48 protein-coding genes and 1 riboswitch (1 of these 49 cut by a window edge) are annotated in these 57,247 nt (G+C 68.3%); of the genes, 24 read left to right on the plus strand and 24 right to left on the minus strand.

What is annotated here, in order from left to right; all coding sequences use genetic code 11:
* On the plus strand, positions 1 to 1,615 hold a 1,615-nt coding region (locus tag FPV16_RS13260; protein WP_227438795.1), incomplete at its 5' end, for an alpha/beta fold hydrolase.
* Positions 1,616 to 2,040: 425 nt separating this feature from the next.
* Here FPV16_RS13260 and FPV16_RS13265 read toward each other — a convergent pair.
* Positions 2,041 to 2,820 carry a GNAT family N-acetyltransferase gene (locus tag FPV16_RS13265; RefSeq protein WP_227438797.1) on the minus strand — a complete coding sequence of 260 codons (780 nt, stop codon included), beginning with the start codon at positions 2,818 to 2,820 and terminating at the stop codon, positions 2,041 to 2,043.
* A gap of 497 nt (positions 2,821 to 3,317) precedes the next feature.
* Here FPV16_RS13265 and FPV16_RS13270 point away from each other — a divergent pair, with 497 nt between their 5' ends.
* The 7 genes from FPV16_RS13270 to FPV16_RS13300 all read left to right on the plus strand — a co-directional run bounded on the left by FPV16_RS13270 (position 3,318) and on the right by FPV16_RS13300 (position 15,662).
* Entirely contained in the window at positions 3,318 to 4,385 is a 1,068-nt protein-coding gene (locus FPV16_RS13270) for a siderophore-interacting protein (RefSeq protein ID WP_227438798.1), read from the plus strand.
* Between the two features lie 56 nt (positions 4,386 to 4,441).
* The gene (locus FPV16_RS13275; RefSeq protein WP_227438800.1) at positions 4,442 to 5,731 is read left to right on the plus strand and encodes an MFS transporter; all 1,290 of its coding nucleotides are present in this window, start codon (positions 4,442 to 4,444) and stop codon (positions 5,729 to 5,731) included.
* Positions 5,732 to 5,801: 70 nt separating this feature from the next.
* Complete coding sequence (locus tag FPV16_RS13280) at positions 5,802 to 6,617, plus strand: ABC transporter substrate-binding protein (RefSeq protein ID WP_227438802.1); 816 nt, start codon at positions 5,802 to 5,804, stop codon at positions 6,615 to 6,617.
* The gene (gene fhuB, locus FPV16_RS13285; protein ID WP_227438804.1) at positions 6,610 to 8,628 is read left to right on the plus strand and encodes a Fe(3+)-hydroxamate ABC transporter permease FhuB; all 2,019 of its coding nucleotides are present in this window, start codon (positions 6,610 to 6,612) and stop codon (positions 8,626 to 8,628) included. Before FPV16_RS13280 ends, fhuB begins: the two co-directional genes overlap by 8 nt.
* A gap of 345 nt (positions 8,629 to 8,973) precedes the next feature.
* Positions 8,974 to 11,358, plus strand: a complete 2,385-nt coding sequence (locus FPV16_RS13290) for a TonB-dependent siderophore receptor (RefSeq protein WP_227438806.1) — start codon at positions 8,974 to 8,976, stop codon at positions 11,356 to 11,358.
* Positions 11,359 to 11,455: 97 nt separating this feature from the next.
* Positions 11,456 to 11,655: riboswitch (cobalamin riboswitch) on the plus strand.
* A 300-nt stretch (positions 11,656 to 11,955) separates the two neighbouring features.
* Positions 11,956 to 14,157 (plus strand): TonB-dependent receptor, encoded by a 2,202-nt coding sequence (locus FPV16_RS13295; RefSeq protein WP_227438808.1) that lies wholly within the window; start codon positions 11,956 to 11,958, stop codon positions 14,155 to 14,157.
* Positions 14,151 to 15,662 (plus strand): PepSY domain-containing protein, encoded by a 1,512-nt coding sequence (locus FPV16_RS13300; RefSeq protein ID WP_227438815.1) that lies wholly within the window; start codon positions 14,151 to 14,153, stop codon positions 15,660 to 15,662. The genes FPV16_RS13295 and FPV16_RS13300 overlap by 7 nt, the downstream gene beginning before the upstream one ends.
* A gap of 466 nt (positions 15,663 to 16,128) precedes the next feature.
* Here the strand turns inward: FPV16_RS13300 and FPV16_RS13305 are convergent, their stop codons facing one another.
* Together FPV16_RS13305 and FPV16_RS13310 are read right to left on the minus strand one after the other, a co-directional pair.
* On the minus strand, positions 16,129 to 16,575 hold the full coding sequence (locus FPV16_RS13305; RefSeq protein ID WP_227438817.1) for a cupin domain-containing protein: 447 nt from the start codon (positions 16,573 to 16,575) through the stop codon (positions 16,129 to 16,131).
* A 119-nt stretch (positions 16,576 to 16,694) separates the two neighbouring features.
* Complete coding sequence (locus FPV16_RS13310) at positions 16,695 to 18,209, minus strand: PLP-dependent aminotransferase family protein (protein ID WP_319802242.1); 1,515 nt, start codon at positions 18,207 to 18,209, stop codon at positions 16,695 to 16,697.
* A gap of 96 nt (positions 18,210 to 18,305) precedes the next feature.
* On the opposite strand from FPV16_RS13310, the gene FPV16_RS13315 reads away from it, so the two are divergent.
* The 3 genes from FPV16_RS13315 (at position 18,306) to FPV16_RS13325 (ending at position 20,805) form a co-directional block, all read left to right on the plus strand.
* Positions 18,306 to 18,944, plus strand: a complete 639-nt coding sequence (locus FPV16_RS13315) for an FMN-binding negative transcriptional regulator (RefSeq protein WP_227438821.1) — start codon at positions 18,306 to 18,308, stop codon at positions 18,942 to 18,944.
* A complete protein-coding gene (locus tag FPV16_RS13320; RefSeq protein WP_227438823.1) occupies positions 18,941 to 19,639 on the plus strand; it encodes a GNAT family N-acetyltransferase in 699 nt (232 codons plus the stop codon). Before FPV16_RS13315 ends, FPV16_RS13320 begins: the two co-directional genes overlap by 4 nt.
* 206 nt (positions 19,640 to 19,845) lie before the next feature.
* A complete protein-coding gene (locus tag FPV16_RS13325) occupies positions 19,846 to 20,805 on the plus strand; it encodes a hypothetical protein (RefSeq protein WP_227438824.1) in 960 nt (319 codons plus the stop codon).
* 98 nt (positions 20,806 to 20,903) lie between these two features.
* Here the strand turns inward: FPV16_RS13325 and FPV16_RS13330 are convergent, their stop codons facing one another.
* On the minus strand, positions 20,904 to 21,386 hold the full coding sequence (locus FPV16_RS13330) for a type II toxin-antitoxin system YhaV family toxin (RefSeq protein ID WP_227438826.1): 483 nt from the start codon (positions 21,384 to 21,386) through the stop codon (positions 20,904 to 20,906).
* Positions 21,387 to 21,389: 3 nt separating this feature from the next.
* Positions 21,390 to 21,716, minus strand: a complete 327-nt coding sequence (locus FPV16_RS13335) for a type II toxin-antitoxin system PrlF family antitoxin (RefSeq protein WP_227438828.1) — start codon at positions 21,714 to 21,716, stop codon at positions 21,390 to 21,392.
* Between the two features lie 272 nt (positions 21,717 to 21,988).
* On the opposite strand from FPV16_RS13335, the gene FPV16_RS13340 reads away from it, so the two are divergent.
* The 3 genes from FPV16_RS13340 to FPV16_RS13350 all read left to right on the plus strand — a co-directional run bounded on the left by FPV16_RS13340 (position 21,989) and on the right by FPV16_RS13350 (position 23,772).
* A complete protein-coding gene (locus tag FPV16_RS13340; protein WP_227438830.1) occupies positions 21,989 to 22,195 on the plus strand; it encodes a hypothetical protein in 207 nt (68 codons plus the stop codon).
* 31 nt (positions 22,196 to 22,226) lie between these two features.
* Positions 22,227 to 22,619, plus strand: coding sequence for a hypothetical protein (locus FPV16_RS13345; protein WP_227438832.1), 393 nt, complete (start codon positions 22,227 to 22,229; stop codon positions 22,617 to 22,619).
* A 64-nt stretch (positions 22,620 to 22,683) separates the two neighbouring features.
* Positions 22,684 to 23,772, plus strand: a complete 1,089-nt coding sequence (locus FPV16_RS13350; protein WP_227438833.1) for a UV damage endonuclease UvsE — start codon at positions 22,684 to 22,686, stop codon at positions 23,770 to 23,772.
* A gap of 287 nt (positions 23,773 to 24,059) precedes the next feature.
* Here FPV16_RS13350 and FPV16_RS13355 read toward each other — a convergent pair whose 3' ends face one another.
* The 7 genes from FPV16_RS13355 to FPV16_RS13385 all read right to left on the minus strand — a co-directional run bounded on the left by FPV16_RS13355 (position 24,060) and on the right by FPV16_RS13385 (position 31,933).
* On the minus strand, positions 24,060 to 26,216 hold the full coding sequence (locus FPV16_RS13355; protein ID WP_227438835.1) for a TonB-dependent hemoglobin/transferrin/lactoferrin family receptor: 2,157 nt from the start codon (positions 26,214 to 26,216) through the stop codon (positions 24,060 to 24,062).
* 188 nt (positions 26,217 to 26,404) lie between these two features.
* Positions 26,405 to 27,211: a heme ABC transporter ATP-binding protein gene (locus tag FPV16_RS13360; RefSeq protein ID WP_227438837.1), complete on the minus strand. Its 807-nt coding sequence runs from the start codon at positions 27,209 to 27,211 to the stop codon at positions 26,405 to 26,407.
* On the minus strand, positions 27,204 to 28,280 hold the full coding sequence (locus tag FPV16_RS13365) for a FecCD family ABC transporter permease (RefSeq protein ID WP_227438839.1): 1,077 nt from the start codon (positions 28,278 to 28,280) through the stop codon (positions 27,204 to 27,206). Before FPV16_RS13365 ends, FPV16_RS13360 begins: the two co-directional genes overlap by 8 nt.
* Positions 28,273 to 29,163 (minus strand): heme/hemin ABC transporter substrate-binding protein, encoded by an 891-nt coding sequence (locus tag FPV16_RS13370; RefSeq protein WP_227438840.1) that lies wholly within the window; start codon positions 29,161 to 29,163, stop codon positions 28,273 to 28,275. The genes FPV16_RS13365 and FPV16_RS13370 overlap by 8 nt, the downstream gene beginning before the upstream one ends.
* Before the next feature lie 247 nt (positions 29,164 to 29,410).
* Positions 29,411 to 29,698: a hypothetical protein gene (locus tag FPV16_RS13375; RefSeq protein WP_227438842.1), complete on the minus strand. Its 288-nt coding sequence runs from the start codon at positions 29,696 to 29,698 to the stop codon at positions 29,411 to 29,413.
* A gap of 485 nt (positions 29,699 to 30,183) precedes the next feature.
* Complete coding sequence (locus FPV16_RS13380; RefSeq protein WP_227438849.1) at positions 30,184 to 30,951, minus strand: hypothetical protein; 768 nt, start codon at positions 30,949 to 30,951, stop codon at positions 30,184 to 30,186.
* A gap of 157 nt (positions 30,952 to 31,108) precedes the next feature.
* Positions 31,109 to 31,933 (minus strand): HAD domain-containing protein, encoded by an 825-nt coding sequence (locus tag FPV16_RS13385; protein ID WP_227438852.1) that lies wholly within the window; start codon positions 31,931 to 31,933, stop codon positions 31,109 to 31,111.
* Here FPV16_RS13385 and FPV16_RS13390 point away from each other — a divergent pair.
* The 4 genes from FPV16_RS13390 to FPV16_RS13405 all read left to right on the plus strand — a co-directional run bounded on the left by FPV16_RS13390 (position 31,932) and on the right by FPV16_RS13405 (position 39,791).
* Positions 31,932 to 33,119: a M20 family metallopeptidase gene (locus FPV16_RS13390; protein WP_227438853.1), complete on the plus strand. Its 1,188-nt coding sequence runs from the start codon at positions 31,932 to 31,934 to the stop codon at positions 33,117 to 33,119. The two genes, FPV16_RS13385 and FPV16_RS13390, sit on opposite strands and share 2 nt — an antisense overlap.
* Before the next feature lie 801 nt (positions 33,120 to 33,920).
* Complete coding sequence (locus tag FPV16_RS13395) at positions 33,921 to 36,413, plus strand: EAL domain-containing protein (protein WP_227438855.1); 2,493 nt, start codon at positions 33,921 to 33,923, stop codon at positions 36,411 to 36,413.
* A 513-nt stretch (positions 36,414 to 36,926) separates the two neighbouring features.
* Positions 36,927 to 37,886, plus strand: coding sequence for a DMT family transporter (locus tag FPV16_RS13400; protein WP_227438857.1), 960 nt, complete (start codon positions 36,927 to 36,929; stop codon positions 37,884 to 37,886).
* Positions 37,887 to 38,282: 396 nt separating this feature from the next.
* Positions 38,283 to 39,791 carry an HdeD family acid-resistance protein gene (locus FPV16_RS13405; protein WP_227438859.1) on the plus strand — a complete coding sequence of 503 codons (1,509 nt, stop codon included), beginning with the start codon at positions 38,283 to 38,285 and terminating at the stop codon, positions 39,789 to 39,791.
* 481 nt (positions 39,792 to 40,272) lie between these two features.
* On the opposite strand, the gene FPV16_RS13410 is transcribed toward FPV16_RS13405, so the two are convergent.
* The gene (locus FPV16_RS13410; protein WP_227438861.1) at positions 40,273 to 41,106 is read right to left on the minus strand and encodes an N-acyl homoserine lactonase family protein; all 834 of its coding nucleotides are present in this window, start codon (positions 41,104 to 41,106) and stop codon (positions 40,273 to 40,275) included.
* A gap of 123 nt (positions 41,107 to 41,229) precedes the next feature.
* Between FPV16_RS13410 and FPV16_RS13415 the strand changes: the two genes are divergently transcribed.
* A complete protein-coding gene (locus FPV16_RS13415) occupies positions 41,230 to 41,775 on the plus strand; it encodes a TetR/AcrR family transcriptional regulator (protein ID WP_227438863.1) in 546 nt (181 codons plus the stop codon).
* A gap of 374 nt (positions 41,776 to 42,149) precedes the next feature.
* Here the strand turns inward: FPV16_RS13415 and FPV16_RS13420 are convergent, their stop codons facing one another.
* Together FPV16_RS13420 and FPV16_RS13425 are read right to left on the minus strand one after the other, a co-directional pair.
* Positions 42,150 to 43,349 carry a serine hydrolase domain-containing protein gene (locus FPV16_RS13420; protein ID WP_227438865.1) on the minus strand — a complete coding sequence of 400 codons (1,200 nt, stop codon included), beginning with the start codon at positions 43,347 to 43,349 and terminating at the stop codon, positions 42,150 to 42,152.
* 67 nt (positions 43,350 to 43,416) lie between these two features.
* Positions 43,417 to 43,845 carry a DMT family transporter gene (locus tag FPV16_RS13425; RefSeq protein WP_227438867.1) on the minus strand — a complete coding sequence of 143 codons (429 nt, stop codon included), beginning with the start codon at positions 43,843 to 43,845 and terminating at the stop codon, positions 43,417 to 43,419.
* A gap of 345 nt (positions 43,846 to 44,190) precedes the next feature.
* On the opposite strand from FPV16_RS13425, the gene FPV16_RS13430 reads away from it, so the two are divergent.
* A complete protein-coding gene (locus FPV16_RS13430) occupies positions 44,191 to 44,442 on the plus strand; it encodes a hypothetical protein (RefSeq protein WP_227438869.1) in 252 nt (83 codons plus the stop codon).
* 21 nt (positions 44,443 to 44,463) lie between these two features.
* On the opposite strand, the gene FPV16_RS13435 is transcribed toward FPV16_RS13430, so the two are convergent.
* Together FPV16_RS13435 and FPV16_RS13440 are read right to left on the minus strand one after the other, a co-directional pair.
* Positions 44,464 to 45,822: a sigma-54-dependent transcriptional regulator gene (locus tag FPV16_RS13435; RefSeq protein WP_227438871.1), complete on the minus strand. Its 1,359-nt coding sequence runs from the start codon at positions 45,820 to 45,822 to the stop codon at positions 44,464 to 44,466.
* The gene (locus tag FPV16_RS13440) at positions 45,819 to 47,696 is read right to left on the minus strand and encodes an ATP-binding protein (protein WP_227438872.1); all 1,878 of its coding nucleotides are present in this window, start codon (positions 47,694 to 47,696) and stop codon (positions 45,819 to 45,821) included. The genes FPV16_RS13435 and FPV16_RS13440 overlap by 4 nt, the downstream gene beginning before the upstream one ends.
* Before the next feature lie 310 nt (positions 47,697 to 48,006).
* Between FPV16_RS13440 and FPV16_RS13445 the strand changes: the two genes are divergently transcribed.
* Positions 48,007 to 49,350 carry a dicarboxylate/amino acid:cation symporter gene (locus tag FPV16_RS13445; protein ID WP_227438874.1) on the plus strand — a complete coding sequence of 448 codons (1,344 nt, stop codon included), beginning with the start codon at positions 48,007 to 48,009 and terminating at the stop codon, positions 49,348 to 49,350.
* Between the two features lie 272 nt (positions 49,351 to 49,622).
* On the opposite strand, the gene mepA is transcribed toward FPV16_RS13445, so the two are convergent.
* From mepA to FPV16_RS13475, 6 genes are all read right to left on the minus strand, one after another.
* Complete coding sequence (gene mepA, locus FPV16_RS13450) at positions 49,623 to 50,552, minus strand: penicillin-insensitive murein endopeptidase (RefSeq protein WP_227438876.1); 930 nt, start codon at positions 50,550 to 50,552, stop codon at positions 49,623 to 49,625.
* 46 nt (positions 50,553 to 50,598) lie between these two features.
* A complete protein-coding gene (locus tag FPV16_RS13455) occupies positions 50,599 to 51,132 on the minus strand; it encodes a hypothetical protein (RefSeq protein ID WP_227438885.1) in 534 nt (177 codons plus the stop codon).
* A gap of 108 nt (positions 51,133 to 51,240) precedes the next feature.
* On the minus strand, positions 51,241 to 51,555 hold the full coding sequence (locus tag FPV16_RS13460) for a DUF2293 domain-containing protein (protein ID WP_227438886.1): 315 nt from the start codon (positions 51,553 to 51,555) through the stop codon (positions 51,241 to 51,243).
* A gap of 22 nt (positions 51,556 to 51,577) precedes the next feature.
* A complete protein-coding gene (locus FPV16_RS13465) occupies positions 51,578 to 52,081 on the minus strand; it encodes a TIGR00645 family protein (RefSeq protein ID WP_018045598.1) in 504 nt (167 codons plus the stop codon).
* A gap of 85 nt (positions 52,082 to 52,166) precedes the next feature.
* Entirely contained in the window at positions 52,167 to 52,826 is a 660-nt protein-coding gene (gene msrA / locus FPV16_RS13470; RefSeq protein WP_227438893.1) for a peptide-methionine (S)-S-oxide reductase MsrA, read from the minus strand.
* Between the two features lie 98 nt (positions 52,827 to 52,924).
* Complete coding sequence (locus FPV16_RS13475; protein WP_227438895.1) at positions 52,925 to 53,245, minus strand: PetM family of cytochrome b6f complex subunit 7; 321 nt, start codon at positions 53,243 to 53,245, stop codon at positions 52,925 to 52,927.
* A gap of 173 nt (positions 53,246 to 53,418) precedes the next feature.
* Between FPV16_RS13475 and FPV16_RS13480 the strand changes: the two genes are divergently transcribed.
* Positions 53,419 to 54,105, plus strand: coding sequence for an HAD family hydrolase (locus FPV16_RS13480; RefSeq protein ID WP_227438897.1), 687 nt, complete (start codon positions 53,419 to 53,421; stop codon positions 54,103 to 54,105).
* 387 nt (positions 54,106 to 54,492) lie between these two features.
* Positions 54,493 to 54,867 (plus strand): hypothetical protein, encoded by a 375-nt coding sequence (locus FPV16_RS13485; RefSeq protein WP_227438899.1) that lies wholly within the window; start codon positions 54,493 to 54,495, stop codon positions 54,865 to 54,867.
* 63 nt (positions 54,868 to 54,930) lie between these two features.
* Here FPV16_RS13485 and FPV16_RS13490 read toward each other — a convergent pair whose 3' ends face one another.
* On the minus strand, positions 54,931 to 55,836 hold the full coding sequence (locus FPV16_RS13490) for a GlxA family transcriptional regulator (RefSeq protein ID WP_227438947.1): 906 nt from the start codon (positions 55,834 to 55,836) through the stop codon (positions 54,931 to 54,933).
* Positions 55,837 to 56,058: 222 nt separating this feature from the next.
* Between FPV16_RS13490 and FPV16_RS13495 the strand changes: the two genes are divergently transcribed.
* Positions 56,059 to 57,247 carry the 5' portion of a sarcosine oxidase subunit beta family protein gene (locus tag FPV16_RS13495; protein WP_227438901.1) on the plus strand. The gene runs 62 nt beyond the window's last position, so 1,189 of the gene's 1,251 nt are visible here — the first part of the coding sequence; its start codon is at positions 56,059 to 56,061; the stop codon falls past the right edge of the window.

The following is a 57,247-nucleotide window of genomic DNA, read 5'->3' on the forward strand; positions in this document are numbered from 1 at the left end:
CCGGCGGGCCTACATTCTCGACGCGGCGCTGCAGCCGGTGCCGGTGGGGGTGACCGGCGAACTGCATCTGGGCGGTGACGGTCTGGCGCGGGGCTATCTCGGCCGGGCCGGGCAGACGGCGGACCGGTTCATCCCCGACCCGTTCCCGGACCTGTCGGGGCGGGACGGCGGGCGTCTGTACCGCACCGGGGATCTGGCGCGCTGGCGGGCGGACGGGACGGTGGAGTATCTCGGCCGGGCGGACGCGCAGGTGAAGCTGCGCGGGTTCCGGATCGAGCTCGGCGAAGTCGAGGCGGCGCTGCTGGCGCAGGAGACCGTGGCGGGGGCGGCGGCGGCTTTGCGCCAGGGCCCGGCGGGTGCGCTGCTGGTGGCCTATGCGGTGGCGGCGCCGGGTGCGACCCTCGACGCGGGCGCGATCCGGGCGGATCTGGCCCGGCGGTTGCCGGACTACATGGTGCCGAGCCGGATCGTGGCGCTGGAGCGGTTGCCGCTGACGCCCAACGGCAAGCTCGACCGTGCGGCCCTGCCGGAGCCCGCGCCCCTGGCCGAGGCGCTGACCGCAGCCTCGCGCCCGCTCACCCCCACCGAGGCCATCGTCGCCGACATCTGGGCCAAGGCCCTCGGCCTCCCCGCCATCCCGCCCGACCAGAACTTCTTCGAGGCCGGGGCGAACTCGCTCACCGCCCTGCGCGTGCTCACCGCCCTCGGCGCGGCGTTCCCCGAGCGCAGCCCGACCATCGCCGACATCTTCAACAACCAGAGCGTCGAGGCTCTGGCCGCCGCGCTCACCGCCGATTCCGTCGGCACCGCGCAGGTGGTGCGCCTGCGGGCGACGGGCGATCGGCCCATGCTCTACTGCTTCCCCGGCCTGATGGTGAACACCCGCGAATATGCGCCCCTGGTCCGTCGCCTCGGGCCGGACCAGCCGGTCACCGGCTTCGTCTGCTACTCGCTGACCGATGCGCGCAAGAGCGTCGTCTCGGTGGAGGACATCGCCGCGCGCTACGCGGAGATCATCGAGAAGGAGAGCGCCGGGCGCCCCTGCGCCATGCTCGGCTGGTCCTGGGGCGGCGTCCTCGCCTACGAGGCGGCGCGGATGCTGGGCTCGCGCATCGATCTCTCCTTCGTCGGCATGCTCGACGTCTGCGACATCGATGTGAGCTTTGCCGTCGGTGCCCTGCCGGTGCTGACGCCGGAGCATCGCCGCCGCCTTCAGGACAGCGTCGCGTCCTGGCTGGAGCGCTCGCCGATGCGGGCCGACTGGGAGGACCTGTTCCGGCGCATGGACCCGGAACTCACCGAGCAGTTCCTCGCCTATGTGGCGGCCGCCCCCGACCCGCTGCCCCTCGATGGGCCCGGCGTCGGCAGCAAGGAATATGAACTCTGGACCTTCGTCGACAACACGCTGCTGTACCGCCGCTACCGGGCGCAAGGCTTCGATTGCCCGATCCGGGTCTGGCTCGCCGGCAAGTCGGTGGAGCGCGGCCTCAACCACGTGGATTGGGGCCGCTACTCCAACCGGGTGGAGCAGGTGACCGTGATCCCCGACGTCACCCACCGGGAGATCGTGGATTCCACGATGTTCCACGACAGTTTCGCGGCTTCCCTATTATGACCGAGCCGCTTCACTCGGCCTGCACCGCCCTTTCGCGCGGGCACCACGGGTCCCCTCTCCTGGAAGGAGAGGGACAGGGTGAGGTGTGTGACCTCCTCGGAGAGGGACCACACCTCACCCCAACCCTCTCCTTCCAGGAGAGGGAGCCCGTCGCGCCTCATGTCGAACCCTTTTGGATAGAGGGAACAGCCATTGAGCAAATGGGTGAATCCGGTGGCTTGTGGAGAAAGATTAGAAGTGGGGGTGGCTCCGCCAGCCTCCGCAGCACGCAGGGCACCCCAACACCCCCACCTCCAACTCTTCCCCACATGCTCGACGGATCTCGGGCAGGCCCGAGATCCACGGGGGAGGAGAGCCGCGCAACCCGCGACATGCGCGAATGCCGTAGGCGCGGACGGGGAGAGGGGGCAGCCGGTCCATCGACGTTAGATCGCGCCCGGCGCGAACACCATCAGCGTCGGGCTCGCCGCCACGGTGAAGCCGAGGCCGCCATAAAGCCGTTCCACATGGCCGCCGGCCACGCATTGGAGCATCATCGTCTCCGCGCCCGCCTGTCGGGCGCTCGCCATCGCCGCCCGCGTGACCAGGGCGCCGAGGCCGTGCCCGCGGCGCGTCGCGAGGCTGCCGACATTGTAGAGCCCGGCAAGGCGACCCGCCCGGTAGACCGAGGCACAGGCCACCGGAACGCCGTCCGCGCTGATGGTGAGGTGGCGCGTCTCGACCCCCTCGACGGGCCGGGCGTTGCGCAGCACCGGCAGGAAGACCGCCTCGGCGATCGCGTTCACGCCCGCATCGTCGTAGAGGCCGCCGCAGACCGAAAGGTAGCCCTCACCGGGGGCGGCCGCCGCCTCCGTCGCGAGGGTCAGCCCCTCCGGCATGGCCGGCGCCTGCGCGTCCCGGCAATCGCCCAGCATCCAGCGTGTCGGGAAGGCCGCCTGCAGGTCCGGATGGGCGCCGAGCGCGTCCCCGTCCCCGTCCCCGCCCTGGTGGACGAGGAGGGCCGGAAGCCGGCCGCGCCGCGCGGAGGTCGCCCGGACCCAGCCGAGGTCCGTGGTCTCGACGCCGACGTTGAAACCCGGCTCGGGGATCGCGTTCGACCAGAGGTAGCGCCCGCCATCCGGCGTGGTTTCGATGTCCGAGACGTAGCAGCCCGCCTGCATCAGGCAATGGGCATCGAGCATCTCGCGAAAATCGACATCGTTCATGCATTCTCCCGTCTTGGTTCGATGGCGGCAAGACCTGACGCGTCCTGTTTCTTGCTGGATTCAGGTGCCGTTCGCGTGCTGATATGGGATGTCGCCCCAATTTGTCGACGTTCAGCCGATAGATATGGCGTCTTTGCAAATGTAACGATAAGAATCTGGGGGGGATTATCTATGCGGGCTGAGTGTGTTCCTATCGGCGCATACGAGAGGTCGAATTTTTAGCCTGCCTGTGGCGGGCTTTGCACTCGCGGATTCGGGATCGCGGAATCAGGATCGGCGCGTTGCCGGGTTGCGAACTCACGGTGACGAAAGCGTGGAAAGCATTCTTATGATGGTGGTTTTTCTATCAATTATAAATAATCGATCCGGTGTGCTCCGATGAAGTCAATCACCTTGTTTTGCGTTGCATGTCCGTCCGTCCTCGTTTACGGCCACCCGCCGATCCTCGGACAGACTTCGCGCCGCCCCGCCATCGTGGAGAACATCCCGTGACAGCCATGGCTTCCGAAGCCCAGGTGCGCCTCGCCGATGCCGGGCGTTACATCGCGGACCTGTGCGAGCATTTCCTCGAACACGATATCCCCGTGCTCCACGAACCGGGACGCGGCCGGGTCGAGTTCGATGTCGGCACCGGCACCCTCGTGGCCGCCGAAGGCCTGCTCGCCCTGAAGGCGGAGGCCACCGACGAGACCTCCCTCGCCGTGGTCAAGTTCATGCTCGCCTCGCATCTCCAGGAGCTTCCCGGCGCCACGGACGCGTCCATCGTCTGGGCCGGCGACGGCTGCGCGGACGAGACGATCCCGAGCCTGCGCGAGGTCCATGTGCGCCGCGTCGTCGATCTCACGCCGCATATGCGCCGGATCACCTTCGTCGGCACGGACCTGGCGCGCTACGACGCGTTCGACATGCATGTGCACGTCATCATCCCGCCCGCCGGCCATGCACCGCAATGGCCGGTGCCGGGGATCGACGGCATCCCGGTCTGGCCGCAGGGGGAGGGCGCGCCCTCCATGCGCACCTACACGATCCGCCGCATCGACGCGGCGGCGGGCGAGATCGACATCGACTTCGTCATGCATCACGACGCCGGCCCCGGCGCCTCCTTCGCCAAGCGCGCCAAGGCCGGGGACGTGGTCGGCCTGCTCGGCCCCGGCGGCCGCAGCGTCGGCGCGGCGGAGTGGTATTGTCTTGCCGCCGACGAGACCGGCCTGCCGGCCATCGGTCGCATCCTCGGGCGGCTGCCGGGCCATGTCGGCGGGGTCGCGGTGATCGAGGTCGACGGGCCGGCCGACGAGCAGGCGCTCGACCGGCCGGACGGGGTGGAACTGCGCTGGCTCCACCGCAACGGCGCGGCGCCCGGCACGACGACGCTGCTGGCGGATGCGGTCCGGGCGATCCCGTTCCCGAAGGATCGCACGGTCTTCGCCTGGGCCGGCTCGGAATTCGATGCGTTCAAGGCCCTGCGGGCGCATTGGCGCAAGAGCTGTGGCCTCACCCGTGACCAGCATCTCGCCGTGGCCTATTGGCGGCGCGGCGCCGACGAAGACGCCAAGGACGAGGATTGAAGCGTGAGCGCCAGGAAAGTCCTATCAAAGAGCGTCATCCGGGGCGGAATGGCACCATGATGCTCGACCTGTCTCCCCTGCGCGCGAGCCGGGGGTTCCAGCTGCTCTATGCGGCGCGGGCCGCCTCGTTCCTCGCCTTCGGGGTGCTCGGCGTCGCCGTGAGCCTGCAGATGTACGCGCTCACGTCGTCGTCGCTGCAGGTGGCGTTCCTCAACGCCGCCGTGGCCGCGTCGATGGGGCTGGCGCTCATCGTCGGCGGCTGGCTCGCCGACAGCTACGACCGCCGCGCGGTGATGGTCTGGTCGCGCACGGCGCATCTCCTCACCATCCTGATCCTCATGGCCAACGCCGCCCTCGCCGAACCGATGGTCTGGCCGATCTACGCGGCGGCGGTGGTCGGCGGCTCGACCTTCGGCTTCGGCATGCCGGCGATCATGGCCGCCACCCCGGCCCTCGTCGGGCGCGAGCACCTGTCGGGGGCCGCCGCGCTCACGGCGGTCGCGGCGCAGGCGGGCGCCATCGCCGGGCCGTTCCTGGCCGGGGCGATCACCGCTGGCGCGGGCCTCGTCGCCTGCTACGGAATCGTGGCGCTCATCTCCGGCATCACCCCGATCGTGCTCGCCTTTCTGCCCCCCCTGCCGCCGCTGGCCGGGCCGTCCGCCGGGGCGCCTCTCCCCGTCCTTGCCGCCGACGAGGCCGGCTTCATGGGCGGCTTGCGCTACATCGCCCGCTCGCCCCTGGTCCTGAGCCTTCTCCTCGTCGATCTCGTCGCCCTGGTCTTTGCCGTACCCTACGTGCTGCTGCCCGAACTCGCGACGCATGGGCTCGGCGAAGGGCCCGACAGCATCGGCCTGCTCTATGCCGCCCCCTCGGTCGGCGCGCTCTTCGGCGCCCTGGCCTCGGGCCGGGCGGGGGCGAGCCCGTTCGCGGGGCGCTGGCTGGTCGCCTGCGTCGCGATCTGGGCCTGCGCCTGCATTGTGCTGGGCTTCAGCGACGGCATGGTCCCGGCTCTCCTCTGCCTCGCCACCCTCGGCGCAGCCGCGAGCCTCGCCGGCATCCTGCGCGCGGCGCTGATCCAGCGGGCGACCCCGGACGCGATGCTCGGCCGGGTGTCGAGCCTGTGGGTGCTGGAGGAGACGATCGGCCCGGCGCTCGGCGGCATGCAGGCGGGGACCACGGCCCATCTCGCCTCGGCACGGATCGCCATGGCGGCGGGGGGCGGTCTGTGCCTCGCCGCCACCGCCGCCATCGCGGCGCTGACGCCCGCCCTCCGGGATGCGAGCCTCGCACCGGAGGGGAAAAGGAAGGCCGACGATCTCGCCCTGGCTGCTGTTGATGTCCGCTAGAAGGGCCGTTGTCGGTCTGGCGGCTTGCCTCCTCGTGCTGGCCTGTCTGCCCGCGCGCGCGGAAAATAAGATGCCCGCGCAGCCCCGCGTCGCCGCCCTCGACTGGAGTGCGGTGGAACTGCTCCTCGGCCTCGGCATCGTCCCGGTGGCGGTGACACAGCCCGGGAACTACAACCGCACCGTGGTGGCGCCGGCGCTCCCCGAGGGCGTGGTCGATCTCGGCCTCGTGGTGGAGCCGAACCTCGAAGTGCTGGCGAGCCTGAAGCCGGACCTGATCCTCGCCAACCCGATCCAGGTGGCGACGCAAGGGGCCTTCCTGGCGCGGATCGCCCCGACGGAGGCGGTCTCCATCGCCAATGCCGGGGGCGATCCCTACGAGCGGGCGAAGGCGGAGACCATGCGCATCGCCCTGCGGCTCGGCCGTGTCGATGAGGCCAAGGCCCTGGAGGCGCGGACCGAGGCGACTCTCGCCGAGGCGGCGGCGAGCGCCTGCCCGGCCGAGAGACATCCGACCTACCTCGTCTGGATCGTCGATCACCGCAACATCGTGGTCTACGGCCGCACCAGCCTGTTCCAGACCGTGCTCGACCGCCTCCACATCCCGAATGCCTGGACCGGCGCCAGCAACGCCTCCGGCTTCACGGCGGTGGGGATCGAGCAGCTCGCCACCGGGTCGGCCGATGCGCGCATCGTCCATATCGGGCCGATCCAATCCGACGCCGCCAGGGCGCTGGCCGGCAGCCGGCTCTGGCAGACGTTGCCGCCGGTGCGCGAGCATCATGTCGACGTGGTGGCCCCGGTCTGGTTCTACGGTGGCCTGCCGGCCATCGCGCGTTTCGCCGAGCTGATGACCGATCTCGCCAAGCGGGATTGCCCCCGTGGCTGAGGTGGATCTGGCCGAGCCCCGCCTCGAGGCCCTCGCGCCGCGCCGGTCGCGGATCGGCGGGACGGCGCTCCTCATCGGCGCGGTGGCCCTCGTCGCCGGGCTCCTCACCCTGCGCACGCTCACCGCCGACATGGCGCTGGGCCCGGCCCTGAAGGCCCTGTGGAGTCCCGACTGGACCGACATCGCCCAGGTGATCCTGCACGAGAGCGTGCTGCCGCGGATCGTCACCGCCTGGCTCGCCGGCGCCGCCCTCGCTTTGTCGGGGGTGGTGCTGCAGCAGGTGCTGCGCAATCCCCTCGCCTCGCCCTCGACGCTCGGCATCTCGGCCGGGGCGCAGCTCGCCTTGGCGTTGGCGTCCCTGTTCGCGCCCGGCCTGTTCTCGCAAGGACGGGAGGCGGTGGCGCTTTCGGGCTCCGCCCTGGCGGTGCTCGCGGTCTTCGCCCTTGGCCGTGCCAGGGGCTTCGCCCCCCTCGCGCTGCTGCTGGCCGGCCTCGTGGTCGAGCTCTATTGCGGGGCGATCCAGACCCTCCTCGTGATCCTGCACCAGGAGCGGCTGTTCGGCCTGTTCGTCTGGGGGGCGGGGTCGCTCGCCATGAACGATTGGAGCGCCCCGGCCTATCTCGCGCCCCGCCTCGCTGTGGCCGCCCTCCTGGTGGCGCTGATGGTACGGCCCTTGTCCGTGCTCGACCTCGACGAGGCGAACGCCAAAAGCCTCGGCCTCTCCCTCGGCCGGGTCCGGTTCCTCGCCGTGGCCGTCGCGGTGGCGCTCGGCGGCTTCGTGGTGGCGGGGGTGGGCGTCATCGGCTTCGTCGGGTTCGCCGCGCCGATCCTCGTCCGCCTCACCGGCACGCGCACCCTGCGCGACCGTCTCGTCGCCGCGCCCCTGCTGGGCGCGGCCCTGATCTGGCTCACCGATTCCGTGGTGCTGGCGCTCGCCCCCATCGCGCAGGTGCCGACCGGGGCGCTCGCCGCCCTCGTCGGCGTGCCGATGCTGCTCTGGCTGCTGCCGCGCTTGCGCGGCGTCGGCTCCCTGCATCACCCGGAGGACGGCGCCTCGGCCCGGATCGCACGGCCCTGGCGCCTGGTCCTCGTGGGAGCGGTGTCGCTGGCCGTCCTCGTCTTCATCGCCTTGACACTCGGCCGTGACATGGCCGGCTGGCACTGGAGCTTCGGGGCCGGTCTCGACGAGTTGATGCCCTGGCGCCTGCCCCGCATCGCCGCCTCGCTCGCAGCCGGCGCGATGCTGGCCATGGCCGGAACGCTGCTGCAGCGCCTCACCGGCAATCCCCTGGCGAGTCCCGAAGTGCTCGGCATCAGTTCCGGGGCCGCCCTCGGCCTCGTCGCAATCACGATCGTCCTCGGCACGCCGGACCGGATGGCACTCCTCGGCGCGGGCAGCCTCGGGGCGCTGGCGACCCTCGTGGCGATCCTGAGCCTCGGCCGTCGTGCCGACACCGCGCCCGAGCAGATGCTGCTGGCCGGCATCGGCCTCACCACAGGCTTTGGCGCCCTCCTCACCATCCTGATGATCAGCGGCGATCCCTCCGTGGTGATGCTGCTCGGGTGGACGGCGGGCTCCACGGCGCGGGTGGCGCCGGAGGATGCCGTGGCCGCCCTCGGAATCCTCGGCCTCGGGGCCGCCTGCCTTCCCGCGATGACCCGCTGGCTCGACCTCCTCCCCCTCGGCGCTCCGACGGGCCGCTCGCTGGGGCTCGATCTTCGCCGCAGCCGCCTCGCCATCCTCATCGTGGCGGCGATCCTCACCACCGCAGCGACCCTGGTGGCGGGGCCGTTGAGCTTCGTCGGCCTCGTCGCGCCTCAAGTGGCGCGGTTGACCGGCCTCACCCGCGCGGCGCCGCAGCTCGCCGGTGCGGCGCTCGTCGGCGCGCTCATCATGGTCGCGGCGGATTTCGTCGGGCGGATGGCGTTCTTCCCCTACCAGCTGCCGGCCGGATTGGTGGCGACCCTCGTCGGCGGCCCGTTCCTGATGTGGCTCCTGGCCCGTCGCTGAGCGTGCCCCACGAAACTCCCGGTCAGGGTGGATTGCGCCCGGAGCACGACGGCGCAACGGGAGCTTTGTGAGAGGCACTGCGTCTCCCGGAACGATGTCATCGAGGCTCTTGGCTCGAATTGTTCCAAAGTAGGAATGTGCTCCTTAGGCAACGCAGTCACAACTTCGGTCATCGATTCGCAACTTCGCCTTGCTGTCAAAGACGCCGTGTGGATTTGTCTTACCGAGACTCGGTCTTTGTTTTTGAATCGTTCTACGCGATGCATCGGCAAGGACATCGCGCTCAGTCACGATCAAGTCTGTGCCGTATTTTCGACGATCAAGGTCTTCTCTATGTCTGATGGCATGTTGCTCTCCCCCGGCAAGTTCCCCCACAAAACCGTGAGTGGCGTGCGCTGTCTTGCCGGCGTCTCCACCGTGGCGATGCTCGCCATGGCCCCCGCCCTGTGGAGCGGGGAGGCCTTCGCCCAGGCCGCGGCGGGCGGCACGGCGGCGGTGCAGCTCGATACCTTGTCGGTGCAGGGCTCGGGAACTGGTTCGGGAGGCGGCAATGGCGGCGGCGTGACGGCTGCCAATTCGTACGTCGTGCCCAGGAGCACGTCCGGAACGAAGACCAACGCGACCCTGCGGGAGATCCCCCAGTCCGTTTCCGTCGTGACACAGAAGCAACTCGAGGATCGCGGCGCCGAGAACCTCGCGGACGCGCTCGCCTACAGCGCCGGCATCATCGCGTCGCCCCAGGGGCAGGATGGCCGTTTCGACCAGCTCATCATCCGTGGCTTCGATCAGACCCAGCGCGGCATCTACAAGGACGGGATGCGCCTGCCGCAGACGAGCTTCTCCGGCTTCCCGATCGAGCCCTACGGTGTGGAGCGCATCGACGTGCTGCGCGGTCCGACTTCGGGCCTGTTCGGGCTCAACGATCCGGGTGGCCTCGTCAACTTCATCACAAAGAAGCCGACGGTCGAGCCGCTGCGGGAAATCTTCAGTTCCTATGGCAGCTTCAACCGCAAGCAGTTCGGCTTCGACCTGAGCGGCCCGCTCAACCCCGAGAAGACGATCCTCTACCGGATCACCGGCCTGCTGCGCGAAGGCGGCACGCAAGTGGATTACACGCCGCTGGACCGGATCTACATCGCGCCCGCGGTGACCTTCGCGCCTTCGGCGGATACCAGCCTGACGGTGCTCGGCAATTATCAGAGAGACCGCACCGGCGACACCTTCCGCGCCATTCCGCGCGAATACACCAGGGGCAGCAATCCCTTTAAGTCGGAGATGCGCAGCCGCTTCCTAGGGGAGCCGGGCTTCTCGCGCTTCCTCGCCGAGCATTTCGAGGGCGGCTACCAGTTCTCGCATCGGTTCGACGATCATTGGACCGTGCGCCAGAACCTGCGCTACGCCCATGCCTCGACCGACTACAATGCGATCTATTCCACGGGCGTCACCAATCCGGCGATGCCCAACACCGTGACCCGCGAGGCTCAAACCTGGCTCGAGGATTACGGCGTCTTCACCGTTGATACCCAGATCCAGCACGATGCGCAGTTCGGTAATATCAAGAACACCGCCCTGCTCGGGGTCGATTACAGCAAGATCAATAATAAGAGTGACCAGTACGGCGGCACGAGCTTCGCCTTGCTCGGTGTCGGTCCGTTCGTCGGTCCGCTCAATATCCTCAACCCGGTCTACGGCCAGCCTGTCGCTCAACTTCCGCGTTCCCTCCTGTCACGATTGCAACAGGACCAGGTGGGCGTCTACGCTCAGGATCAGGTCAAGTTCTACGATCGATGGCTGCTCAGCATGAACGCCCGCTACGATTGGGTGACGACGAAGACCGACGCCCAGAACCCGGTCATCGATACCGTGCGCCAAATGCTCAACGCCATCCCGTTCCCGAATGGGATTCCCACGAGCTTCGGTGCGAACCAGGACGCGCAATCCTATAGTGGCCGCGTCGGGCTCTCGTATCTCTTCGATAACGGCCTGACGCCCTATGTCTCGGCGGCCCGCTCGTTCAACGTGCTTCCGGTCTTCCTTCAGAACAGCACGAGCGCGGTCGTCCCCGGTGTCGGTCCGGTGCCGCTGACCTACAACATCACGCCGGCCAAGCCCGAGATCGGCGAGACCATCGAGGCCGGCGTCAAGTTCCAGCCGCCGGGCCAAGCCACCTCGGTCCTCTTCTCCGTGTTCAACACGAAGAAAACCAACGCCCTGTTCTTTAACCCCAGCGATCCATTGCAGCAGGCCTTCTACCAAAACGGCGAAGTCGAGGTGAAAGGCTTCGAGAGCGAAGCCACCGTGGACCTCCTCGACGGCCTGAAGTTCATCTCGTCGCTCACGGTCCTGCAGGCCGAGGTGACGAAGGACGATGCGCCGGACGGCAATCCCAGCGCGGTTGGAAAGCGGCCGATCCAGGTGCCGAACTTCACCGCCGCCACTTGGCTCGATTACACGATCCAGACCGGGATGTTCCGCGGGCTCGGGATCGGCGGCGGTGTCCGCTACATCGGGGAATCGTTCGGCGATCCCCAGAACAACATCCGCGTGCCGGATTACGTCCTCTTCGACGCGTCGCTCCGGTACACCTACGAGAACTGGCGCTTCCAAGTGGCGGCCAACAACATCACGGACCGCGTCTATGTCGGCACCTGCTCGCAGCAGGTCAATTTTGTCGGCTGCAATTACGGCGAGGGCCGTCGCGTGACGGGCTCCGTCACCTACCGCTGGTAGGCGACACGCATCCGATGAGATCGGCCCCGGATCGAAAGATCCGGGGCTTTTCTTTTGGGCTGTTGCCGTGACGTCGTTGACGCGGTCTCCCGCCCTCGACTAGCCTGAGGATGACGGTTCCTCTTTGGAGGATCAAAAGGGAACGCGGTGAGGATCTTGCGTCCGATGCCGCGGCTGCCCCCGCAACTGTAAGCGGCGAGTCCTTCATCAACACGTCACTGGGTGATCCACCTGGGAAGACGATGAGAGGGCGGCGACCCGCGAGCCAGGAGACCTGCCGTCAGTCGTGGTCACACGCGAAACGCATCGGGCGGGGTGTCCTGGTGGGGTGTCGGGGCGTTCGCATGTCGCGAACGCATCGGCTTCGTTCGCGGTGACGTGCCACTGCGCTGAGCCGCGCCCGCCGTCTGCCTGCGATGTCCGATCGTTCCCGTTCATTCCGTTGCCCTCTCGTTCCCGCCGAGGCGCGCGGCCCGACCGCCAGGTCCCGGTCGCGCCCATTGCCCTGCGATCGAGCTATTGTAACGTTATAACATACGATCTATCGAAGCGGATCGCTGGCGCCGGCCTGCCTTCACTCCGGTTTTCCCGAACATCATGACGTCTTCCACCTCCCCCCGCCTCCATCGCCTCGCAAACCTGCCGTCCCCTGCGGCGAGACCCGCCCGCCCCATCCTCCTCTCGCTCCTTGCCTCGACCCTGCTCACGGGGGCGGCGCGGGGCGAGCATACCGTCACCCTCGACCAGCTCACCGTGGAGGGGAGCGGGGTCAGCCTCACCCGGGCGAACCCCGTCGGCCTCAACCTGTCGACGCCCTCCCGCAGCGCCAGCCGCCTCGGCCTGACCCCCCTGGAGACGCCCGCCAGCATCGACGTCATCAGCGGCGAGACCGCCCGCATCCGGGGCCAGAACACGGTGGTCGAGGCGGTGACGCAGAACGCCACCGGCATCACCACCATCGCGTCACCCGGCAACGGCAACGGCGCCTTCTCCAGCCGGGGCTTTGCGGGGCCGAACTCGATCCAGCAGCTCTATGACGGCACCCGCCTGTTCGTGGGCGCCGGCACCGTGACCTTCCCGTTCGACACCTGGAACGTGGAGCGGATCGAGGTGCTGCGCGGCCCGGCCTCCGTGCTCTACGGCGACGGCGCCATCGGCGGCGTGGTCAACGTCGTCTCGAAGAAGCCGAGCTTCACGCCGATCCATGCCGCCCGCGCCGCCACCGGCTCGGACGGGCTGGCGCGCCTCGCCGTCGATCTCGGCGGTCCCATCGGCGATGCGGTGGCCTACCGCCTCAATGTCAGCGGCAACCGCGACGGCGGCTGGACCAGCCCGAACGGCGACTTCCGCAACCTTGCGGGCTCCGGCGCGCTGCTGTTCCAGCTCAACCCCGATCTCGCCGTCACTCTCAGTCACGATCTCGGCTACCAGGAGCCCGCGCGCTACTGGGGCACGCCGCTGGTCAATGGCCGGATCGTCCAGTCCCTGCGCAACAACAACTACAATGTCGACGGTTCGAAGATCGTCTGGTCCGACAACTGGACCCAGCTCAAGACCGAGTGGACGCCGAGCGCCGACATCACCATCCGCAACACCGCCTACCGCCTGCAGAGCCGGCGCCACTGGCTCGATGTCGAACAGTACCGGTTCAACAGTGGTACGGGACGGATCGACAGGTCCGATTACCTCGAAATCTACCACCAGCAGGAGCAGGTCGGGAACCGCTTCGACGCGGCCTTCAAGGGCAACGTGTTCGGCTTCCGCAACGAGTTCGCCATCGGATTCGACGTCAACCACGTGGAGTTCCGCCACACCAACAACTTCTCCAGCGCGGGCGGCAGCCTCGTCACCAGCGTCGATCCGTTCAACTACGATCCGGGCCTGTTCCCGGCCAATGGCCGCGCGAGCCCGGCCTATGCCACCAGCACCAACCAGGCTTCGGTCTTCGCCGAGAACCGGCTGATCCTCAGCGACCAGCTCTCCTTCCTCACCGGCGTGCGCTTCGATGCGCCGACCCTGCATCGCCGCAACCTCCAAACCGGGGCGACCTTCGAGCGCGCGTTCGAGGCCCTGAGCTACCGCTTCGGCCTCGTCTACAACCCGACGCCGGATTCGGCGCTCTACGTGCAATACGCCACCGCCACCGATCCGGTGGGAAGCCTGATCAGCCTGTCGCAAGCGAACGCCAATTTCGACCTCTCCACCGGCGAACAGATCGAGGTCGGGGCCAAGGGTCTTGCACTCGATGGCGCCCTCGAATGGACGGTGGCGGGCTACCGCATCGTCAAGGACAACCTGATCTCGGCGGTGCCGGGTCAGCCCACGCTCTCGACCCAGGTCGGCCAACAATCCTCGCACGGGGTGGAGGGGGCGCTTGCCCTGCGCCTGCCCGATGGCTGGCGCATCGACGCCAATCTCGCTCTGCTCCACGCGCAATACGACGAGTTCCGCGAGGGGGCGGTGTCCTATGCCGGCAACCAGCCCATCGACGTGCCCGAGCGCGTCGCCAATGTCTGGCTCAATTGGGCCTTCGCCCGTGACTGGGAGGCCCGGATCGGGCTGCAGAATGTCGGCCGGGTCTTCAGCGACTTCGCCAACACTGCGCCGCGGCCCGACTACACCCTGGCCCATCTCGGCCTCGACCATCAGGTCACCCCGGCCTCGCGCCTGAGCCTTCGCGTCTACAACCTGTTCGACAAGACCTACGCCATCAGCGGCAACGCCGTGGACGGCATCGGCACCAATTGGATCCTCGGGCGACCGCGCTCCTTCGAGGTCGCCTACAGCGTCGCGTGGTGAGCCTGCTGAAACGAGGGAAGCGGTGGCTGGTCCTCGGCCACCGCTGGCTCGGCATCGTCACCGGGCTGCTCTTCGCCCTGTGGATCGGCTCCGGGCTGGTGATGCTCTACGTGCCGTTTCCGAGCCTGACGGAGGCCGAACGTCTCGCGCATCTTCGCCCGATGGCGTGGGAGGAAGTCGCGGTCTCGCCGGACGAGGCCCTGGCTGCGTCGAGTGAGACCCGGATGCCCCGCAGCCTCGATCTGGAGATGCGCGGCGACGAACCGGTCTACCGGATGTCGGCCGGCAACGGCCGCCGCATCACCCTCTCCGCGCGAACCGGAACGCCGGCGGGGCCGGCCGATGCCGAGGCGGCCCGGCACCTCGCCGGGGCCGGTCCCGCCGCCTCGGTGGAGGAGGTGGAGCGCGACCAATGGACGGTGACCGCCCGCTACGATCCCCTGCGTCCCTTCCACAAGGTCGCCCTGAACGACGCGGCCGGCACCGAACTCTACGTCTCGCAAAGCACCGGCGAGATCGTCCTCGACACGACCCGGTTCGCGCGCGGCTGGAACTGGGTCGGCGCCGTCACCCATTGGGTCTATCTCACGCCGCTGCGCGCCCGCGCCGAGTTGTGGCGCGACGTGGTGCTGTGGCTCTCTGGCATCGCCGCCTTCACGGCCATCACCGGTCTCGTCCTCGGGATCTGGCGCCTGCGCCTGAGGCGGCGCTACGCGCACGGGCGCGTCACGCCCTATCGCGGGCTAGCGCGCTGGCACCACCTCGTCGGGCTCGTGGGCGGGATCGGGCTCACCACCTTCATCCTCAGCGGCTGGCTCTCCATGAACCCGAACCGCTGGTTCACCTCCCTGGCGCCGCCCGCCGACCTGCGCGCGGCCTATGCCGGGGCGGACAGCCCGGTCGGGCTGGATCTGGCGAGGCTGCGCGAGATCGGCACGCATGCGCCCCTCGGCCTCCATCTCCCGCGGATCGGCGGACGCTGGGTCACGATGGGGCGCGACCGCGCCGGCATGCGGGCGATCGGAGACGTCCCCGATTCCGCTCGGATCGCGGCGGCGGCCGGTCTCGCCATGGCGGGTGCGAGGCTGGAGGGCGTCGAACGCCTAGATTCCCATGACCTCTACTGGTCGCCGCTCACGAGCGCGACGCTCCCGGTCTTGCGCCTGCGCTTCGCCGACCCGGCCGCCACCTGGCTTCACATCGATCCGGGCAGCGGCGAGATCCTGAACCGGCTCGACCGGTCGGGCCGGACCAACCGCTGGCTGTTCACCGCCCTCCACCGCCTCGACCTGCCGGTCCTCGTCGGCCACCCGCCGGCGAGGGACGCGGCGCAATGGCTGCTGAACCTGCTCGCCGGAGCTTTGGTGGTCACGGGGCTGGTCATCGGCTGGCGGCGGCTGATCCTGAAGGCCGGCGCGCATCCTCCTCTCCCCGCTGCCCTACGGCCTTCACACATTTCGCGGTCAGCACGGGTCCCCTCTCCTGGAAGGCGAGGGACAGGGTGAGTGTGTGACCTCTCCGGAGAGGGACCACACCTCACCCCAACCCTCGCCTTCCAGGAGAGGGAGCCCGTCGCGCCTCATGCCGAGCTCTCTTGGATAGAGCCGCAGCCGTCGAGCAAATGTAGGAATCCAGCAGCTCCGCCGGCGCGGCGAGGCGCCAACCTCCAGATACAGGGGGGGGCTCGTCCGGAGGAGCGACATCCGGAGTCACCCCCTCACCCACGCCCTGACGGGCTCACGTCGCCTCCCGGCAAGGGGAGGACGACGCCCTCTCCCCGCCCGCGGGGAGAGGGCCGCGACGACCCCGTCGTCGGCGCGGCGAGGCGGCAGCCGGGGGTGAGGGGCCTCGTCCGGAGGAGCCACACCCGGAGAGACCCCCTCACCCTCGCCCTGCCGGGCTCACGTCGCCTCCCGGCAAGGGGAGGACGACGTCCTCTCCCCGCCCGCGGGGAGAGGGGTAGAGCGGGCTTTATTGCTGCTGGGCCTGCTGCGACTGGCGCATGAAGCTGTCGGGGGTGCCGGTTCCGTCCGAGACGAAGCGGATGTCGCGCGGTTCGCGGCGGGGCGTGTCGACGGAGAGGAACACCATCGGCTGCTCCAGGATCTCGGGCACCGAATGCACCACGCCGCGCTGGAACATCACCAGCTTGCCCGGCCCCACCTCCACCGCCGGCTCGTCGGCGAATTTCATCATGCAGCGGCCGGAGAGCACGTAGAGGTATTCGTCGCAGGAGGCGTGGCTGTGCGGCGGGGTCGGCGAATAGACCCGGAACACGCGGGCGCTTGCCGCCGGAACGTCGACGAAGCGGTGATCGGCCACCATGGTGGAACAGGTCTCGGGCAGGGTCGCCACGGCGGCGGCGACGTCGAACACCGCATGGGCGGCGGTGCTGGCCGGTGTCGAATCCTTGTCCATCGTGCGTCCTCGGGCTTGGGTCTGATTGTCGGCGCAGATTACCCGCTTTTCGCGCGCGCCCCAACGACGAAGCCGCGAGGGCCGGGGCTGCGAATGCGAGGCGATGCCGTCGCTCCCCGTCAGCGGTCGGCCCGCAACGCCTCCGCCATCCGCCTTAACGCCGGTGCGATGGCCCGCTCGGGCACGGAGGCGTAGCCGAGGAGCAATCCCTGCTCCGCCCGCGCAGCATCGGTGAAATGCGGCGCGAGCGCCGTGGTGGCGATCCCGGCGCGGGCGCAAGCGTCCACCGCGCGGAGATCGTCGAACCCCGCCCCGGCCGGGGGCCGGGCCACCAGATGCATGCCGCCGTCGCGGGGTGGCACCTCCAGCACATCGCCGAGGAGATCGCGGGCCGCGTCGACCAGAGCGGCCTGTCTCTGTCCGTAGAGACGCCGCGTCCGGCGCAGATGCGCGCCGAAATGGCCCTCCGCGATGAAGCGGGCGAGCGCGCCCTGTCCGAGGATCGAGGCGAAGCCGCCGCTGCCGGTGAGGGCGCGGCGCACGGGCTCCACCAGGATCTGCGGCAGGACGAGGTAGCTCATCTGCAGCGCGGGCAGGAGAACCTTTGAGACGCTGCCGACATAGAGAACGCGCCCGGCCCGGTCGAGGGCGTGGAGCGGCGCCAGCGGCCGCCCGGCATAGCGGTATTCGCCGTCGTAATCGTCCTCGACGATCCAGCCGTCCCGCGCCTCCGCCCAGGCCAGGAGGGCGAGGCGGTTCTCCAGGCTCATGGTGGCGCCGAGGGGATGGCCCTGGGCCGGTGTCACCACGGCGAGCCGCGCGGCCGGCTCCAGCTGCTGCGCCCGCGCGATCGAGAAGCCCGCCGCATCGCAGGGCACCGGGACCGTACGCAGGCCGGCCGCGCCCAAGGCATGGGCGAGGCCGGGAAAGCCCGGCTCCTCCAGATAGGCCGCCTCGCCGGGCTCGAGCAGAAGCTCCGCCAGCAGGCGCAGGCTCTGGCGGATGCTGGCGGTGACGATCACCGCCTCCTCGCCGCAGGCGACCCCGCGCCCGGCCGAGAGATAGGCCGCCAGTGCGCGGCGCAGGCGCGGATCGCCGAGGGGATGAGGGTGCGCGGGCGGGCCGGCCCGCCATTCGGCCTGGAGCAGGCGCGCCCAGGTTTCACGTGGAAACGCATCGAGGGCGGGACGGCCGAGGGCGAAGGCGTCGGGGATCGGGGCGTCGCCGGCCCCTTCTCGCGCCGCGGCCAGCGACGCCCCGCGCCGCGACAGCACGGGCGCCGTAGAGGAAGGAGCCGTGTGACCCGCCCCACCCCGTGGGACGAGGAGGTCGTCGGGCAGGGTGTCGGCCACGCGGGTGCCGGAGCCGGGGCGGGTGGTGAGGTAGCCCTCGGCGACGAGCTGCTCGATGGCAAGCAGGATCGTCCCCCGCGCGCAGCCGAGATCCCCGGCGAGGGTGCGGGACGACGGAAGACGGTCTCCGGGCGGCAGGCGTCCCGACAGGATGGCGTCGCGCACGGCCTCGCGCACCCGGCCGTGCAGGGAGGCATGTGCGCTAAGACCGTCGCCGCCGGGCGACGGGCCGAGGTCGAGCTGGAGCGGCAGGGCAGGGGGCCGTTTTGGGCTCGGTTTCAAACTGGTCCAGTGGTTTTGCGAAAACCGGATCTTCCGCGTGATCCGCTTCTCGTCAAGACAACGCTGGCCGGGCATCAAGCCGGCGGGAGACGCGCCATGTACGAACCGCCCCACTTCCGCACCGACGATAGCGCGGCCCAGGCCGCCCTCATCCGGGCCTGTCCGCTCGGCCTGCTGGTGAGCGCCGGCGCCGGCGGGCTGATGGCCAACCCCGTTCCCTTCCTCCTCGACGAGGGCGCGGGCGGAGAGCGCGTGCTCCGGGCCCATCTCGCCCGCGCCAACCCGCAATGGCGCGACCTCGACGGGCTTCCCGAATGCCTCGTGGTGTTCCAGGGGCCGGACCGCTACGTCACGCCCTCGTGGTACGCGACGAAGCGGGAGACCGGGAAGGTGGTGCCCACCTGGAACTACGCCACCGTCCAGGCGCGGGGCCGCCCGCGCGTGATCGAGGACGAGGCCTGGCTGCGGCGGCAGATCGACGACCTGACGCGGATGCAGGAGGCGGGGCGGGACGCGCCCTGGTCGGTGGCGGACGCGCCGCCGGCCTTCACGGCGGCGCAGATCCGGGGGATCGTCGGCATCGAGATTCCGATTGCGCGGCTCACCGGCAAATGGAAGGTCAGCCAGAACCGCACGGAGGCGGACCGGGCCGGCGTCGCGGCCGGATTGCGCCGGGACGCGGGCGGAGACGACGTGATGGCGGACCTCGTCGACAGGTTGGGAGTTCGGGCATGAGCGAGCGCGTGAATTCCTATGGCCAGCCGGTCGGCCCCGCCCTCGCAGGGTGGACCCCGCCGCCGCCCCCGCCGCGCGAGGCGATGCAGGGGCGGTTCTGCCGGATCGAACCCCTCGATGCCGAGCGCCATGCGGCCGACCTCTTTTCCGCCCTGGCGCACGACCCGGCGCGCTGGACCTACCTGCCCGGAGAGCCGCCGGCGGACGAGGCGGAATATCGTTCGAGGCTGGCGGGGATCGCCCAGAGCCGCGACCCGATGCATCACGCCATCCTCGACGCCGCCACCGGCCGCGCCCTCGGTCTGGCGGCCTATCTCAGGATCGAGCCGGCCCATGGCTGTATCGAGGTCGGCCATATCCAGTTCGGCCCCGGCCTCGCCCGGAACCCGGCCGGCACAGAGGCGATGGCCCTGATGATGGCCCGCGCCTTCGACCTCGGATATCGCCGCTACGAGTGGAAATGCGACAGCCTCAACGCACCCTCCCGCGCGGCGGCCCTGCGCTACGGCTTCACCTTCGAAGGCATCTTCCGCAACGCCATCGTCACCAAGGGGCGCTCACGCGACACGGCGTGGTTCGCGGTGACGGACGCGGACTGGCCCCGCCTGCGGGAGGCCTTCGCCGCCTGGCTCGCCCCGGAGAACTTTTGTGATGCGGGCCGCCAGCGCCGGAGCCTCGCGGCCCTGCGGGGGTGAACCTCATCCGACGATGGGAGCACCGCCCCGCGAAAGCCGGAGGTCGTCTCGGCCGCGTCTCACGATCGATCCGGCGCGATCATCCCCTGCATCATGAATAATCCCGTCCTGTTGCCGGGACGGCGCAGCGTCTCGGCGTGCGGCCGGCTAGGGAGTTGACGGGACCGGGGGACATCGGTGCCTCGGGCCGAAGGAAACACCCCGCCATGACGCCCGTGAGGATTGCCGTCGCGCTTCTTCTCGCCGCCTGTTCCTGCGCACCGGCCCTGGCCGGCTCCGAGGACGGCAAGGACAGCAAGAGCGGCGGTCAGGCGCGCTCGTCGAAGGCGGAGCCGCCGGAGACGAAAGAGGATGTCGACACCGAGCACCTGTTCGGCTTTACCGAAGGATCGGATGCCGGCGATAAGGGCCAGCAGGAGGTCGTCTTCGACAGCGTCTCGCGCATCGGCAAGCGCCGCGCCGGCCCGGGCCCGTCGCATTACCGGGCCTTCGACGCGCGCCTCGGCTACCAGTTCGATCCGATCGACCGCCTGAGCATCGAGTTCAGCGCGTTCGGCACTCTGCACCGGGTCCGCACCATCGCCGATCTCGACGACAAAGCCTTCGGCACGTTCGACGGCGCCTCGATCGACGTGAAGTACCAGTTCCTGAAGGGCTCGGCCGAGCAGCCCGTGGGCTTCGCCCTGGAGGTGAGGCCGCGCTTCACCCGCATCCTGCCGGTGGAAGGCAACGGCGCCGACGTCTTCGATCTCGAGACCCTGGCCCAGGTCGATGTCCAGATCGTGCCGAACACGCTCTGGTACGGCGGCAACGTCAGTTTCGAACCGGCGGTGGGGCGCCAGCGCGGCTCGGGCGAGGGCTATCGCTCCTCGACCTTCGTCTGGTCGAACGCCCTCGTCGGCAAGGTGGCGGACAAGACCTATCTCGGGCCGGAACTGCGCTACCTGCGCGGCTATGACGGGGCCTTCCTGAACCGGTTGGAGAGCGAGGCTCTGACCCTAGGCCCGGCCCTGCACCACCGCTTCACCGAGAAGGCCTGGATCACCCTGGCCTATGCCGGCCAGATCTGGGGGCGCGATGCCGACCCCGCCTTCGCACGGCGCGCCCTCGGCCTCGGCCAGTTCGAGCGCCACGCCGTCCGCCTCAAGCTCGGCCTGGAATTCTGACGTTGCGGAGGGGGAGTGGATGTTCGGGGCCTCCCGGCGGATCTCGGGTGGCCCGTTTCGGACGGCGTTTTCCTTCAGTCCGGCCCCGACCGCGAGCGCTATGTCGGCTTGGCCTCCTCCAGCCGCTTGCCGGCGGTCCCTGCCGACGCCGCCGCGAGCAGGGCTTTCCAGTCGTCGGGCGGGTTGCCCTTGGCGAGCATCCCCTTGAACTCGTGATAGGCGTCGGTTTTCGAGCCGTAGGTCCGTAGCGTCGTCTCGTCGTTCACCCAGGCAAAGATGATGACCTTCGTTTTGCTGTCGTAGCGAAAGAACAGCCGGAACCGGCCATTGCCGAATTTGGCCCGGAACCAATGCATCCGGGCCCTTCCGAGCGTGTCGCCCTGGCGATAGTCCTGCCGCGTCGGATCGGACGGGATCGTCTCGAAGATCAACCTGGCGAGCATCGCGAGGAGCTTCGCTTGCGCCGTGCCCCGATAGCCCTTCGGATCGGCCGCCTTGGCCGCGTCCACCGCCGCCGCCGCCCTCTCGAGCTGATCGAGCAGCAGAGGATGGGCGAAGACCGTCCAGCCGTCGATGACCATGGCTCAGAGCGTCACGTCGCCGTCGATATCCTCGTCGAGATCGACGGTCATTCCCGCCGTCAGGGCGGCCATGCGTTCCGCGAGGCCGGCGGGGAAGGCCGAAATCTGCGACGGATTGCGGGCCATGTCCTGCGCGAGGAAGCTCAGGAACCCGTCGATCACCGGGTCCGTCTCCTCCTCCGCCGCGAACAGGCTCACGCGACCGCCCTCGTCGATGACGTAGGCGATGTCGCCGCCGTAGCTCACGCCGAGCGCCTGACGCACGGCCTTGGGAATCGTCGTCTGGCCCTTCGAAGTGATCTTGCTTCGCTCGCGAACCAGAACCGCCATGACATCCTCCCTCGCACGGTAAGGAATTTACCTTACCAGAGTGAGGTCGGCAACACCGAGAAGCGGCTGAGGTTCGGAGACAGCCTCGACGTCCCGGTCCCCGCCACACGGTTTCCCCCCAAAACCCCCACCATGAAACGAGTTGATCTCTCGTGAGAGGTGAGAAAGAAGAGACCTTATAATTTCCGAGTGCGGGGTCCGGTTGTTCTCATGAAATACTTATTAGTATCATCTGAGAGCTTCGGCCCTGCCATCATCCGGCTGGTCTGATCATGAATGAACATCACAAGCACGCTTCGGTCGGGGTCGCACAGGCGATCTTCGACGGGATGCCGTCCGCCGACCGGGCGCGGGTCGAGGCGGAGGCCGCGAGCAAGGGCGTGAGCGCCTTGGAGATCGTGCGCCAATCCCTCGACATCCTGATCGCCGATGCCAAGCCGGCGACCAACGAGCGCGGCGGAGCGGGTTCGGCGCGGTGAGGGTCGTCGCGTCATGGATCGGCCGCTTTCGATGACGGTCCGTGCCCCTGGCATTGCGGGAGCACTCCTTCTGCTGTCGGCTCTGTCCGGCCCCGCGCAGGCGCAGAGGGTCGAGGACGGGTCCGACGCCGTCATCGGCAAGGCCGCGGCGGCCACGATCCTCTTCATGGTGGGCGAGCGTTTCGGCGCGCTCGACCCGAAGGTGACGGCGTTGCGCAAGGCGGAAGGGTCGTGGGTCTGCGGCTCGGTCAACGTGAAGAACCGGGACGGGCTCTATATCGGCGAGCGCGGCTTCGTGGCCGATCCGGCGAGCGCGTTCTTCGGCCGCGTCCCGGAGGGGCCGGAACTCCTCGACCCGCGCGCCGAGGGGTTCCAGGCCCTGGAGCGGATCAGGGAGTTGTATTTCGCGATGTGCCTGAACTGAGACGGGGCGTCCCGAAACCGCCCGATCCGGCGACACCAAAGCCGGGCGACGCCGTTATCCCCCCATGATGATGGACACGCCGCGCCTCGGTTTCTGCTGCACCTTCGTGCTCGACGACGATCCCGCCAGCTTCAAGACCCTGAAGGCCGCCCGCGAGGCGACGCTTCACATGAACCTGTCGCACACCACCATGAGCCATCTCGACAGGCTCGCGCCCGCGGCGCGGCGGGCGAAGCTCGAAGGTCTCGTCCGGCACAATCTCGGCGCGCTCGAACGACAGATCGCCTGGGTCGCGGCCCGGCTGCCCCTGGAACGGCTCCTGCGCATGGCGAGCAACGTCCTGCCCGGCTACACCCACGAGGTGGCCCGCGCGATCTATGCCGAGCCCGAGATGGTCGCCCTGGTGGAATCCGGTCTCGCGCGTGTCGGCGAGCGGGCGCGGCAGGGCGGCGTCCGCCTCAGCTTCCATCCCGGCCCGTTCTGCGTCATCGCCTCGCGCAACCCCAAAGCCGAGCGCAACGGCATCTCGGAGCTCGAATACCATGCCGAGCTGATGGCGATGATGGGTTACGGCACTGGCTGGCACCCGCACGGCGCCCATATCAACATCCATGTCGGCGCCCGCGACCCCGGCATCGCGGGGTTTCGCGCCAGCCTGCCCAAGCTCTCGCAGACGGCGCGCGACCTGCTGACGGTGGAGAACGACGAGAACGCCTTCGGCCTCGACACGGTGCTGGACCTGGCGGACGATGTTCCGGTGGTCCTCGACCTGCACCACCACTGGGTCGAGAGCGGCGGCATCTATATCGAACCCGACGATTCGCGGATCGCCCGCATCCGCGACTCCTGGCGCGGCGTGCGCCCGATCGCCCATATCAGCCTCTCGCGCGAGGCCCTGCTGGAGGGGCACGACCCGGACACGCTGCCCGATTACGCCGCCCTGGTGGGGGCCGGGCATAAGTGGCGGGACATCGCAGCTCACTCTCACCTGATGGGCAACCGGGCGCTCAACGCCCTCGTGGCCCGCCACCTCGCCTGGGCCGATTTCGAGATCGAGGCGAAGGGCAAGAATCTGGCCTCCACCGGCATCGCCGCCGAGATTGGTGAGGCGCGGGCGGGCGAGCCGTCACGCGGCACCGCTTCCGCTGCGTGAGCGGAGCGACGGCTGCTCATTTCCTTGAGAGCTTGTTTGTTCGAGTTTCTCAGCGGATGCTCATGCTAAAGCAGATCACCTCATCCTGAGGTGCCCTTTGCTCAAGCAAAGGGCCTCGAAGGAGCCCTCCAGTGGTCGCGCGATCCCCGGAGCTCTCCTTCGAGGCCGCTGCGCGGCACCTCAGGATGAGGGAAAGTCCTGGAAAGATACCTCAAACACGCTCTTGGAAGCCTGCCCGCCGCCCTCCCGCACTACGCTTCTGTCGCCCGAACCGATCGTCCCGTCGCTCACCGCGTCGCGAACTTGATGCTGATCGCGGCCTTCGCGGTCAGGCCCGGGCTCTGCAGCAGGTTGAGGTACTGGGTGTAGCGCTTGTCGAAGGCGTTCTGCAGGATGAAGTCGGCACGGATCCGGTCGTTGACCCGGTAGGACGCGAAAAAATCCACAAGGCCGTAGGCTTTGGTCGCCAGGATCGTCGCGCCCTCGGGAACGGCGAGGCGGCTGTCCACGAAGGTGAGGCGGCTTCCCAAAGTGAGGCTGTCGTCGAGGAAACGCAGGCCGAGCGTGGCGCTGATCCGGTCCGGGGGGATGCTCAGAAGGGTCTCGCGCGTGGCCTTGTCGCGCCCCTCGGTATGGGTGGCGGCCACGGAGACGAAGCCGCCGCCCCAATCGTAGGCGCCCTCCAGTTCGACACCGGAGAGCTCGGCCTGCGCCACGTTGAGGTACTGGAACGACTGGACCGGGATGAAGCACGGGAAACGTCCGGGCCGGCCGACGCAGACCGAGGCCGGAATGCCGGGAATGACGGGCACGAAATAGGTCGGGCCGACCCCGGCGATGTTGATGTAGTCGTCGATCTCGTTCTGGAAGACGTTGGCCTTGGCGCGGAAGACGTCGCCGGGCCTCAGGACATCGCCGTATTTGAGGTTGATGCCGCCTTCGATATTGTGCGCCACCTCCGGCTTCAGGGAGGCATTCGGCAGGATGTTGAAGGCCGGGAAGGGATGGATGCCCTGGACCAGGGTCTCGGTGATCGACGGCGCCCGATAGCCTTCCGCGTAGGTGCCGTAGAACTCGATCCCGGCGAACGGCGAGACCCCCACGGTGATCTTCGGGGAGAGGCGGTCGCCGCTCGAGCTCGAAGGGCCGCCGGACAACTCGTAATGGTCGTAGCGCAGGGCCCCGATGACCCGGAGCCAGGAGGCGTAGCGCACCTCGTCCTGGATGAAGGCCCCTGCCAGGGTCCGCTCGCCGGAGGGCGTGAAGGCGGAGCCGAAGCCCCCCGCATTGTCCGTGGTCTTGACCCGGTCGAACACCGCGTCGCCGCCGATGGTCAGGGCGTGACTGAGAGGCCAGGTGTCGAAACGGGCGGTGTTGTGGACGTCGACGCCCATTGTCTCGATGTCGTAGTCGATCCTGTTGCCGGCCCGCACGCCGAGATTGCCGTAGAGACCGCTCGCGGTGTCGTCGAGGAAGGTCAGCGTGTTGTGCGTGCTGGTGTAGTAAGCCTTCGCGCTGACATCGATCAGCGGCACGTCGGGCCGGGCGAAGCGGTAGCCGAGGGTGTAGGTGTTGGCCTGGACCGCGTTGTTGAAGCGGGCTCCGGCGTTGCTGCTGCCGTTATTGGCGAAGTCGAAGGTCTGGATGAGGGCCGTGCCGCTGATCTCGTGGCCGTCGGCGGGACGGACGTTGAACTTGGCCACGCCCGAGGTCAGTTCGTTGCCGGTGTCGCGCACCAGCGTGCCGAACCCGTCGCGATAGGCGTCGTTGTTGCGATAGACGAACTGGCCGAACACATCCGCCGCGGTGCCGATGCGGGCGCCCAGCGCCGTCGAGTTCAGGAACGTTTGTCCGTTCGAGCCGAAGCCGAATTTCTGGACCGCGCCCGCCTTCTCGTCCGGCGCCAGGATGTCGTCGATGGAGCGCGTGCGGAAGGCGACCACGCCGCCGATCGCGCCGGAGCCGTAGATGGTGGAGGTGGGGCCCCGCGTGATGTCGACGCCGCCGACAAGTTCGGGATCGAGATAGAAGACGCCGTTGGCGCTGTGGCCTGAGGTCTGGAAGTTCTGGCGGGCGCCGTCCACCAGGACGTTGACGCGCCCGAAATCCTGCAGCCCGCGGATGTTGATGGCCTGGGCCGGGTCGTTCTGGTTCTCCTGCGTGGTGACGCCGGGGACGTCGCGCAGGACGTCGGAGAGCCGGCTCGGCTGCAGGCGGTCGATCTGTGCGCGGGTGACGACGCTGCTCCCGGACAGGGCGTCGATGGCGGGTTCCTCGGTCTTCGTCGCGGTGACCGAGAGGGTGTCGAGGCTCACCGCCGCGTCCGGCGGCCGCGCCGCGGGGAGGGCCGGTACGGTCTGGGCTTGAGCGGCGCTCATCGCGATGAGCGAGACGCCGACGAGGGCGCCGGCGCGATGGGGGGTGAGGAGGCGACGGGAAGGCATGACCGGTTCCGCGAGACAGTGACGGCAGCGCTGGGAGGTGGGCTGGCTCCCAGCGCTGATGCTGCTCGATGACTATGCGGTCAACGCCGTTTTATTGTATTTAGATTGGCGTAAATCCAAGGAGTATCTGGATGATGCTGGACCTGTTCCAGTTTAATACTGTGATTCGGTGCTATGTTGCCGGCAGGTCACAGGCGGCGCGGGAGGATGAAGGGCCGGCCGCCCTCGGGCACCCGCCCGACGGGCCAGCTCACCTGAAAGATCTCGGCGATCAGGTCGTCGCGCAGGATCGCCGCCGGGGTACCGCGCGCCACGAGGCGGCCGCCTGAGAGCACCAGCAGGGTGTCGGCATAGGCGGCCGCGAGATTGAGATCGTGCAGGATCGCCACCACGCCGACGCCCCGGTCCCGCAGGACGTCCACGGCCTCGAGGATCGCGCTCTGATGGCGCAGGTCGAGGCTCGCGGTCGGTTCGTCGAGGAACAGGACCTGTCCGGTGGCGATGGTGCGGCCGGCGGCGAGCTGGCACAGCACGCGGGCGAACTGGACCCGGGCCTGCTCGCCGCCCGAGAGGCTCTGATAGGCACGGCCCGCGAGGTGGAGGATGTCGGCCCGGCCGAGGGCGTCGGCGAGGATCGCCTCGCGGTCGCGCCGGGTGAGGCCGCGGCCGATGCCGTCGAGGCCGATGCGGGCGACGTCCGAGACCGAGAAGGGAAAGGCGAGCCGCGTGGTCTGCGGCAGCACCGCCCGCAGGGCCGCGAGCCGCCAGGGCGGGATTGTCGCGACCGGCGTCCCGCCATAGGCCAGCGTGCCTGCGGTGGGGGCGAGTTCGCCGCAGAGGAGGCGCAGCAGGGTGGATTTGCCGGCACCGTTCGGGCCGATGATGACCTGCAGCGATCCCGGCGCCACGGTGAGCGACACGCCCTCCACGAGGGTGCGTCCCCCCGTGGTGAAGCCGAGGCCGGAGGCGGTGAGCAGGGGCGCCGCCTCAGACATCGAGGGTCCGGGTCCGCGCCAGCAGGAGCCACAGGAAGACGGGGGCGCCGACGAGCGCCGTGACGATCCCGATCGGCAGTTCCGCCGGCGCCACCACGAGACGCGCCGCCACATCGGCCAGGACGAGGAGCGCCCCGCCGAGGAGGGCCGAGGCCGGCAGCAGTCGCCGGTGCTCGGGGCCGATCATCAGCCGCAGGGTATGGGGCACCACGAGGCCGACGAAGCCGATCACCCCGGCGGCCGCGACGCCGGCCCCGACGGCGATGGCGACGAGGAGGATCGCCGCCCGCTTGAGCCGCTCCACCGGGATGCCGAGATGGAACGCCTCCGCTTCCCCGAGGACCAGGGCGTTGAGCCCGCGCCCGAGGAACGGCACGGCGATCAGCACCGGCAGGATCGCCGGAGCGGTCGCCGCCACCTTGGTCCAGGTCGATCCCCCGAGGCTGCCCAGGGACCAGAAGGTGAGGTCGCGCAGCTGCCGGTCGTCGCTGGCATAGACGAGGAGCCCGGTCATCGCGCCGCTCAGCGCTCCGAGCGCGATGCCGGCGAGCAGCATCGTCGCGACGGAGGTTTGGCCCGAGCGCGTGGCGACGAGGTAGAGGCCGAGCGTCGCCACGAGCCCCCCGCAGAACGCCGCCGCCGGCAGCACCGCATAGGGGAGCGGCCCCGGCAGGCCAAAGGCCACGAGGAGCCGGTCGCCGAGGACGATGATACAGGCCGCCGCGAGGCCCGCCCCGGCGGAGACGCCGACCAGGGCCGGATCGGCCAGGGGATTGCGGAAGAGCCCCTGCATCAGCGCGCCGGAGACCGCGAGGCCCGCGCCCACCATCAGGCCGAGGAGGGTGCGCGGCAGGCGGATGTTGAGGATGACGAGGCTGTCGCGCGCGAGAGCCGGATCCGCCCCGCCCTGCCTCAGCACGTCGAGGATCCGCGACGGCGCGATGGGGATGGCCCCGATTCCGACGGAGAGGAGGCTGACGGCGAGGACGAGAACCGTTAGGCCGGCAAAGACCGCGACGTCCCGGCGGCGCGGATCGGCGAGCCTGTCCCCGTGGAAAGGATCAGCCACGGATGAGGTCGGGGTAGATCGCCCGTATCAGATCGCGTGCGGCATCCGGGGTGCGCGGGCCGAAGCCGAGGAGATAGAGTCCGTCCATGGCCACGAGGGCGTGCTTGGCGGCCGCCGGCACCTGGCCGAGGGCGGTGCCGGGGGCGAAGGTCGTCTCCGGGTTCGGGGCCTCCGCGCCGTTCTGCATCATCACCACGGCGTCGGGGGCGGCGGCGATGATCGCCTCGTCCGTCATCGGCTTGAATCCCTCGATGCTGGTCGCCGCGTTCTCCACCCCCGCCAAAGCGAGGATGCCGTCCGCCGTGCTGTTGCGGCCCCCGACCATGACGCGTCCGTTGGCCACCGACAGCACGACGAGGGCCCTGGCCGGACGGGTGATGCGGGCGCGCTGCTCGCTCAGCCCGGCGAATTGCGCGTGCACCTCCGCGGCGAGGGCGGCGGCCTCCCGTTCGAGGCCGGCGAGGCGTCCCACCGTGGCGATCTTGTCGAGGACACCTTCGGGGGTCGGCGGCTCCTTGACGAGGGAGACCGGCACCCCGGCCTCGCGCACCAGGGTCAGCACGTCGGCGGGGCCGGCCCCCTCCGCCGCGATGACGAGGTCCGGGCCGGCCGAGAGCAGGCCCTCCGCCGACAGGGCCCGCAGATAGCCGACATTCGGCTTCTCGCGCAGGGCTTGCGCCGGGTAGATGCTGGTGGTGTCGACCACCACGATCCGGCTCGCGGCCCCGAGCCGGTAGAGGATCTCGGTGACGGCGCCGCCTAGGGAGGCGATGCGCGCGGCCGGCCCCGCCGCCCGCGCCGGGCCCGCGAGGGCGGCAAGGCTGAGCCCGCCGGCCAGAATCGCGCGGCGGGACGGGCGGAGAGGGGAAGGGCGGTGCGTCATCGGATCGGGATCACCCTCTCATTGGCGGTCGCCCGGAGCCGGCCGCACGCCGGCATCGACCGAGGACTGCCTCCCGGCGACCGTCCGTCGGCGTCACCCGTATCATGCCGCCATCATGCTATAATCCAAGGAGTGTGCCCGCCGGCGCAGTCCGAGGCAAGATTTAAAATAATCTCTACTTTTGAATTGATACAGTCTATTCTTGCCGTTGCTGAGCCGGAGGCTCTGTCGACCACTGCGTTCGGCTCTACCGACGCGGCCGCTGCATCTTCACCACCGTGCTCTTCGGGCGGCCGATCGGCTTCAGGGGCGCCTTGGCCTCCAGGGCGGCGCGGGCGAGGTCCTGGGGGCGCGCCGCCCCGTTCGCGATCCGCATCAGGGCCTCGGCCATCTCCTCGATGGTCTGGGCCGCCTCGCCCTCCAGCGTCTCCTCCGCCCGGATGCCGGGAAGTTCGGGCGCGATCTCCTCGGCGGCCTCCCGCAACTGTTCGATGAGTTCGGACGGGGAATAGCGGGAGGGGGGTGCATATGCCATCGCGCGACCATGGCAGCAGCCGGCGGCCTCGACAACCGGGCCGCTGGATCGGAGCTCTGGACGTGGGCAACGGCGAATGCGCAACTGGCGGTCTCGCGCTGGGATCGTCCCCTCGCCGTTACTCCGGGGCGCTGAGGGTGGGCCCGGATTTGCAGGGCGCGCGAAGAATCCAGCCGTTAAAAAAATTGACGCTTGGTGCCTGGTTACGGCAGCTGCTTTGGGTGGAAAGCAGCTGTTCAATTCGCGCAAGCCGAGGGTCCGGACCGCGCCATGAGTTGACGTTGGCTGTCTAGCCGGAAGCGGACGTTCCGCATCCGACCCGACCCCGTCGCGGCGACGAAGTCTGGTTCATCGCCGAAGCGGACATTAGGGAATGCCGCGTTGAGAAGGCCTCTCGAAAGCAGGTCGCGTAGGAAGGAACCGTCGATGGTGTTCGAGTCCTCGGTCCGACGCGAATTCGCCGTCCTCTGGGGGCGCCCCCGCGATCAGGCGGGAGCGGGGGCTCTGCCGATTGCGTCACCGATCAGCCGACGCGAGACATCCGCGCAGCGAGCCAGAATCCGCAAGAGCGGTGAGCGCCACAGGCCGTATCCGTCGTCGCATAGCGGATCGTTCACGACGGGACTGCCGTCACCGCCGACAAGAACGTTGCCGATATTAGGGTCGAGCCCCTGCGGCGACACGGCCCGCAAGTCGGCGACATAGGCCTCATATCCGGGCCACGCGGCCCTGAACGCTTCGCGGATGCCGTCGAAGCTCGGATGATCGACCCGGGGCTCGTGTGCCGGCCATTCCACCTTGAACCGATCGCGCACGCCCTCATCCATCGCGACGCCCGGGTGGTCCGCGATGACGGCGTGGGCATAAGCCAGCCACCAGGCGTCGCGCGCGGGATCGGTGAGACGCGAACCCACGGTCATCAGCGCGCCGCAACGGCTGACATGCATGTCGTGGACACGAGGCGCATGCGGTCCGTCGGAGCCCGGAAAACCTTTGCGAAGCAGAGCCGCATAATCGCCGAACCCGTCCGCCTTGCGCGCAAAGCGCACGACAACATTCGGGTGGTCCGGATGCGCATGGACGGTGCCATGGTACCCGAAACCGATCTCGGACCAGCCCGTGGCGATGAGATCAGCATAGGCCTTTGCGGCCGACCGTTCGACGATGCCCAAGGCGGAAAGCGAGGGACTGGACAGCGTGTCCTGATTCCTGAACCTGAACATCGCAGCCACTCCTTCCCGCCACGCGAACATCCGACGCGACGCATTCCCAGCGGCCGCACGGATGCGGTGCCGAGGACGGTCCGGACTGGCTGGTCCGGCGAAGGTCGAGGTGACCTTATCGATGTCGGGGGCAGCATGACGCGTGTGTCACACCGCTGTCATGGAATGACCTGAGCCTTCGGAAAGTTCAATCCCTACGGAAGCGTAAATCGACGGTCGTGGAACGTGAGCCATTCCGATCCATGGCCCGGCGGAGATCGACCATCCCGGCGAGCAGCCTCCGGGCCAAGCCCCGGTCCGCTTCGCTCAGGCCGAAATCCGCGAGCGGTTGGACGTGACGACCCAGATGGGCAGGGCCAACCTCGACGTCGTCGAGGACGAGGTAGTCCGTGATGCGATTTCGGGTCGCGTGCTCGGCGATCTCGTCGCCGCGCCCGGCGCGTTCGGCGGAGAGCATGCCGCCCGTTGCGGCATCTCGGCTCGTCGGCAGGATGGCGGTGCGCCAGTCGGGGTGAAAGCAGGTCTCGGGAAGGCCGGCATCGACCAGGGTCGGACGGCAGTCGTCAACGCGCCACGTCGAGGAGACGACCACCTTGGCGTCGAACTCCCTCACCAAGCCGGCGACGATGGCGACCTGGGCCGGGTTGAGCTTGTCCTTGCCGGCCCGCTGTTGATAGCCGACCGTCGTCACGACGCCGTCCACGTCGAGGTAGACCGTCAACGGTGCGGCGCCTCCATGCTCATTCAAAAGGCCAACCTCGTCGGGTGCAGCGATCTCGCTTCCGCCGCGGACGCCTACAATGCGTCGCGACGACCGTCCAGCGCGCGGATGAAGCACATCCCAAGCGCGGGCGGTGAAGCGCTCAGCAGAGATCGACCATCCGCTGTCGCGGGGAAAGTTCTTCAACGTCGACGGGCGGAAACCGACCCTTGCCGGTCGTCCGACCAGCGTTGGGTCCTTCCCGATAGCGGCCATTTCTAATGAAGACGCAGGATCGTCTTCGTTTACCATGGGTCCCCTCGAACTCGCGGCCGGCAACGACGCGAAACGTCATGTGGAAGCACCAATGCCCCTGAACGGTCTGGAACTCGCGAAGCAGCTCATCCGGTTCCGATCGATCAATCCTCCGGGCGAAGAGAAGGAATGTTCCGAGTTCATTGCCCGGCTGCTGACCGACCACGGGTTCGACGTCGCCAGTTACGAATTTGCCAAGGACCGACCAACACTGATCGCGCGCATCCCTGGGGCGGCCGGTGGCAAGCCGCTCTGCTTCACGGGGCACATCGACGTCGTGCCGCTTGGGTCGAACGAGTGGCAATTTCCACCCTTCGACGGGGTCGTGCAGGATGGCCGGCTGTACGGCCGCGGTTCCAGCGACATGAAGGCCGGCGTAGCCGCGTTCATCGCGGCCGCATGCAACCTGATCGGGGACGGGCTTCGCTTCCACCGCGGTGTCACGCTCGTGATCACCGCCGGAGAAGAGACGGGATGTGAAGGCGCATTCCATGTCGGCCGCGAGAACGTCCTCGGGCCGGCCGAACTCCTGATCGTGGCCGAGCCGACGTCGAATGCCCCCATATTCGCCCATAAGGGCTCTCTCCGCGTCATCGTCACCGCGCGCGGGAGGACGGCGCATTCCTCAATGCCGCACGAGGGCGAAAACGCCATCGGCAAGGCGGCGGAGTGGATCCGGACGCTTGAGGACCACGACTTCGGCGCCCGCCATCCCCTGCTCGGCAGCGCCACGGCCTGCGTCACCACCATCCGCGGCGGAGAAAACATCAACTCCGTCCCTGACTGCGTCGAGTTCACCGTGGATATCCGGACTCTTCCGGAGCAGAACCACGAAGCGCTGATCGCCGAACTCGGCCGCCTGTTCGGACCGGAGGCTGAGATCCGGGTTGTCACAAGCTTTCCTGGGTTTGCTACCGAGCCGGACGATCCGTCCGCCGCCCTTCTCCTGTCGCTGCTGCGCGAGCGGACCGGGGCGTCGGCGGAACCAGCCGGGGCACCTTACTTCACCGATGCGTCGGCTCTCGTGCCGGCCTTCGACGGAGTCGCCACGGTGATCGTAGGACCCGGCGAGGCGACGCAGTGTCATAAGACGGACGAGTACTGCCGCGTCTATCGGATCGAGGAGGCGCAGGCCATCTACAGGGACTTGATGCTCCGCATGTGCTGTGACCGCGCGGGATGAGGCGCCTTGGCCGACGCCGCCCGGTAGGCCTGACGTCAGCGCTTGCACGGTTGCGTCCCAGCGCGCCCAAGGGCAAGCCTGGATCCGCTCCGGAAATACCGCTGCGAGCCGGCGAATAACCGGGTTGGGCGCTACGCCATCGAACAGCTTGGCCGAGGTGAACGTCCGGTATCGGTGAACGTCCGGTCTTGTGGCTACGGACTCCGAGAGCGGACGGGCAAGAATCTACCCGCCCCAGTCGTACACCCTGTCCCCTTAGGTGGCCTGAAAGCAGACCTTCCCAAGGCCGGCTAAGGGTGGTCATCGGACTTTGGCCTCTCGCCCGGAAGCGGACGTCAAGCGTCCGACCCTACCGCGCCGATTCAAGAGGTTGCCGTCGCACTTGAAACGCCGAAGCCAGACATGCCGGCAATCGGCGGCTGATCTGCGCGCAGGTCCACCAACGTTCCGTAGCAGTGCTCGCCGGATCTAAGTGTGGTGACAGTCCAATGGCACACCGATTGTGGCAACTTAGGCGGCCGCCCGATCCGCAAGGCAGACAGAAGTTTGGATACGGCACATGATCATATGATCAGTTCTCCGCCGAGTAAATGGATTATGATATCTCGCAAATACCTACAAATTAATATTCGTTAAAACTTTGTGGCTGACGCTCTCACAAACCCGAAAACTTCAGGCATGCCATCGATGATCGAGGTCGCTCCTGCATGCATTTCACCCGTTGCATTTGCTGTCTCAGAGAAGTCTGCCTCCGACCCACCGCTCGACGCAGTCTGCCGAACAGCTGCCGCGCTCTTCGGCGTGCGGTACGCCTTCGTGTCGCGCCTCGATGTAACCCATCAGCGCTTCCTCGGACGGGAAGGCTTGGACGTATCCGAGACGTCGCGGGATGTCGCGTTCTGCGCGTACACGATTCTGGGTGAGGCCTACGAGCCGTTGGTCGTACTGGACACGCATTGCGATGAACGCTTTGCCGCCAACCCCCTCGTCACGGGTGCGCCGTTCCTGCGCTTCTACGCGGGCATGCGGATCGCGCTAGCCGGCGGCGTTCACGCGGCCACCGTCTGCATCGCCGATACGCTGCCCCGTGCGGGCTTCGACAAGGCCGAACGGGAGCGCCTCACAGATCTGGCCCTGTTCGTCGAGGCGACGTTGCGCGGCCGCGCCGCCGAGATTGAAGCCGGTCGCGCGCGGTACCAGGTCGAGGACTCGGACAGCCTACTGCAGACGACTCTGGAGAGCATGGACCAGGGCCTGCTTATGACCGACGCCGACGATCGCGTCCGGGTTTCCAACAGGCGCGTCGCATCCCTGATGGGCGTGCCTGAGACTCTGCTCTACGACGGAGCGCCGTTCGCGGCCGTTCGCGCCTATCAGGCGGCGCAGGGAGAATTTGCCGATCTGCCCGACGACCTGCGGGGCTTCCTGGAGAAGGGCTGTCCGAGAACGGAGAATTCCGACTACGAGCGCATGCGTCCGGATGGCACCGTCCTTCAGGTGTGCACGCGGCCTTCGCCCAGGGGCGGCGTCGTGCGGACTTTCACCGATGTCACGCAACGCCGGACCGCGGAATGCGCCCTGCGGGCCAGCGAGAGTCGCTACCGGATCCTGGCCGAGAACGCCAACGACATCATCGTGATGGGCGATCTTTCGATGCGGCGCCACTACGTCTCGCCTGCCGTTCGAAGCGTCCTCGGCTACGAGCCGGAAGAACTCCTCGCGACGACTGCGGCCGAGTTCTGCCATCCCGATGACGCGCAGGCCTTCACCGATCTCTGGACGCAGGTGAAGACCCAGGCGGAGGGCCGCTTCATCACCTGCCTGCGCCATCGCCACAAGGCGGGGCACTATGCCTGGATCGAGGCGTCCATCCGCGTGGTACGCGACGAGCCGGACCCGGGTCGGGTGATCTACGTGGCGGCCCTGCGCGACGTCACCGCACGGCGCGAGGCCGAGGCGCAGGTCCGGCACATGGCCCTCCACGATGCCCTCACCGGGCTGCCCAACCGTACGCTGTTTCGCGATCGTCTCGAACAGGCCATCACCCATGCGCGCCGGGCCAGGACCTGTTTCGCGGTGCTGGCGTGCGACCTTGACCGCTTCAAGGCCGTCAACGACAGCCTCGGCCATCCCGCCGGTGACGCCCTCCTGCGCGTCGTCGCCGAGCGGATGCGGGCGGTCCTGCGCCCCTACGATACCCTTGCGCGGTTCGGCGGCGACGAGTTCGCCATCGTGCTGACCTATCTGGACGCGGTCGTCGACGTCGGCGACCTCGCCGACCGGCTGATCGCGGCGGTGAGCGAGCCCGTCGACCTCGATGGGCAGAGCGTCGAGGTCGGGATCAGCATCGGGATGACGGTGGCGACGGAGCGGGACCGCGATCCGGACGAGTTGTTCAAGCGCGCCGACATCGCCCTCTACGAGGCCAAGGCGGCGGGGCGCAACACCTATCGGGAGTTCGAGCCGAATGCGGGCGCGCGCATCGCCACGCGCGGGCAACTCGCCCTCGACATGAAGGAGGCGCTCCGGGCTCATGAGTTCCATCTCGTCTACCAGCCGGTGATCGATGCCGGGACGGGCGCCGTGGTCAGCTTCGAGGCGCTGATGCGCTGGCGCCATCCGACGCAGGGCGAGGTCGCGCCGGGCGCGTTCATCCCGGTCGCCGAAGAGATGGGTCTGATCGTACCGCTCGGCGCCTGGGCGTTGCACGAGGCCTGCCGCGAGGCGACCTCCTGGCCCGCTCATATCCGGGTGGCGGTGAATGTCTCCGTCGTGCAGCTGCGGCGCGCGGGGTTCGAGGCCACTGTGATGGCGGCTCTTGCAGGCTCGGGTCTGCCGGCGGCCCGTCTCAAGCTGGAGGTGACCGAAAGCGTGCTGATGCAAGATGCCGAGGTCGTCATAGCCAGCCTGCATCGCCTCCGCGCCATCGGCGTGTTGATTGCCCTCGATGATTTCGGCACCGGCTATTCCTCGTTGAGCTACCTGCGCCGCTTTCCCTTCGACAAGATCAAGATCGATCGGGCGTTCATCCGCGACATCGCGGATCCCGATGCGGCGGCGATCGTGCGGGCCGTCGTCAGCATCGGCGAGCGATTGGGCATGGGCATCGTGGCGGAGGGGGTCGAGACGGTCGAGCAGCTCGACCTCGTCCGACAGGAGGGCTGCACCCAGGTCCAGGGCTTCCTGTTCAGCCCCCCGCTGCCGCCGGACGCGGCACGGCGCTACATCGAACGGGTTGCCCAGCACCAGACGCCGCCATCCGGGCTCGCGCCCGCATCGGCCAAACAAGCCTAAGTGCCAGTGTTGCGGCAGCTTCGATGAGGCGTCAGTCCTCGATTCGAAGCAGTCTATCTGACATGTGATCATCTACAGCAAGCGGAGCGAATGTCAGTTGGTCGCCTCGGCCCGGCTCCCGCGTTGACCGTCAGCAAACCGAAAAGCTCAGGGCCGCTTATATGCGAGCTGATGAGAGAGTCTGTATCGCCTGATACTATCCGTGCAAGCGGACAAGCAAAAACCCACCCGCTTCGGTCGTAAATCCTCGACCCCGAAGCTACCTAGAAGCGGACTTTCCCAGGTTCAGAGAAGGGTCGAATGCGGACCCTGCCCCCTCGCCCTGAAGCGGACGTTGCGCTGGCGACTTATGTCGGTCGCATGGAAAGCCGTCGCGGTTTTCGAAAAGCGGCCATTCGTCGGCCGGTCAATCGGCTCTCGGTGGTGAGGGAACGGAGGATTTGAGCGCAAGAAACGGGACGCGCGTCACCCGGGCGAGATCGTAACACGAGGCGAACCCGCGAGAGGTCCGTCATGCCCCCTGCCGTGAACCGTACGATGTCTGCGCCCGAATGGGCGATGTTGCTCAGCCTGTCGGTGCTCTGGGGTGGATCGTTCTTCTTCACGCGCGTGGCGCTCTCCGCTCTGCCGCCGTTCAGCCTCGTCGTCCTGCGTGTCGGGCTCGCAGCGTTGATCCTCAACACCGTCGTGCCCCTCTCGGGCCTCAGAATGCCGCGCGAGGCACGGATCTGGGCCGCCTTCCTCGGCATGGGCTTCCTCAACAACGCCGTTCCCTTCTGCCTGATCGTGTGGGGCCAAACCCACATCGCTTCAGGGCTCGCCGCCATCCTGAACGCGGCCACGCCGCTATTCACCGTCGTCGCTGCCCACGTCTTCACGTCCGACGAGAGGATGACGGGCAACCGGCTCGTCGGTGTGTTCATAGGTCTTGCCGGCGTTGCGGTGATGGTCGGGCCAACCGTCCTGGCGGGCCTCGGGGCCGACCTTCTGGCGCAGGTCGCTGTACTCGGTGCGGCCTTGTCCTACGCCTTCGCCGGCCTCTTGGGGCGGCGCTTCCTGCGGATGGGCGTTCGACCGCTCGCGACGGCCACGGGGCAGGTGACGGCGTCCGCGCTCATGCTTGTGCCCATCGCCATGGTTGTCGATCGACCATGGACCTTGCCGCTGCCGGATGCATCGGCGTGGGGCGCGGTCTTCGGTCTCGCGGCCTTGTCTACGGCGCTCGCCTACGTGCTGTACTTCCGCATACTGGCGACGGCGGGGGCAACGAACCTACTCCTCGTCACCTTCCTCATTCCCGTGTCCGCCATCCTACTGGGGGCAGTGGTGCTCGGCGAGCGACTGCAACCGCAGCACGTCCTCGGCATGGTGCTGATCGGTTGCGGGCTTGCGGCCATCGACGGCCGCCTCTGGAGCTTCCGTCAGCAGCGGCGACGCATTCCGCCCGACGTCTATCAAGGGCGGGATATCTAAGTGGCCTGGTCGGGACCATCCGCCTTCAGCGCCGGCGGCGGCCTCGGAAAGACGGGGAGGCTCTGTGCCTCACGGTTCCCCGTGACATGCCCCCCGATCCGATGGAGGATGGCTCACCCTGGCGATCCCACCGCCGCTCTGCGCAGGCGCAGACGTCCGCATCCCGCGACGCCCATCGGGACAGGCGTCTGACGGGACCGCTCGGCGCGGCGCATCTCCCCCGATCGCCCGGTCGCCTCCCCGCGCGGCGGCCCTGTGCAGAGGGCTCGCCGTAATGGAGAGGACACGCAGGCGGTGTCGAAAAACATCCGGTCGATGCGGCGGCTTTAAGCGAACCTTTCCCTTGATCTGTCTTCTCGGTGATAGGAGACGTCGCGCTGCGGGGGGCGATCACCGGTGACCATACGGCCTCAACCATTCCACGACGGCTCCGCGACGGACGCGTCCCACCCTGAGGGCGCTTCCGGCCACGGGCGGCTGAGCCTGAAGGGGCAGGGCGTCGTGACCCTCGCTCTGGCCAAGGGAGAGGGCGCCCCCGTCGACGATCTCCTCGCCGCCTCCGAGGCCCCGGCGAGCCAGATGGCGCTGCCGCTCTGGCTGCTGCTGGTCGGGCGGGAGGCGGTCCACAGGCGCTGGGGCCTCGTCACCGGGGCGGGTCTCGTCTGGACGGGGTTCGGCGCCGCGTTGGTGATCGACGCCCTCGACGGGGCCACGCATATTCCCGATCGCTGGTTCGGCCTCCTCCTCGTGGTCGAGGCTTTGGGCTCGTTCGTCCGCGGCCTCGTCGCCACCGGCGCCGCGCGCCGGCTGCGCCTCCTCAAGGCGGCGCTCCTCCTCGTGGTGGCGGTGCTGACGATGCTGGCCTCGTCCTCGAGCACGTTCCTCCTCGCCATGCTGTTCGGGGCCGCCTTCCTGTTCGACGGCCTGTCGCGCTTCGCGCTCTCCTACGTGCTCCGCTTTCCGGGCTGGTGCCTGTCGGCGGCGCATGGGGCCCTGGGCGTGGCGCTCGGCATCATCACCCTGCAGCCCTGGCCGACCTGGTACGCCGGCACGGTGGGGTTCTGCATCGGCGCCTTCCTGATGCTGGCGGGGATCAAGGTGGCGATCCTCGGGCTGCGGTTGCGGCGCCCTCCGGCGGCAGCCGGACCGCGCGCCGACGGGACCGGCACGGACGCGCTCACCGTCTATGTCTGGACGCCGACGGGAACGGCCTCGATCCCGGCCCGGCAGCGCCTGGTCCATCGCTACGTCATCTCGGTGAACGGGCGCGGCCACGTCTCCACCGGCCACGCGGCCCTGGAACTCGGCGACGGCAGCGGGACGCACGGGAGCCCGCTCTATGTGAGCCATTACCCCGCCGTGGAGATCGACCGCTCCCCCGACAACCTGCGCGCCACCCTGCGGGCCGGCCCGGAGAACAACGTGCCGGGCCGCTTCCTGCCGAGCTACCGCGAGGAGGCGGACGATTGGTGCGAGGCCACCGTCACGGTCACCCTGCGCGGCATCGACGGGGCGGGCCTGACGCGCTTCTGGGCCGGCTATCGCCGTGACGCGACCTACAATCTCGTGGGCCGGAACTGCTCCACCACCGTCGCCCGCGCCCTCGACGCCGCCGTGGAGGGCGCGTTCAGCCGGGCCGGCAAGCCCTGGCGCAGGCTCGCCCAGGCCGCGATGAGCCCGGAATTCTGGGCGGCCGCCCTCCTGCGCAACGGGGCCGGCGCGATGACCTGGACGCCGGGTCTCGTGCTCGATTACTCGCGGGCGCTCAGCGCCCTCATCGATCCCGTCTCGCCGGTCCCGGCCATCCGCTGGGACGGCGTGAGGCGCCGCCTCCTGCGCAACTGGCGGGCCGAGGCGGTGGCGCGGATGCGCAGCCTCGCCCGGCGGCGGTCTCCGGCCGCGTAGGCGGCAGGACGGCAGCGGGTCGGTCCGACATCCGGCGGGGTAGCCCCGACCTTGGAGCGTCCGGGCGACCGTGGCATGATGGGAATAGGCAGATCCCCACGTTGCCCAACCATCGCGTCGCCGTGTCGGCGTGCCGGAGCGACAAGACCCGCTTCCGCTGGTCGGTGACGACGGCCGGGTTCCATGCCTGCCGTTCGACGACCTCCTCTTCGTCCGCCGCCATGGCAATGGCCGCCGGCATGTCTCACGCCCACGTCCTGGCGGAGCCGTATCGGATCAGGGCGCGGATCAATGATGGCGGGTGGATTTAATCGGCGCTCCCGCGTTTTTCTGGGATGTCGTTGATCGCGTGGTCGAAATCTGACGGATGGTGCCCGCCCTGAGCGTCCGAGGCGGGTGGGGAGCGGACCCTGACACTTCGCCCTGAAGCAGACGTTCAGCCGGTCACCCAACCTAGTCATTCGTGTTGATGCGACGCCCTTCAGGCTTTGGTGCGGATGCCGTTATGCAGTCTGTCGGCGCTTCCGGGGTCGTGGGCGAACTGCGTCACGACGGGGTGGCGACGGCACAGCGCCCTCATGCGCTCGGTCGTATCCCGGTGACGCTCATAGCTCTGCGCCACGCCATCGACATCACCCCTCAGCATGGCCTGCTCGTCATAGGACGCATCGCCCGCGATGAGGACGAGATGGTCGTCCTGCTCGATCACGACGGATTGGTGCCCGTCGGTGTGGCCGGGAGTCGGCACGATGCGGATGCGTCCGTCCGACGTCAGCTTCGTGCTGGTCTCGAAGCTTTCCCACCGTCCGTCGGCATGCTCGACCGTACGGGGCTTGAACCAGTCCGGGTAGTGCATGTTCAGGTAGCCGTTCAGCGGACCCGTCCGGGCCAGGGCCGCCTTGGCCTCCGTGGCACTCAGCACGAACTTGCTGCCGGGAAAGCCGGGAATGCCGCCCGCATGGTCTCCGTGCATGTGGGTCATCACGACCCAACGCACGTCGCGCGGATCGAAGCCGAGCGCCCGAACCCCGGCCTGCGCTTCCTGCTCCGAATTCACCCAACGGCGTTCGCAGGTCTGCATGAACGGGTGCCACCAGGGCTGGTAGCCCGGATCGTTGGCATGCGAGCTCTCGCCGGTATCGACGAGGACCAGACCATCCGGGTGCTCCACCAGCCAGCAGCCGATGGGAAGCCGAGGGCTCCAGTGCTTGTCCATGAGAACGTCCAAGGCGCGTCTCGGACGCGCCTTGTGATGCGCGTGCTGGTGCCGGGACTTGATCTGGACATCGCCTATCCGGATGGGATGGATTTTCATCAGGTGGTTCCTTAAAACGACATTTATCGCTTTAAATGGATCATGCAAACGGGGTCGTCAACGGGAGATGCCATGACCGACACAAGCCCTCCCCGTCGGCGGGAAGGAGGCCGGAATTCCCGCGTGCGGGAAGCCGTCAGGGACGCGGCGAAGGCCGAACTTCTACAGAACGGCATCCTGGGTCTGTCCCATCGCGCGGTGGCCGACCGGGCCGGGGTTGATCCCTCGACCGTCTATCGACGCTGGCCGACACGCGCGGACCTGCTGGCGGACGTTCTTGTCAGCGTGTCCGACGACGCCGTCGCAGTACCGGATACGGGCGGCCTCGAAAGCGATCTGACCGCCTACCTCGAACAGGTCGCAGCGGCCTTGTCGGACCCTATCCACGAGCGTCTCGTGCGCTGGGCCATGGCGGCGGGAGACGGCAGAGACGAGACGGCTGATGCAGCCATTGCCGCGTTCTGGACGCATCGCTTCCAGCAGGCGATGATCGTGATCGACCGTGCATCGGACCGTGGCGAAGCGGGGTCCGGCCTGGACGGCTCACGCCTGATCGAGAGGCTCGTGGCTCCCGTCTGGTTTCGCCTTCTGGTTCTTCGAAAGCCCATCGACAAAGCTTTTCTGGAAGATTGCGTTGCCGAAGCCATGGGGACACGCTGGGCGACGTGATGTCCGTGGCAGAACACATCCTTGTCCACCACGCTGCCTCAGATCGGACCTTCCGACCTTCTACAAAGGGTCGCAAGCAGTCCCGGCAGCGGGTACCAAACGTCAGATTCTCACCACTCGATCGACGGAGCGCTGTTTAAGTCGTTCTCCAAGACTTTACGTCATCCTGAGGTGCCGCGTAGCGGCCTCAAAGGAGGCTTCCAGGGATCGCGCGATGACTGGAGGGCTCCTTCGAGGCCCGCTGATGCGGGCACCTCAGGATGAGGTGGTCTGATGGGATGATCTAATTGAGCATGAGAACCCGCTGATAAATCCAATCCGACACGCCATCGGTACATGCGTCGATGACGGAGAGCGCCGCCCGGCCCTTCGCCTCACCGCCCCGGCCGTGAGCCAGCGAGGTCGCGGGAGAGGGCCAGCATCACCGCCAGCGTGTCTGCCTCGTCCTCTTCGGCGCCGTGATCGCTGAGCTTGACGATCACCGTGCCGGTCTGGCGGTTGATGTAGACGTATTGCCCGTAGACGCCGATGGCGGAGATGTCGTCGTCGCCCTCCGGCACGTGCCACCACTGCGCCGAGTAGGGCCAGCCGTCGACCTCCCGGCGGGCCGGGGTCTCGATCCGCTCGATCCAGCGCGGCGGAACGATGCGCGCGCCGCCGACGCGGCCACGGTCGGCCACCACCAGCCCCAGGCGGATGAAATCCCGGGCCACGGCGTTGATGCAGCAGAAGGCCTTCTCCGTCCCCCCCGGCCGGTCGAGATTCCAGGTCGCCTTCGCCTCCGCGCCCATGGGTTTCCAGATCCTCTGCGAGAGGAGGTCGGCCAGGGGCTTCTTCTCCACCTCCGCGAGGATCAGGCCGAGGATTTCGGTGTCGATGCTGCGGTATTGACCCGTGCTGCCGGGTTTCGACGACAGGGTGGCGTGGTCGCGCACGAAGGCCCGGATGTCGCGGGTGAGGTACATTCCGGCGGTGCCCGTGAGCGGGTCCCACGGGTCGTAATTCTCCGGCACCGCCAATCCGCTCGTCATGTCGAGGAGGTCGCGGACGGTGATGCGGCCGAAGGCCGGCTTGTCCCGCAGATAGGGCAGCAGGGTCGCCACAGGGTCGGTCTCGGCGAGTTTGCCCTCGGCGATCGTCTGTCCGACCAGCAGCGAGACCACCGATTTCGCCACCGACCAGGACGGGAACAGCGTCGCCTGGCCTAAGCCAGGGCGATACCATTCATGGATGAGGGTGCCGTCCTGGGTCACCAGCAGGGCGTTGGTGTGGGTCGCCCGCAGCATCTCCGCCAGGGGAACGCTCCGTCCCTTCCAGGGGACTCGTTCGGGAATCGCGTGGAGCCGGACGGGCAGGGCGCGGGACGAGGGCGCCGCCGCCACCACCCGGCTCGCGAACCAGGTGCCGACGGAGGAGGGTTCGATGATGGCGAGGGCAGCGAGCGTGATCGGGTTCGGCACGCCGAGCAGCGGCCCGATGGCGGCAGCCAAACCGCCCAGCGCCAAGGCGCCGATCAGCGCCCCGGCCAGCCAAGGGCGACGAAAGCGGGGCCGGAGGCGGGAAGATCTCGACATGACCGCTCAGTACACCGCTCAGTACATTTCTTGGCCCACCCGGCCCTCGGCGGCGGAACCGTGCCGCTCAGTGAGGCGCGGTCTGGCCCGAGGCGAGGATCGTCACGCCCACGGCGATCACCGCGATCCCGATCATCATCGGCAGGGTGATCGGCTCCTGGAACAGCAGCGCGCCGCCGAGTGCCGCGCCGACCATGCCGACCCCGGCCCAGATCGCGTAGACGATCCCGATCGGCAGCATGTTCATGCTGTTCGACATCAGCCAGAACGCCGTGCCGTAGCCCAGCACCACGATGATCGTCGGCACCGGCTTGGTGAGGCCGTCGGCCGCCTTGAGGGCGAGGGTCGCCGTCACTTCGGCGCCGATGGCCAGGGCGAGGAGGAGATAGGGATTCATGCGTGGGTCGTCCGTGCGGTCGGCGGGCTGAAGGGCGGATCGGGCGGCCATCCGCATGGCGATGGCCGCGCCGTGTCCGAGGCCGGGGGGAAAATCCACCGGTACGGCTCCGGACTCCCAAGAGCACGCGGGCCGTTAATGTCCCGTGTGGATGGCGCATGAAAGGCTGCCCGATGGCGGTCGAAGCGGGGTCCGCGTGGCGGTGACGATCCGCCGATCCGGCGCGGGCGATCCGGGATGCGCGCGCCGAATTCGAAGCCCGCCCGTCGATGGCGTCTTGCCCTGATCGGGGTCCCACGGCACAGATCGGGGATGGACCGCGCGAGATTCTCTCCGTCCTCCCGGAGCCGGCTGGTCCGCAGGGGGCCCTCCCGGCACGATCCGCGTCACCACCGAGACCCTTCCCCTCTCTATGTCCCTCTTCCCGCGACGGAATTCGCCACCATGCGCACGACCCTGACCGCCTTTCTCCTCATCGCTTTCACGGGGGCCGCCCTCGCGCAGCAGGTGAACGAGCCGCCGATCCAGAGCCCGCAGGACGCCGCCTGCCGGGAGCAGGCCAGGGCGCAGGTGTTCAGCGCCGCCAACCCGAGCAATCTCAGCCTCTACGACCTCGGCTCGCAGATCTATCACGCCTGCATGGCCAGCTATCACACCACCGGCCCGAACCCGGACCGCAAGGATCGCCGCTTCTGAGGATCGCTAAGCCCTTCCGTCTCAACGATAGTCGGTAGGCGTCAGGCCGTGCCGGGCGATCTTGTCGTAGAGGGTCTTGCGCGGCGTGCCGAGGGATTCGGCGGCGATGCGGACATCGCCGCCGGCCATGATCAGCTCCTCGCGGATCAGGCCGCGCTCGAACCGGTCGACCTGTTCGGCCAGGGTGCCGGTGGTGGCGGCCTCGGGCGGCAAGACCTCGTTCTGCCCGAGGCCCAGGGCGTGACGCTCGGCGAAATGGCCGAGTTCACGCACGTTGCCGGGCCAGTCGTGCCGGCGCAGGTGCTCCCGCACGGCCGGTGTCATCGGTGCGGGCTCGCGGCCGAAACGCGTCGCCGCGCGGGTCAGAAATTCCTGGAACAGCAGCATCACGTCCTCGCGCCGGTCGCGCAGGGGCGGGATCGCGATCGTGATGACGTTGAGGCGGTGGTAGAGGTCGTCGCGGAAGGTGCCCTGCGCGGCGGCCTGGCCGAGATCGACCTTGGTCGCCGCCACCACGCGCATGTCGATGGGGCGGATCTCGTTGGTGCCCAGCGGCTCCACCGCCCGTTCCTGCAGCACGCGCAAGAGCTTGACCTGGAGACCGAGCGGCATGCTCTCGATCTCGTCGAGGAACAGCGTGCCCCCCTGCGCGTGCTCGATCCGGCCGACGCGGCGCTTGAGGGCACCGGTGAAGGCGCCGGCTTCGTGGCCGAAGAGCTCGCTCTCGACGACGCTGTCGGGCAGCGCCCCGCAATTCATGGCGACGAAATTCCGGCCGGCCCGCCGGCTCCAGCGGTGCAGGGCGCTCGCCACCACCTCCTTGCCCGATCCGGTCTCGCCGAAGACGAGCACGTCCACATCGGCCTGGGCGACCTCGCGCACGAGGCGGCGCAGGCGCACCATCTCGGGTGAGATGCCGAGGAAGGCCGGGTCCTCCTCCACCGCCGCGTCCAGCCGGGCGCGCAGGGTGCGGTTCTCGAGGACGAGGCGGCGCCGCTCCAGGGCGCGGCGCGCCGAGGCGACGAGGGAGTCGGCCGGATAGGGCTTGGCCAGGAAGTCGTAGGCCCCGTCGCGCATGGCCCCCACCGCCATGCGGATGTCGCCATGCCCGGTGATCAGGATGACCGGCAGCTCCGGATCGATCGCCTTGATCCGCCCGAACAGGGCGATGCCGTCGAGATCGGGCAGGCGCACGTCGGTAACCACAAGGCCGGGCGGGTCGGCAATGATGGCGGCCAGCGCCGGTCCGGCGGCCCCGAAAGTCTCCACCGTGAACCCGTCGAGTTCCAGGCTCTGGCGGTTGGCGCGGCAGACATCCGCCTCGTCGTCGATGAAGACGACCCGCTCGGCCGACCCGCCCGCACCCTCTTGAACGCTCACGGGGCCGTCTCCACAGGGGCTTTCGCCAGTTCCATCCGAAACACCGCGCCGCCGCCCGGATCGTCCAGGGCGTTCAGGCTGCCGCCGCAATCCTCGACGATTCCGCGCGCGATGGCGAGCCCGAGCCCAAGCCCATCGGATTTGGTGGTGAAGAACGCATCGAAGACCTGGGCCCGGATGGTCTCGGGCAGGCCCGGCCCTGTATCGCGGACCTCGATGGCCACGCGATTCTCTGGTGCGTCCCGCACCAGGATGGAGACCCGTGGATCGGTGCTCCCCGCCGCCGCATCGAGGGCGTTCTGGAGCAGGTTGACCACGACCTGTTCGAGGCGCGGCCCGTCGCCGAGGACGTACAGGCCGGAAGCCGGCCTTTCCGCCGACACCGCAATCCGGGCCGCCCGCGCCCGCGCCTCCACCAGTTCCAGGCTGTTGGCGAGGATATCGGCCAGGGCCACGGGTTCGCGCCGGGGCGACGAGCGCCGGGCAAACCCCTTGAGCTGCCGCGTCAGCCCGCCGATGCGGTCGGTGAGGCGGCCGATGGCGAAGGCGTTCTCCGCCGCCTCCTCGCCCCGTCCCCGCCGGACCAAGATCGCCGCATTGTCGGCGTAGGAGCGGATGGCGGCCAGCGGCTGGTTGATCTCATGCGCCATGCTCGCGGCGAACTGGCCCAACGCAGCGAGCCGACCGGCCTGCGCGAGTTCGCGGCCGAGGCGCTCCCGCTCGGCTTCCGCCTGCCGTCGCTCCTCCTCCGCCCTCCGTCGTTCCTCGATCTCCAGCCGGAGCAGACGGTTGGCGTCGGTGAGTTCCAGCGTCCGCTCGGCGACGCTCCTCTCCAACTCCTCCCGGCGCGCCGCGGCCTGAGCGAGGTGCCGGCGGGTCCGCCGACGACGGCCCGCCAGGGTCGCGATCCCGATACAGGCTAGGCCGGTGCCGAGGGCGGCGATGATCCAGGCCTGCACGCGCTCGCGGTCCACGGCCGGGCCCACGGGCGTCAGGGTATGGAGCCGCCAGTCGGTGCCCGGAATGGGGGCGTCCAGGGCGAGGGCTGTCCGCGCCGGCCGCGATCCCCGGCCGACGCGGACGAGATCCTGCATCCCTCCGACCGGATGGAGCGGGAGCGCCGAGAGCGGCGCCTCGCCGAATTCCAGCGCCGCGCGGATGCGCTTCCGTTCGTCGTCGCCGACCTCGCGCAGGGTGGCGAAGCTCCAGGCGGGATCGCTCGCCACGAGGACGATGCCCCTCGCATCGGCCACGAACACCCCGTCTCCCGATTGCCGCCACGCGGCCTCGACCCCATCGAACTCGATCTTCACCACGACGACGCCGCCAGCCTCGCCGATCCGCCGCGACAGGTAGAGCCCCGCCCGGCCGCTCACCGTGCCCAAGGCGAATTGCGAGCCGGCGCCATCGGTCATGGCCTGCCGGAAGTAGGGTCTGAACGCGTAGTCCCGGCCGACGAAGCTGCGCTCGGCCTCCGCGTTGCTCGCGGCCACGGTGATGCCGTCCGGGCGAATGACGTAGATCACCGCCGAGCCTGTGGCGGCCGCCACCTGGGCGAGGCGCTTGCTGACCTGCGCGACCATGGCCGGCGTCGGATCCGGCCCCGCCACGGCGGCGATCTCCGGATCCGCCGCGAGGGCCAGGGGGAGCGAGGCCTGTTTCTGCATCTCGGCCCGCAGGGCGCCGACCTGCAGCGCCAGGGTCGACTGCGCCGTGCGGCGCAGGTCGGCCAGCGCCCAGCGTTCGGCTGCCTGCCCGGCCAGCCACGCCGCGACCCAAACGAGGACGAGGCTGGCGGCGAGGACGAGGCTCCGTCGCGACCGTTTCAGGAATCCGCGATCGGTTCCCTCGCGAGGCGGGCCATTCGCATTCAACGGGCTCGCTCCAGTGCGAAATCCCGGACGGGTTTTCGCGACCCTGTGCGGACACTCGCATTCGACCTGAGGGGGAGATTGGCGGCCATCTGAAAAATATGTCTCAAATCAATGTTTTAACGAATTATTTCGGGAGTTCCCGATCTGGCACGGCGGTTGCCATTCTCAAACCGAAACGCAGGCCTGCGTTCATCGCAGGGCTGCGCGCCGAAGGGGTCCAACCCCGGACGCCAAGACCAAAAGACGACGAGGCCCGGACACCCCCGGCACTTCGATCCGAACCGATCTATTCCCAAGGGAGAAGCCCGCCATGGCCACCATACCGTCCCCGCTCACCGCGCCGCACGCGCCGGTAAAGCCTAAGCCCATCTATCGCACGCTGTATTTCCAGGTGCTCGTCGCCGTGGCGATCGGCATCACCCTCGGCCACTTCTACCCGCAGGTCGGCGCGGACATGAAGCCGCTCGGCGACGCCTTCATCAAGCTCGTCAAGATGATCATCGCGCCGGTGATCTTCCTCACGGTCGTCTCCGGCATCGCCGGCATGACCAATCTCGAGAAGGTCGGCCGTGTCGGCGGCAAGGCGCTCATCTACTTCCTCACCTTCTCGACACTGGCCCTGATCGTCGGTCTGATCGTGGCGAACCTCGTCCAGCCGGGCGCGGGCATGCACATCGATCCGAAGTCGCTCGATCCGAAGTCGATCGCGATGTACGCCGACAAGGCGAAGACGCAGTCGATCACCGACTTCCTCATGAACATCATCCCGACCACGGCGGTGGGCGCCTTCTCGGGTGGCGAGATCCTTCAGGTCCTGTTCTTCTCGGTGCTGTTCGGCTTCGGCCTCGCCTTCCTGGGCGACCGCGGCAAGCCGGTTCTCGACATCATTAAGGTGCTGTCGGAAGCCATCTTCGGTGTCGTCAACATCATCATGAAGGTCGCCCCCATCGGTGCCTTCGGCGCCATGGCCTTCACCATCGGCAAGTACGGCATCGCCTCGCTCGCCAACCTCGCCTACCTCGTCGGCGCCTTCTACCTGACCTCGGCGATCTTCGTGCTCGGCGTCCTCGGCCTGGTCGCCCGCTACAACGGCTTCTCGATCGTCAAGCTCATCCGCTACATCAAGGAGGAGCTGATGCTCGTGCTCGGTACCTCGTCCTCCGAGTCGGCCCTACCCTCGCTGCTTGAGAAGATGGAGCGCGCCGGGTGCTCGAAGCCCGTCGTCGGCCTCGTGGTTCCCACCGGCTACTCGTTCAACCTCGACGGAACCAACATCTACATGACCATGGCGGCGCTCTTCATCGCCCAGGCGACGGACACCCCGCTGACCTACGGCGAGCAGGGCCTGCTCCTCCTCGTGGCGATGCTGTCCTCGAAGGGCGCGGCGGGCGTCACCGGCTCTGGCTTCATCACCCTGGCCGCGACCCTCGCGGTGGTCCCCTCGGTGCCCGTCGTCGGCATGGCGCTGATCCTCGGCGTCGACCGGTTCATGTCCGAGTGCCGCGCGCTCACCAACTTCATCGGCAACGCGGTGGCCTGCATCGTCGTCGCCCGCTGGGAAGGTGAGGTCGACGACGTCAGGCTCGCGGCCGCCCTCGGTGGCAGCCCGATGCCCCTGGCGAGCGAGATGCCGGTTCTCCAGGCCGCCGAGTAACGCGCGACCTAAGCCGAGGCCCGATGGATATCCATCCGGCCTCGGACCCCTTCATAAAGGACAGGCCGGGCCGCGAGGGACCGGCCTGTCCTTTTCGCGTTCAAGCGTGGCCCGCGCGTTCCGGGTCAAAGCTTCCGCCGATGCTATTCCACGGGAGGCATGTGCCCGATTCCGCCAGAAGCGCGTCCACCACGTACGGCTCGGGATCTCCGCCTGTCGCACCATGTCCCGAGACGTGCTCTTCTTGCCTCACGCTCCCGAAAGCCAAACGCTCACCGAGCCTTCAGCACTACCCGGCAAGCGGCGGGGAGGGCCGCCATGGTCATCGGCGGCTTCGGCCTCGCCGGCTTCGTCGATTTCGGCGGGTTCAGCACCGCGTCGCTGAACCAATAGGCGAGCTCCTCGCCGCAGCCGTCGCCGGACGGCGGCGGCGCCTGGTCTCCGCACTGGTCGTCGCCGGCCGGGCAGGAGAGGCGGATATGGTAGTGATAATTATGCCCGTACATTGGGCGCACCTTGTTGAGCCAGGAGCGATCGCCCCCCGCCTCCCGGCACAGGGCTTTCTTGATCGCCGGGTTGACGAAGAGGCGCGCGACCTCCGGCTGCTGGGCCGTGAGGCGGATCAGCTTGAGGTGCTCCGGCGTCCAGACCTGCGGATCGATGTCGAGGCGGTCCGTGCGCACCACGTTGGTGGCCGAGGTCTCTTCGCGCTCGGCGCGAGTCATGCGGTGGTCCGGCATCGGTGTCAGCCAGATATCGGCGTCGAGGCCGAGCTGGTGGGAGGCGTGGCCCGTGAGCATCGGTCCGCCGCGAGGCTGGGACATGTCGCCCACGAGAAGGCCGTTCCAACCGACGCGGGGCGCCTTGGCCGCCAGTCGCTCGATGAAATCCACGAGATTCGGCGTGCCCCACATCCGGTTGCGCGAGAGGCGCATCACCTGCCAGTTCTGTCCGTCCTGGGCCAGTGCCTCACCGCCGGAGAAGCATCCCTTGGCGTAGGATCCGTAGGGTCGGGCCGGGCCGGGAGCCGGAGTCGTCGCCCGTCCGAACAGGGCTTTGGCCGGCGTCGAGGGCGCGTCGGGATTGTCCAGCGGCGGCAGCGGCTTGGGGTTCACGCTGCCCCTGTCCTGGGCCTGCGCGGTGCCTCCGCAGACGAGAAGAGCGAGAGCCGCGAGGCGGGACAGACGTGAGGTCAGGTGCATGGCGACAACCTAGTCCATCGGCCGTCGGGCCGTCGAGAGCTCTCGGTTATTCCGCCGTCGAGACCGCAACCTTGATCGAGTTCGATTTCGCACCGCTGACGACGATGAGGATCGGTGTGGTGCCGAACTGGAACCGGATGCTCTTCGAGACGCCCGGACATCCGGGCCGCATCGTGCTTGCCACGGGCTTGCGCGTCGTCCTGCCGTCCTGACTCACATCGATCCAGGCATTGTCCGACAGGGTCACCTGATACAGGCCGGGCGTGACGACGGGCGGTATCCGCAAGCTGCCGCCGAATGTGCCGGGCTTCGGTTCGCGCGAGGGCGTCAAGGGAAGATCGGCCTCCGCGATCGGCTTGAGTGCCAGAACGGCGCCCGGCATCTCCGCGGAGAGGGTCGCGCCGGAATCGAGCCGGGGGAGGGAGGGCGCTTCGAACCAGGCCTGCTCCCGCAGGATCGGCCAGTCGAACGAGGTGCAAGCGGCCGGATCGGAAGCCTGCTGCGCCCACGCCCCGTCGGCGGCGAGACCCGCACCGAATGCGAGCACCAGTCCGGCGATGATCGGGAACATTCTGCGCATGGCCGCTGTCCTGTGAACGGTCGCAGCCCCTCGACCGTGAGAACGGTTCCGCGGCCGGAAAGGTTTCCAGTGGCGGTCCGCTCCGGCGGGGCGGCGCGGACCCGGTGATCACTCGTCGTCCGGTTGCTCAACGTTCTCGGACACGGTTCGGCGCACACCCCAGCCGCGTAAGGTCTCGTTCAGTTCGTCGAGGATGAAATGGCGGGCGCTGTCGCGGTCATAGCCCTCGTCGAGATAGGCATCGTACTCGGTGAAGACGTGACGGGTGAAGGCGACGAGGGCGAGCCATGCCGCGCTCTCGGGGCTCGCATGTCGCAGGCCCGGACTGGCCAGCGCCCGCGCGAGGACGGAATCCGTCTCGAAGGCGGGCAGGCGCGGAGCGAGGATCCGAAGCGCTTCGCCGACGGCCTCCGCGCGGGTCATCGCGGCGTCTCCCGGGACGTCCCTACTTGTCGTGGTGCCCGGCGGCGATCCGATCCGTGAGGGCCATCAGGATGCCGGAGACGACGAACACCATATGGAGACCGACGAGCCAGTACAACTCGCGGTCCGGCGTCGCCTTGATGTCCATGAAGGCTTTCAGCAGCGAGATCGCCGAGATGGCGACGATCGAGGACATCAGCTTCAGCTTCAGCCCGGTGAAGTCGATCGTCCCCATCCATTCGGGCCAGTCCTTGTGGTCCGTATGATCGATCTTCGAGACGAAGTTCTCGTAGCCCGAGAACATCACGATGATGAGCAGCGACGCGGTGAAGGACAGATCCACCAGGGTCAGGACACCGAGAATGATCTGCGACTCGGTGGCGCTCCACATGTGCAGGACGAAATGAGCGAGTTCCTGCAGCAGCTTGACCAGAAGCACGACGATGCCGATGCCGAGCGCCGCGTAGAACGGCGCCAGCAGCCAGCGGCACGCGAAGAGCACGCGTTCGAAAACCTGTTCGATCATCCGTCTCGAATCCCCCGCCCGATCGAGCGGGGTTTGGCATGTGCGGCCAAGCTCGACAAGCGGTGAGCTCGGCGGGCGAGGCGCCTCAGGCGGCGACGCCGGTTCCGATCGGACAGGTCACCCCGGTGCCGCCGACACCGCAATAGCCCGCTGGGTTCTTGGCGAGGTATTGCTGATGGTAGCCTTCGGCGAAGTAGAACGCATCGAGCGGCTTGATCTCGGTGGTGATCTCGCCAAAGCCCCGGGCCTTCAGGGCTTCTCCGTAGGCCGCGCGGACGCTTCTGGCCGTCTCGGCCTGCGCCTCGTTCGCCGTGTAGATTCCCGAGCGGTATTGCGTGCCGACATCGTTGCCCTGGCGCATGCCCTGGGTCGGGTCATGGCTCTCGAAGAACGTCTTGAGTACCGCCTCCAGGGGGCGCACGGCCGGATCATAGACGACGAGGACCACCTCGTTATGCCCGGTCATGCCCGAGCAGACCTCCTCGTAGGTCGGATTGGGCGTGAAGCCGCCGGCATAGCCCACCGCCGTCACGACGATTCCATCCGGCAATTGCCAGAACTTGCGCTCGGTGCCCCAGAAGCAGCCAAGCCCGAGGACGATCTGCTCGCTTCCCTCGGGATAAGGCCCCTTCAGTGAATGGCCATTGACGAAATGAGTGTCCGTGGTGGGGAGCGGCGTCGAGCGGCCGGGCAGCGCGTCGGCGGCACTCGGCATTTCGGGGCGCTTGCGGAAGAACTGGAGCATCGGGGCCTCCGTGAGAGGGCGGGATGTTCCCTATATGGGGTGCCGGACCCTCTTGCTGAATGCCCCGTGTCGAAACGGCATGCCTTACGGTCGAGGCGTCAGGGCCGGCTGAGAAAGCCGATCGGCTCGCGGGGCGGCTGGCCGAGCCAAAGCAGGAAGGCCCCGAGACCGAGGCCGAGGAGGCAGGCGGGGGCCAGGGTGAGCGGCAGGACGAGGGCCTGCCACAGCCATGGGGCCACGCTCTCCACCGAGCCCTGGAGCGCACTCCCGCGCTCCTTGAACAGCGTCATCAGAAGGTCGCTCAGGCTGGTGACGCGCACGCCGTTATTGGCGATCGAGCGCGCGCCATCGTAGACGAGGCCGACGAAGCCCGCCGCGAGGACGACATATCCGAGGAGGCGGCTGAAAAAGCGGAGCATCGCGACTTGCACACAGGCCGGCTCCCGTGCCGGCCCTGCCGGGTTAGGGGGCTTCGCCGCGTGGCGCAAGGTCTCCGGGGGACTCGCGCGCAATGGCCGCCACGGCCCGCCATTGCGCGGCGTGACGGCTCCGTGGCACAGCCCGCCGCAGCCACATCCAGCGGACCATCGCCTTGCCGACCGAACCCGAAACCACCACCGGACTGGTGATCTTCGATTGCGACGGGGTACTGGTCGACAGCGAGCCGCTGAGCCTCGGAACCCTGACCGCCGGGCTCAACCGGATCGGCGTCGCCATCGATGTGGATACGGTGAGGGAGCGCTTCGCCGGCACGTCCATGACCTCGATCATGGGGCATATCGAGCGCGATTACGGGATCGTCGCCCCCGAAGGCTTCGTCGAGGCGGTGAAGGCCGAAACCCTTCGCGCCTTCGATCGTGACCTGCGTGCCATGGAGGGGATCGCCCTGGCGGTACGGGCCCTGAAGCTTCCGAGCTGCGTCGCCTCGAGCAGCGATCCGGCGCGCCTTGCCCATTCACTCGGCCTCACCGGTCTGCTGCCCCTGTTCGAGGGCCGCATCTTCTCAGCGACCATGGTCTCCCACGGTAAGCCGGCGCCCGACCTCTTCCTCCATGCCGCCGCCGAGATGGGCTTTGCCCCCAATCGATGCCTCGTGGTGGAGGATAGCGTGCCCGGCGTCACGGCGGCGCGCGCCGCTGGAATGCGCGTCCTCGGCTTCACCGGCGGGGGCCATTGGGAGCACGATCCCACGGGGGCGGACCTGATCGCGGCCGGGGCCGAACGGGTCTATGGGAATCATCGCGACCTCGCCGGCCTGATCGAGCGCCCCGCAGTGTAAGCCTGACTTCGGCTCGTCCCGAAGAAACCGACTGCGCTCCGTTGATCTGCGCGTCATTCATGCCATGAGGGCACATGCATTCGGAAGATGCATCCGTTGACGAAGCGGAGGACTGCTATCATTCTATAGGTGCGGTTGTGGTCCGGATGGGCCGATCCGCCGCGGTGATTTGAAGTGTGTAGCTTGCCCCGCGTCATCAAACGCTAAAGCACTGCGGAGCGTTCGCGCCTCGTGGTCCTTCGTCGAAAGGATGACTTGCCGTGATTGATCGATCGTCGTTCCAAACTCTTCTGCATGCCTGCTCCCGCTGTCGATGCTGACCGACCCGTCAGATCGAGACGCCTTCAGCAGAATGGCCCTCAGGCCGCGTCAGGAGTTCACGACATCATGCCCCATTTCCACCAGGACGACGCTCATCGGGCGTTGAACCGATTGCACACGCCTGATGTCCAGGCGGATCATCTCCAGGCCCGTGCCCGCAACCGTCTTCATGCCACCCCGCCGCCACGGGTGATCGAAATCGGCGAAGTGACGGCCGGCATCGCCGTGCCCGAACGGGGCGGTGTGCGGTTCTTCTCGTCAGGACGCGATTTCGACCCCCTCGACGGGCTCGTCTTCCGCAGCGTCGAGCAGGCGGCAAAGGCGGCGCGGGACCGTTTCGCGGCCCGTCGTGCGCCGCGCCGGCACGCCGTCTCAACCCGGCTCGATCTCGTACGTCCCGAGGCGGATCTCGACCTTCATCGGACGGCGTACGGGCGCTGAGCTTTCGTTACCCTTCGACAGTGGGCGTTCCAGTAGGGACGCCCATTGCTGGGGACAGGCCCTTCACGCTTCGCCGACGGTGCTCGACGGAGGCGTGGCCTTCAGGCTCCGCCGACGCTCGGCCCGGGCGAGTTCGGCCGCATTGGCAAAGCCCGTCGCCATGGCGATCTCGGCCGAGTTCAGCGCGCTCTCGCGACGGAGCTGATGGGCCCGGTCGAGCCGCAGGGCGAGATAATGCTGGTGAAGACTGATACCGATCCGGTTTCTGAAGAGCAGTTCGAGCTGGCGGATCGAGACGCGGGCGAGTTCGGCCAAGCCCTGCCGCGGTAGCGGCGCTTCCAGATTGGCCTCCATCGCGGCGAGGACCCGGAGCAGGCGCGGATCCCGCACCCCGATCCGCAGGCGCAGGTCCATCCTCTGCGGGCTCAGGCCCTCCCGGATCTGGTTGTGCAGAAACCAGTCGCTGACTCCGTTGGCGAGGCCCGGACCGTGGTCGCGCTCGATCAGGTTGAGCATCAGGTCGAGGGCGGCGATGCCGCCCGAGCAGGTGATCCGATCGTCCTGGATCTCGAACAGGGAGCGCACGACCTCGATATCCGGGTAGCGTTCCTCGAAGGCGGGAACATGCTCCCAGTGGAGCGTGCAGCGGCGCCCCGTCAGCAGACCCGCGCGAGCGAGCAGGTAAGGCCCTCCGGAAATGCCGCCGAGCGTGATTCCACGCCGGGCGAGATGGCGAAGCCAGGCGGTCAGGGCCGGGTCGTCGAAGGCGGCGGGATTTCCGCCCGCGCAGACGAAGACCCGATCGGCGTCGAGTTTGGTGTCACCGACATCGACATCCGGCAGGATCGCGATTCCGTTCGAAGCCTGGACGGCGCCTCCGCCGGGGGCCGCATGCCACCAGCGGTAGACTTCGCTGTCCAGGAGGGTGTTGGCCGCCCGCATGGGTTCGACCGCGGCCGCGTAGGACATGAGCGGAAAGCCGGGCAGCAGGATAAAGCCGACGGTCAGCGGCTCCGGCCTTTTCGGCGCGGCGGCGTTCCGGCCCGAACATGAAGAATTGGGCGCTGGGGGGCGGATGCTCATTTCTGCGCAAATTGTCCGAATGACGTCGCAAAATGCAAGGGGTCCCGGCCGGCTATAGGCTACCGGTGAGGCTCACACGTTGCAGTCAGCCCCGGAGCATGTCCCGCCATGCGCTATTCCCTCCTCAGCGTCCTGGGTCAGGCCCTGCGTGGCCAGCGCGATTGGAAGCCCCAATGGCGCGATGCCACGCCCAAGACCGAGTATGATGCCGTCATCGTCGGCGGCGGCGGTCACGGCCTCGCGACTGCCTATTACCTCGCCAAGGAGCACGGCCTTACCAACATCGCGGTGCTGGAGAAGAGCCATGTCGGCTCCGGCAATGTCGGTCGCAACACCACCATCGTCCGCTCGAATTACGGGCTCGCCGGCAACATCCCGTTCTACGAACGGTCGATGAAGCTCTGGGAGGGCCTGGAGCAGGACATCAACTACAACGCCATGGTGAGCCAGCGCGGCGTGCTGAATCTCTACCATTCGGACGCGCAACGCGACGCCTATGCCCGGCGCGGCAACGCCATGCGGATGGCGGGCATCGATGCCGAACTCCTCGACCGCGAGGGGGTTCGGGGAATGGTGCCGTTCATCGATTTCCACAACGCGCGCTTTCCCGTGAAGGGCGGTCTCCTCCAGCGCCGGGGCGGCACGGTGCGCCATGACGCCGTGGCTTGGGGCTATGCCCGCGCCGCCAGTGACCGGGGCGTCGATATCGTCCAGAACTGCGCCGTCACCGGCATTCGCCGCGAGAACGGCCGGGTGGTGGGGGTCGAGACGAGCCGTGGCTTCATCCGGGCGAAGAAGGTCGCGCTCTCGGTGGCCGGCTCGACATCGCTGCTGGCGTCCATGGCCGACCTGCGCCTGCCGATCGAGAGCCACGTGCTCCAGGCCTTCGTCAGCGAGGGCGTGAAGCCGCTCATCGACACGGTGATGACCTTCGGGGCCGGGCATTTCTACGTCAGCCAGTCTGACAAGGGCGGCCTCGTCTTCGGCGGGGATATCGACGGCTACAATTCCTACGCTCAGCGCGGCAACCTCGCCACGATCGAGGACGTGATGGAGGGCGGCATGGCCCTGTGGCCGGGCCTCGGGCGCCTGCGCCTGCTGCGGCACTGGGGCGGGATCATGGATATGTCCATGGACGGCAGCCCGATCATCGACCGCACGCCGGTCGACGGGCTCTATCTCAACGCGGGCTGGTGCTACGGCGGCTTCAAGGCGACCCCGGCGGCGGGGTTCTGCTTTGCCCATCTCATCGCCCGCGACAAGTCCCATGAGGACGCCGCCGCCTACCGGCTCGACC

Origin of the sequence: Methylobacterium sp. W2 (assembly GCF_020662345.1) — a bacterium.
GTDB lineage: Bacteria > Pseudomonadota > Alphaproteobacteria > Rhizobiales > Beijerinckiaceae > Methylobacterium.

Excerpts from the sequence above, each read along its gene's own strand:
- FPV16_RS13265 (WP_227438797.1), bottom strand. The coding sequence starts at position 2,820 with ATGAACGATGTCGATTTTCGCGAGATGCTCGATGCCCATTGCCTGATG.
- FPV16_RS13270 (WP_227438798.1), top strand. The coding sequence starts at position 3,318 with ATGGCTTCCGAAGCCCAGGTGCGCCTCGCCGATGCCGGGCGTTACATC.
- FPV16_RS13275 (WP_227438800.1), top strand. The coding sequence starts at position 4,442 with ATGATGCTCGACCTGTCTCCCCTGCGCGCGAGCCGGGGGTTCCAGCTG.
- FPV16_RS13280 (WP_227438802.1), top strand. The coding sequence starts at position 5,802 with ATGCCCGCGCAGCCCCGCGTCGCCGCCCTCGACTGGAGTGCGGTGGAA.
- FPV16_RS13290 (WP_227438806.1), top strand. The coding sequence starts at position 8,974 with ATGTTGCTCTCCCCCGGCAAGTTCCCCCACAAAACCGTGAGTGGCGTG.
- FPV16_RS13295 (WP_227438808.1), top strand. The coding sequence starts at position 11,956 with ATGACGTCTTCCACCTCCCCCCGCCTCCATCGCCTCGCAAACCTGCCG.
- FPV16_RS13305 (WP_227438817.1), bottom strand. The coding sequence starts at position 16,575 with ATGGACAAGGATTCGACACCGGCCAGCACCGCCGCCCATGCGGTGTTC.
- FPV16_RS13315 (WP_227438821.1), top strand. The coding sequence starts at position 18,306 with ATGTACGAACCGCCCCACTTCCGCACCGACGATAGCGCGGCCCAGGCC.
- FPV16_RS13320 (WP_227438823.1), top strand. The coding sequence starts at position 18,941 with ATGAGCGAGCGCGTGAATTCCTATGGCCAGCCGGTCGGCCCCGCCCTC.
- FPV16_RS13325 (WP_227438824.1), top strand. The coding sequence starts at position 19,846 with ATGACGCCCGTGAGGATTGCCGTCGCGCTTCTTCTCGCCGCCTGTTCC.
- FPV16_RS13330 (WP_227438826.1), bottom strand. The coding sequence starts at position 21,386 with ATGGTCATCGACGGCTGGACGGTCTTCGCCCATCCTCTGCTGCTCGAT.
- FPV16_RS13335 (WP_227438828.1), bottom strand. The coding sequence starts at position 21,716 with ATGGCGGTTCTGGTTCGCGAGCGAAGCAAGATCACTTCGAAGGGCCAG.
- FPV16_RS13340 (WP_227438830.1), top strand. The coding sequence starts at position 21,989 with ATGAATGAACATCACAAGCACGCTTCGGTCGGGGTCGCACAGGCGATC.
- FPV16_RS13345 (WP_227438832.1), top strand. The coding sequence starts at position 22,227 with ATGACGGTCCGTGCCCCTGGCATTGCGGGAGCACTCCTTCTGCTGTCG.
- FPV16_RS13350 (WP_227438833.1), top strand. The coding sequence starts at position 22,684 with ATGATGATGGACACGCCGCGCCTCGGTTTCTGCTGCACCTTCGTGCTC.
- FPV16_RS13355 (WP_227438835.1), bottom strand. The coding sequence starts at position 26,216 with ATGCCTTCCCGTCGCCTCCTCACCCCCCATCGCGCCGGCGCCCTCGTC.
- FPV16_RS13360 (WP_227438837.1), bottom strand. The coding sequence starts at position 27,211 with ATGTCTGAGGCGGCGCCCCTGCTCACCGCCTCCGGCCTCGGCTTCACC.
- FPV16_RS13370 (WP_227438840.1), bottom strand. The coding sequence starts at position 29,163 with ATGACGCACCGCCCTTCCCCTCTCCGCCCGTCCCGCCGCGCGATTCTG.
- FPV16_RS13375 (WP_227438842.1), bottom strand. The coding sequence starts at position 29,698 with ATGGCATATGCACCCCCCTCCCGCTATTCCCCGTCCGAACTCATCGAA.
- FPV16_RS13380 (WP_227438849.1), bottom strand. The coding sequence starts at position 30,951 with ATGTTCGCGTGGCGGGAAGGAGTGGCTGCGATGTTCAGGTTCAGGAAT.
- FPV16_RS13390 (WP_227438853.1), top strand. The coding sequence starts at position 31,932 with ATGGGTCCCCTCGAACTCGCGGCCGGCAACGACGCGAAACGTCATGTG.
- FPV16_RS13385 (WP_227438852.1), bottom strand. The coding sequence starts at position 31,933 with ATGGTAAACGAAGACGATCCTGCGTCTTCATTAGAAATGGCCGCTATC.
- FPV16_RS13400 (WP_227438857.1), top strand. The coding sequence starts at position 36,927 with ATGCCCCCTGCCGTGAACCGTACGATGTCTGCGCCCGAATGGGCGATG.
- FPV16_RS13410 (WP_227438861.1), bottom strand. The coding sequence starts at position 41,106 with ATGAAAATCCATCCCATCCGGATAGGCGATGTCCAGATCAAGTCCCGG.
- FPV16_RS13420 (WP_227438865.1), bottom strand. The coding sequence starts at position 43,349 with ATGTCGAGATCTTCCCGCCTCCGGCCCCGCTTTCGTCGCCCTTGGCTG.
- FPV16_RS13430 (WP_227438869.1), top strand. The coding sequence starts at position 44,191 with ATGCGCACGACCCTGACCGCCTTTCTCCTCATCGCTTTCACGGGGGCC.
- FPV16_RS13445 (WP_227438874.1), top strand. The coding sequence starts at position 48,007 with ATGGCCACCATACCGTCCCCGCTCACCGCGCCGCACGCGCCGGTAAAG.
- mepA (WP_227438876.1), bottom strand. The coding sequence starts at position 50,552 with ATGCACCTGACCTCACGTCTGTCCCGCCTCGCGGCTCTCGCTCTTCTC.
- FPV16_RS13455 (WP_227438885.1), bottom strand. The coding sequence starts at position 51,132 with ATGCGCAGAATGTTCCCGATCATCGCCGGACTGGTGCTCGCATTCGGT.
- FPV16_RS13460 (WP_227438886.1), bottom strand. The coding sequence starts at position 51,555 with ATGACCCGCGCGGAGGCCGTCGGCGAAGCGCTTCGGATCCTCGCTCCG.
- FPV16_RS13465 (WP_018045598.1), bottom strand. The coding sequence starts at position 52,081 with ATGATCGAACAGGTTTTCGAACGCGTGCTCTTCGCGTGCCGCTGGCTG.
- msrA (WP_227438893.1), bottom strand. The coding sequence starts at position 52,826 with ATGCTCCAGTTCTTCCGCAAGCGCCCCGAAATGCCGAGTGCCGCCGAC.
- FPV16_RS13475 (WP_227438895.1), bottom strand. The coding sequence starts at position 53,245 with ATGCTCCGCTTTTTCAGCCGCCTCCTCGGATATGTCGTCCTCGCGGCG.
- FPV16_RS13485 (WP_227438899.1), top strand. The coding sequence starts at position 54,493 with ATGCCCCATTTCCACCAGGACGACGCTCATCGGGCGTTGAACCGATTG.
- FPV16_RS13490 (WP_227438947.1), bottom strand. The coding sequence starts at position 55,836 with ATGTCCTACGCGGCCGCGGTCGAACCCATGCGGGCGGCCAACACCCTC.